The sequence below is a fragment of the uncultured Oscillibacter sp. genome (assembly GCF_900546705.1).
In the GTDB taxonomy this organism is placed as follows: Bacteria; Bacillota; Clostridia; order Oscillospirales; family Oscillospiraceae; genus Oscillibacter.
Window position 1 is genome coordinate 1 of sequence record NZ_URDP01000001.1, and the last position, 57,671, is coordinate 57,671.

Annotated in this window: 50 protein-coding genes and 2 tRNA genes (1 of these 52 running past the window's edge); 23 read left to right on the forward strand and 29 right to left on the reverse strand. The window is 56.9% G+C overall.

The features are described 5' to 3' along the window. Positions 1–95 precede the first annotated feature (95 nt). Both QZS13_RS00005 and QZS13_RS00010 read left to right on the forward strand, forming a co-directional pair. Positions 96–170: transfer RNA gene (locus QZS13_RS00005), tRNA-Glu, on the forward strand. Positions 171–231: 61 nt separating this feature from the next. Beyond that, a tRNA-Val gene (locus QZS13_RS00010) sits at positions 232–308 on the forward strand. Positions 309–481: 173 nt separating this feature from the next. On the opposite strand, the gene QZS13_RS00015 is transcribed toward QZS13_RS00010, so the two are convergent. The 6 genes from QZS13_RS00015 to QZS13_RS00040 form a co-directional block, all read right to left on the reverse strand. Next, the gene (locus QZS13_RS00015) at positions 482–1,162 is read right to left on the reverse strand and encodes a hypothetical protein (RefSeq protein ID WP_295583978.1); all 681 of its coding nucleotides are present in this window, start codon (positions 1,160–1,162) and stop codon (positions 482–484) included. Positions 1,163–1,164: 2 nt separating this feature from the next. Continuing rightward, positions 1,165–2,835 (reverse strand): hypothetical protein, encoded by a 1,671-nt coding sequence (locus QZS13_RS00020; protein ID WP_295583980.1) that lies wholly within the window; start codon positions 2,833–2,835, stop codon positions 1,165–1,167. Between the two features lie 151 nt (positions 2,836–2,986). Beyond that, positions 2,987–3,955, reverse strand: coding sequence for a site-specific integrase (locus tag QZS13_RS00025; protein ID WP_295583982.1), 969 nt, complete (start codon positions 3,953–3,955; stop codon positions 2,987–2,989). Positions 3,956–4,147: 192 nt separating this feature from the next. Further along, entirely contained in the window at positions 4,148–4,462 is a 315-nt protein-coding gene (locus QZS13_RS00030; protein ID WP_295583983.1) for a DUF6809 family protein, read from the reverse strand. A gap of 125 nt (positions 4,463–4,587) precedes the next feature. Then, positions 4,588–4,803 carry a helix-turn-helix domain-containing protein gene (locus tag QZS13_RS00035; protein WP_295583984.1) on the reverse strand — a complete coding sequence of 72 codons (216 nt, stop codon included), beginning with the start codon at positions 4,801–4,803 and terminating at the stop codon, positions 4,588–4,590. Between the two features lie 46 nt (positions 4,804–4,849). After that, positions 4,850–5,230 carry a helix-turn-helix domain-containing protein gene (locus QZS13_RS00040; RefSeq protein WP_295583985.1) on the reverse strand — a complete coding sequence of 127 codons (381 nt, stop codon included), beginning with the start codon at positions 5,228–5,230 and terminating at the stop codon, positions 4,850–4,852. A gap of 740 nt (positions 5,231–5,970) precedes the next feature. Between QZS13_RS00040 and QZS13_RS00045 the strand changes: the two genes are divergently transcribed. The 4 genes from QZS13_RS00045 to QZS13_RS00060 all read left to right on the forward strand — a co-directional run bounded on the left by QZS13_RS00045 (position 5,971) and on the right by QZS13_RS00060 (position 11,306). Beyond that, complete coding sequence (locus QZS13_RS00045; RefSeq protein ID WP_295583986.1) at positions 5,971–6,537, forward strand: RNA polymerase sigma factor; 567 nt, start codon at positions 5,971–5,973, stop codon at positions 6,535–6,537. Then, positions 6,527–7,573, forward strand: a complete 1,047-nt coding sequence (locus QZS13_RS00050; protein ID WP_295583987.1) for a DUF4179 domain-containing protein — start codon at positions 6,527–6,529, stop codon at positions 7,571–7,573. Before QZS13_RS00045 ends, QZS13_RS00050 begins: the two co-directional genes overlap by 11 nt. A gap of 275 nt (positions 7,574–7,848) precedes the next feature. Next, entirely contained in the window at positions 7,849–8,226 is a 378-nt protein-coding gene (locus QZS13_RS00055) for a BlaI/MecI/CopY family transcriptional regulator (protein ID WP_295583988.1), read from the forward strand. Then, positions 8,223–11,306, forward strand: coding sequence for a M56 family metallopeptidase (locus QZS13_RS00060; RefSeq protein ID WP_295583989.1), 3,084 nt, complete (start codon positions 8,223–8,225; stop codon positions 11,304–11,306). The genes QZS13_RS00055 and QZS13_RS00060 overlap by 4 nt, the downstream gene beginning before the upstream one ends. A 560-nt stretch (positions 11,307–11,866) precedes the next feature. On the opposite strand, the gene QZS13_RS00065 is transcribed toward QZS13_RS00060, so the two are convergent. From QZS13_RS00065 to QZS13_RS00085, 5 genes are all read right to left on the reverse strand, one after another. Beyond that, positions 11,867–12,763: a glycerophosphodiester phosphodiesterase family protein gene (locus QZS13_RS00065; RefSeq protein WP_295583990.1), complete on the reverse strand. Its 897-nt coding sequence runs from the start codon at positions 12,761–12,763 to the stop codon at positions 11,867–11,869. A gap of 10 nt (positions 12,764–12,773) precedes the next feature. Then, on the reverse strand, positions 12,774–13,643 hold the full coding sequence (locus tag QZS13_RS00070; RefSeq protein WP_295583991.1) for an ABC transporter permease: 870 nt from the start codon (positions 13,641–13,643) through the stop codon (positions 12,774–12,776). A gap of 13 nt (positions 13,644–13,656) precedes the next feature. After that, the gene (locus QZS13_RS00075) at positions 13,657–14,505 is read right to left on the reverse strand and encodes an ABC transporter permease (RefSeq protein ID WP_295583992.1); all 849 of its coding nucleotides are present in this window, start codon (positions 14,503–14,505) and stop codon (positions 13,657–13,659) included. Positions 14,506–14,508: 3 nt separating this feature from the next. Beyond that, complete coding sequence (locus QZS13_RS00080; protein WP_295583993.1) at positions 14,509–15,573, reverse strand: ABC transporter ATP-binding protein; 1,065 nt, start codon at positions 15,571–15,573, stop codon at positions 14,509–14,511. A 64-nt stretch (positions 15,574–15,637) separates the two neighbouring features. Further along, a complete protein-coding gene (locus tag QZS13_RS00085; RefSeq protein ID WP_295583994.1) occupies positions 15,638–16,834 on the reverse strand; it encodes an ABC transporter substrate-binding protein in 1,197 nt (398 codons plus the stop codon). A gap of 310 nt (positions 16,835–17,144) precedes the next feature. Here QZS13_RS00085 and QZS13_RS00090 point away from each other — a divergent pair, with 310 nt between their 5' ends. Both QZS13_RS00090 and QZS13_RS00095 read left to right on the forward strand, forming a co-directional pair. Beyond that, entirely contained in the window at positions 17,145–18,191 is a 1,047-nt protein-coding gene (locus QZS13_RS00090) for a LacI family DNA-binding transcriptional regulator (RefSeq protein ID WP_295584180.1), read from the forward strand. A 666-nt stretch (positions 18,192–18,857) separates the two neighbouring features. Beyond that, positions 18,858–20,684, forward strand: coding sequence for a M20/M25/M40 family metallo-hydrolase (locus QZS13_RS00095; RefSeq protein WP_295583995.1), 1,827 nt, complete (start codon positions 18,858–18,860; stop codon positions 20,682–20,684). A gap of 101 nt (positions 20,685–20,785) precedes the next feature. Here QZS13_RS00095 and QZS13_RS00100 read toward each other — a convergent pair whose 3' ends face one another. Beyond that, positions 20,786–21,691 carry a LysR family transcriptional regulator gene (locus tag QZS13_RS00100; RefSeq protein WP_295583996.1) on the reverse strand — a complete coding sequence of 302 codons (906 nt, stop codon included), beginning with the start codon at positions 21,689–21,691 and terminating at the stop codon, positions 20,786–20,788. Positions 21,692–21,863: 172 nt separating this feature from the next. On the opposite strand from QZS13_RS00100, the gene QZS13_RS00105 reads away from it, so the two are divergent. The 3 genes from QZS13_RS00105 to QZS13_RS00115 are packed head-to-tail and all read left to right on the forward strand — an operon-like array spanning position 21,864 to position 25,750. Beyond that, a complete protein-coding gene (locus QZS13_RS00105; protein ID WP_295583997.1) occupies positions 21,864–23,042 on the forward strand; it encodes a PLP-dependent aspartate aminotransferase family protein in 1,179 nt (392 codons plus the stop codon). A gap of 30 nt (positions 23,043–23,072) precedes the next feature. Then, positions 23,073–24,203, forward strand: a complete 1,131-nt coding sequence (alr, locus tag QZS13_RS00110; protein WP_295583998.1) for an alanine racemase — start codon at positions 23,073–23,075, stop codon at positions 24,201–24,203. Between the two features lie 35 nt (positions 24,204–24,238). Further along, on the forward strand, positions 24,239–25,750 hold the full coding sequence (locus QZS13_RS00115) for a sodium:alanine symporter family protein (RefSeq protein ID WP_295584000.1): 1,512 nt from the start codon (positions 24,239–24,241) through the stop codon (positions 25,748–25,750). Positions 25,751–25,924: 174 nt separating this feature from the next. Here the strand turns inward: QZS13_RS00115 and QZS13_RS00120 are convergent, their stop codons facing one another. Continuing rightward, the gene (locus QZS13_RS00120; protein ID WP_295584002.1) at positions 25,925–29,539 is read right to left on the reverse strand and encodes an S-layer homology domain-containing protein; all 3,615 of its coding nucleotides are present in this window, start codon (positions 29,537–29,539) and stop codon (positions 25,925–25,927) included. A gap of 300 nt (positions 29,540–29,839) precedes the next feature. Between QZS13_RS00120 and QZS13_RS00125 the strand changes: the two genes are divergently transcribed. From QZS13_RS00125 to QZS13_RS00135, 3 genes are all read left to right on the forward strand, one after another. Continuing rightward, positions 29,840–30,280 carry a MarR family winged helix-turn-helix transcriptional regulator gene (locus QZS13_RS00125; RefSeq protein WP_295584004.1) on the forward strand — a complete coding sequence of 147 codons (441 nt, stop codon included), beginning with the start codon at positions 29,840–29,842 and terminating at the stop codon, positions 30,278–30,280. A gap of 116 nt (positions 30,281–30,396) precedes the next feature. Beyond that, a complete protein-coding gene (locus QZS13_RS00130; RefSeq protein ID WP_295584006.1) occupies positions 30,397–31,779 on the forward strand; it encodes an MATE family efflux transporter in 1,383 nt (460 codons plus the stop codon). A 47-nt stretch (positions 31,780–31,826) separates the two neighbouring features. Then, complete coding sequence (locus tag QZS13_RS00135) at positions 31,827–32,405, forward strand: AAA family ATPase (protein ID WP_295584008.1); 579 nt, start codon at positions 31,827–31,829, stop codon at positions 32,403–32,405. Positions 32,406–32,513: 108 nt separating this feature from the next. Here the strand turns inward: QZS13_RS00135 and QZS13_RS00140 are convergent, their stop codons facing one another. Beyond that, entirely contained in the window at positions 32,514–33,692 is a 1,179-nt protein-coding gene (locus QZS13_RS00140) for an MFS transporter (protein ID WP_295584010.1), read from the reverse strand. Positions 33,693–33,842: 150 nt separating this feature from the next. On the opposite strand from QZS13_RS00140, the gene QZS13_RS00145 reads away from it, so the two are divergent. Continuing rightward, positions 33,843–34,277 carry a MarR family winged helix-turn-helix transcriptional regulator gene (locus QZS13_RS00145; protein WP_295584012.1) on the forward strand — a complete coding sequence of 145 codons (435 nt, stop codon included), beginning with the start codon at positions 33,843–33,845 and terminating at the stop codon, positions 34,275–34,277. A 135-nt stretch (positions 34,278–34,412) separates the two neighbouring features. Here QZS13_RS00145 and leuB read toward each other — a convergent pair whose 3' ends face one another. From leuB to QZS13_RS00175, 6 genes are all read right to left on the reverse strand, one after another. Continuing rightward, positions 34,413–35,483 carry a 3-isopropylmalate dehydrogenase gene (gene leuB, locus QZS13_RS00150; RefSeq protein ID WP_295584014.1) on the reverse strand — a complete coding sequence of 357 codons (1,071 nt, stop codon included), beginning with the start codon at positions 35,481–35,483 and terminating at the stop codon, positions 34,413–34,415. A 44-nt stretch (positions 35,484–35,527) separates the two neighbouring features. Further along, a complete protein-coding gene (locus QZS13_RS00155) occupies positions 35,528–36,496 on the reverse strand; it encodes an alpha/beta fold hydrolase (protein ID WP_295584016.1) in 969 nt (322 codons plus the stop codon). A gap of 38 nt (positions 36,497–36,534) precedes the next feature. Then, positions 36,535–38,112: a sodium:solute symporter family transporter gene (locus QZS13_RS00160; protein WP_295584019.1), complete on the reverse strand. Its 1,578-nt coding sequence runs from the start codon at positions 38,110–38,112 to the stop codon at positions 36,535–36,537. Further along, a complete protein-coding gene (locus QZS13_RS00165; protein WP_295584022.1) occupies positions 38,105–38,431 on the reverse strand; it encodes a DUF997 family protein in 327 nt (108 codons plus the stop codon). The genes QZS13_RS00160 and QZS13_RS00165 overlap by 8 nt, the downstream gene beginning before the upstream one ends. Before the next feature lie 81 nt (positions 38,432–38,512). Next, entirely contained in the window at positions 38,513–39,391 is an 879-nt protein-coding gene (locus tag QZS13_RS00170; RefSeq protein WP_295584024.1) for an oxaloacetate decarboxylase, read from the reverse strand. A gap of 210 nt (positions 39,392–39,601) precedes the next feature. After that, a complete protein-coding gene (locus QZS13_RS00175) occupies positions 39,602–41,482 on the reverse strand; it encodes a sigma 54-interacting transcriptional regulator (protein WP_295584026.1) in 1,881 nt (626 codons plus the stop codon). Positions 41,483–41,731: 249 nt separating this feature from the next. Between QZS13_RS00175 and QZS13_RS00180 the strand changes: the two genes are divergently transcribed. From QZS13_RS00180 to QZS13_RS00190, 3 genes are all read left to right on the forward strand, one after another. Further along, complete coding sequence (locus tag QZS13_RS00180) at positions 41,732–42,259, forward strand: RNA polymerase sigma factor (protein WP_295584028.1); 528 nt, start codon at positions 41,732–41,734, stop codon at positions 42,257–42,259. Beyond that, on the forward strand, positions 42,252–43,469 hold the full coding sequence (locus QZS13_RS00185) for a DUF4367 domain-containing protein (protein WP_295584030.1): 1,218 nt from the start codon (positions 42,252–42,254) through the stop codon (positions 43,467–43,469). The genes QZS13_RS00180 and QZS13_RS00185 overlap by 8 nt, the downstream gene beginning before the upstream one ends. Before the next feature lie 131 nt (positions 43,470–43,600). Next, positions 43,601–44,791: a DUF4367 domain-containing protein gene (locus QZS13_RS00190; RefSeq protein ID WP_295584032.1), complete on the forward strand. Its 1,191-nt coding sequence runs from the start codon at positions 43,601–43,603 to the stop codon at positions 44,789–44,791. A 62-nt stretch (positions 44,792–44,853) separates the two neighbouring features. Here QZS13_RS00190 and QZS13_RS00195 read toward each other — a convergent pair whose 3' ends face one another. The 6 genes from QZS13_RS00195 to QZS13_RS00225 form a co-directional block, all read right to left on the reverse strand. Then, positions 44,854–45,021, reverse strand: coding sequence for a hypothetical protein (locus QZS13_RS00195; RefSeq protein ID WP_295584034.1), 168 nt, complete (start codon positions 45,019–45,021; stop codon positions 44,854–44,856). 228 nt (positions 45,022–45,249) lie between these two features. Next, positions 45,250–46,467 carry a helix-turn-helix transcriptional regulator gene (locus tag QZS13_RS10180; RefSeq protein ID WP_307986746.1) on the reverse strand — a complete coding sequence of 406 codons (1,218 nt, stop codon included), beginning with the start codon at positions 46,465–46,467 and terminating at the stop codon, positions 45,250–45,252. 128 nt (positions 46,468–46,595) lie between these two features. Then, positions 46,596–47,948 (reverse strand): MATE family efflux transporter, encoded by a 1,353-nt coding sequence (locus QZS13_RS00210; protein WP_295584036.1) that lies wholly within the window; start codon positions 47,946–47,948, stop codon positions 46,596–46,598. Continuing rightward, positions 47,929–48,534, reverse strand: a complete 606-nt coding sequence (locus QZS13_RS00215; protein ID WP_295584038.1) for a TetR/AcrR family transcriptional regulator — start codon at positions 48,532–48,534, stop codon at positions 47,929–47,931. Before QZS13_RS00215 ends, QZS13_RS00210 begins: the two co-directional genes overlap by 20 nt. A gap of 151 nt (positions 48,535–48,685) precedes the next feature. Then, positions 48,686–49,291: a hypothetical protein gene (locus QZS13_RS00220; RefSeq protein ID WP_295584041.1), complete on the reverse strand. Its 606-nt coding sequence runs from the start codon at positions 49,289–49,291 to the stop codon at positions 48,686–48,688. Next, complete coding sequence (locus QZS13_RS00225; RefSeq protein ID WP_295584043.1) at positions 49,276–49,791, reverse strand: NAD(P)H-dependent oxidoreductase; 516 nt, start codon at positions 49,789–49,791, stop codon at positions 49,276–49,278. The genes QZS13_RS00220 and QZS13_RS00225 overlap by 16 nt, the downstream gene beginning before the upstream one ends. Positions 49,792–50,167: 376 nt before the next feature. Between QZS13_RS00225 and QZS13_RS00230 the strand changes: the two genes are divergently transcribed. The 5 genes from QZS13_RS00230 (at position 50,168) to QZS13_RS00250 (ending at position 55,268) form a co-directional block, all read left to right on the forward strand. Continuing rightward, the gene (locus QZS13_RS00230; RefSeq protein ID WP_295584045.1) at positions 50,168–51,163 is read left to right on the forward strand and encodes a LacI family DNA-binding transcriptional regulator; all 996 of its coding nucleotides are present in this window, start codon (positions 50,168–50,170) and stop codon (positions 51,161–51,163) included. Positions 51,164–51,221: 58 nt separating this feature from the next. Beyond that, a complete protein-coding gene (locus QZS13_RS00235; protein ID WP_295584047.1) occupies positions 51,222–52,205 on the forward strand; it encodes a ComEC/Rec2 family competence protein in 984 nt (327 codons plus the stop codon). Between the two features lie 16 nt (positions 52,206–52,221). Beyond that, entirely contained in the window at positions 52,222–53,229 is a 1,008-nt protein-coding gene (locus tag QZS13_RS00240; protein WP_295584049.1) for a tripartite tricarboxylate transporter substrate binding protein, read from the forward strand. 65 nt (positions 53,230–53,294) lie between these two features. Further along, positions 53,295–53,759: a tripartite tricarboxylate transporter TctB family protein gene (locus QZS13_RS00245; protein ID WP_295584051.1), complete on the forward strand. Its 465-nt coding sequence runs from the start codon at positions 53,295–53,297 to the stop codon at positions 53,757–53,759. Positions 53,760–53,777: 18 nt separating this feature from the next. Further along, entirely contained in the window at positions 53,778–55,268 is a 1,491-nt protein-coding gene (locus tag QZS13_RS00250) for a tripartite tricarboxylate transporter permease (RefSeq protein WP_295584053.1), read from the forward strand. A 169-nt stretch (positions 55,269–55,437) separates the two neighbouring features. On the opposite strand, the gene QZS13_RS00255 is transcribed toward QZS13_RS00250, so the two are convergent. The 3 genes from QZS13_RS00255 to QZS13_RS00265 form a co-directional block, all read right to left on the reverse strand. Further along, positions 55,438–56,160: a sulfite exporter TauE/SafE family protein gene (locus QZS13_RS00255; protein WP_295584056.1), complete on the reverse strand. Its 723-nt coding sequence runs from the start codon at positions 56,158–56,160 to the stop codon at positions 55,438–55,440. Beyond that, entirely contained in the window at positions 56,157–57,044 is an 888-nt protein-coding gene (locus QZS13_RS00260) for a helix-turn-helix domain-containing protein (protein ID WP_295584058.1), read from the reverse strand. Before QZS13_RS00260 ends, QZS13_RS00255 begins: the two co-directional genes overlap by 4 nt. Before the next feature lie 124 nt (positions 57,045–57,168). Then, positions 57,169–57,671: the final stretch of a sodium:alanine symporter family protein gene (locus tag QZS13_RS00265; protein ID WP_295584060.1), read on the reverse strand. 937 nt of this gene lie beyond the right edge of the window; 503 of the gene's 1,440 nt are visible here — the last part of the coding sequence; the start codon falls outside the window, past its right edge; it ends in the stop codon at positions 57,169–57,171.

Sequence of the window (57,671 nt, forward strand, 5' to 3'; positions counted from 1 at the left end):
GAGCATGCGGTTCATACCCGCAGTGTCCCCGGTTCAAATCCAGGTGCCGCTACCAATCCATGAAGCGCCGTCAGGCGCTTCATGGAAACAAACCTGGCCCGTTGGTCAAGTGGTTAAGACACGGCCCTTTCACGGCTGTAACATGGGTTCGAATCCCGTACGGGTCACCATCCCATAAGACGCTGTGGCATCGCGGCGTCTTGTGGGTTTCCCAAAAAAGAATATCCGTATGGAGGCTTAGCTCAGCTGGTTAGAGCGCCTGCTTCACACGCAGGAGGTCACTGGTTCGAGTCCAGTAGTCTCCACCAAAAAGTTCCTGATTTTGCAAGAAATCAGGAACTTTTCTTTTTATTCGCCAAGAAAAAATTTGCTTTAATTTTCCGCTTTTTCTCCGACCAATACACTGACCAATACGGCCAAAGTAGCCGATAGAATACGGCAGTACCGGGGGGAATTTACCCGCCCGGTACTGCCGTAATGGTTACAATCTTTTTGTATGGTCAGAAAAAATCCAGCCTTCCATCTCACACGCGTCTGCAAGCGCTTTGGTGAGCTTTTTAATTGGAAAGTCTGGTGCGGTTTGTATAATGAGTACCAAATGTCCCCAATCCACATGCAGGTTTAGAAGAGCGCTCTTCTCCAGTGTCGAACCTTCATCAAAATGAAGAGGAAACTCTTTTTTCAGAATAGAACAATTCAGATAGACGTCCGCCCAGGGAATCTCCGTATGGATACACTGATAGAGCGATGTATACAATCCTTTGGGCAGCCTGTCAAAGAGAAATATATGCCTTTCCCCTTTGCCCACCTCCTCTTCTTTGAACCAACGGCACTGTTCCAACGCCATTTGGCGCATTTCTGGAAAGCGCGCCTCCCACAGGGCACAGGTATGTCCGGTATAGTCCGACACGGTCAGCGCCACAGGTAGCCCGGCACTGACCTCTTCCACAGTGCGCTGTGCAATCGTATGGAAGGGGCGCAGCGCTTCCTCCTGTTCGGCCGAGGCCGCCAGCGCCCCATATCCGCCGGGAAGTCCGTATGATCCCGTCATGCCGGCAGTTGTTTCCTCCGCCCGGAACTCTCCGGGCATCAGCCAAAACTCCCCTAGGCGCAGTTCGTTAAGCAACCTGTCAGTTCTTTCTTTTCGTTTCCGGAAAACCATAGTCACTCTCCCACATCTGTGATATCAATTACCCATTTTCCCAAAGAGGAACCTGCATAGGAACCTGCAACACCAAGGATCAATCCGCCGGCAATCCCGCCTACAGCAGTGCCAAGTCCTGGCAAAATTGCCGTACCGATTGCAGCACCTGCCAGAGCGCCGCCTTTGGCGCCGAGTGCACCTCCTGCCCAACTGCCGCCAATACTTGCAGCTGTACTATAAGTCTTTTTCCCGATTTTCTGATCGGCGTCATGTAGATCCCCGTCAATGACATTACATAGTTCCAAAGCATCCAGTGCTGCTCCCGCGACCAACAGCACTCTCCCTGCGATCCTGACTACTTTGGCTGAGTGCTGAAAATCTTTCAGGATATCATAGGCTTCTTTGGAAATCTCGGTATGATCCAATTTGGATGCAAGCCTTTTCTGCCACGCCGAAGCATCTGGGAGAGCATCCACATTGATATGGTAATAGCTTGTATTCCCTTTGTAGGGGTGTAAATCGGCCCTGAAAAGTGGCATATTACTTTCAGAGGATACAAGGCGTGAAAAATTCCGCCCATCTCTTGTGATTTTGGTTGCAGCCCGAATTCCCGTCCAACTGCTTTGGAGCGGGTCAAGCCATGCCAGAGTTGGAAAGGTACCTCGCGCTAATTCATCCAGAAAGCTCTCACGAGCACCGTCAGTCTTTTTTCCGTAAACTCCGTCCTCCAGCAGCCGCCCACCTAAATTCAATTCGTTAAATCTTTGCTGTAACTGGCGGATTTTTGCTGCATCGCCACCCACAAACCATGCCAGCCGCTCGATCATGCTGTCAGAAATACCTGTGCTGATCCCGCAGTGTTCCAGTTCGCTAACAGCGGCACGCAGGTTACGGGCTGTGTCGTCTGTGATATAGTTGTTCTCTCGTTCGTTTTGCGATAAATCCCGCTGTAATTGGCGCGCGATATCTTCCAAGGAGTCCTTTATGCCTCCATCGTAGTCATCGCTGTATATAGCAGGAAGATCCTGCAAAAGGACCTTCCGTTCCACATAGTTCAGATATTCTCTGCTGCCAATGGAATACCCACAACGCCCCCGCAGATCTGCCGATTCATTGTTGCTACGGTATGTGTTCAGTACATCCCGTAAGAATTCTTTATCCTTTCCCTGTGAAATATCCTGGAGAAATGCAGTCTTTCTTGCATCGCTCCCTGCCGCAAAGGAAATACTCCAATCCACAGCCTTTTGAAGCAAATCAAGGCACTCACTGGCAAAGAAGTCTGAACAGTTCTTAATTTTTTGAATTGCGGTTTGGACAGCCCGATCGTCACGCAAAGAACTGCCTGGGAGATAAAAAGAGGATAGATTCAGGATTCCTATGCAGTCACTGCTATGGCTGCAAAAACTGCCGGACATCCTGCATACATCATATAGCGATTGTACCTGCTTGGCAAGTGCGCTCCTTCGATCAGAGAATATATTGCGAATGACGTTTATGTGTTCCTGCAAGTCGTCGTAGATCTCTTCCACTGCGGCGCCAGCACGGTTCCCCACCTCCCGTAATGTTTCGTGGTAATTCGTTTCTGACGGCCTTTGCATCAGCGTGCCAAAAAAAGTGGTGCGGTTTACGCGGTTCCAATAGTCACTGCTCCCCAAAACAGCACCGTTTTCACCAGCTGCTTCCTTGCTCATAGGTTTCCCTCCTGAAAGTTTTCTCAAATACAGGCCTCCGTATGAAGAAAATTGCATGTTTCTGTGGAACAAACTGACAGAATGTTTACCAGAAAGGCAGCACCGGGCAGGAATTTCCCAGCCCGGTGCTGCCTTATGTTTATTTTGGTGGTTACATCGCCTTTCCAATCACATCCCCCATCGTATCCGCTGCCTCCCGCATCATATCCGGTGTGGCGTGGGTATAAGTACTGAGGGTGAACCCTGCCGAGTAGTGTCCCAGGGTGCTGGACAGGGTCTTCACGTCCACCCCATTCTTCAGGGACAGCGTTGCGAAGGTATGCCGGAGATCGTGGAACCGGATATGCTCGGCACCGATGGCTTTCAGGATCTTCTCGTGGGTGTGTCGGAAGGAGTCCGGATCGAACATCCCGCCCGTCTTGGGCGACGGGAACATGTAGGGATTTCCCGGGTGCTTCTTGTGCTCCTCCACCAGCAACTCCACCGCCTGCTGTGAGACCGGCAGGACGCGGATGGAATTGTGGGTCTTGGGCTGGCTCACCACCAGTTCTCCCTTGGTGCGGGTTACCTGTTTCGTGATGGAGATGGTTCGGTTCTCCACGTCCAGGTCCGTCCAGAGGAGGGCCAGCAGCTCTCCCCTTCTCAGTCCCGTGGTCAGTTCCAGGTAGAAGGGCGCCAGCAGCCCCCGCTTGTCCGCCTCCATCAGATAGGGGCGGATCTTCTCTTCCGGCAGAACCTTCATCTCCCGCTTTTCCATCTTCGGCAGCTTACAGCCTCTGGCGGGATTCACCAGGATCAGCCGCTCCGACACAGCATGCTCCAGGCAGTTATTCAGCAAGGTATGGATGCCGTGGACCACCCGGACGCTCAGGCCCTTGTTCTTCAGTTGGATGTGCTGGTACCGCTGCACCCGCCCGTTCTTCTGGAGATCGTTGTAGAACTTCTGGATCTGGATCGTGGTGAGCTTGTCCAGCTTGATGCCTCCCAGTTGGGGGATGATGTGGTTATTGATGTAGTTCAAATAGTAGTCCTTGGTGTTCTCCCGGAGCCGGGGTTCAGCGTAGACCTCGTACCACATCTTCACCCAGCTTTTTACCGTATGGGTGCCGCTGCGGTTCATGTCCAGCCGCTGGCTGTCCGCAATGGCCTTTTTCAGCTTCTCCTTAACCTCCGCCTAAGTCTTCCCCAGGACATTCTTAATTTTCTGCTTCCCGGTCGCCGGGTCATAGGAGGCCGTGTAGAACCCCTCCCACCAGCCATCCTTCCGTTTGCGGATGCTGCCTTCTCCGTTAGCTCGTTTCTTCCCCATCCATCATCTCTCCTTTCCTGCCAGTTCACAGGCCCGCTGTTCGTCCTCATTTTCAAAGTTGTACGGCGGATGATCCGCCAGCAGCTCCTGCTGGATACCCTGGGCCAGACGGTAGCCAGATATGAAGCTGTTGAGACACGCTTCCTCCCGCAGAGCATCTTCCAAATCCGCCATCTTCAGAAGAAGTTTCCGCTTTGGCTCATCCAGCAGACGGGAGAGCTGCCTGTAGGTCCGTTCAATTTTCCTGTCCAGATACTCCGCCCTCCGGGATGTTGTCTCGAACCTGTAGCAGAGGGCTTTCATATAATCACGCATCATGAATCGCCTCCTATCAGCGACACACAATACCATGACCTGACCTCAATAGCCACTCCAACCGGGCAGAGTTATCAATTCGTTAGCAAATTCAAAGCGACACCCGGAAAACCGGGTGCCGCCGTTTTTTACCGGGTCTCCTGCTTCCCCATATTCCGCTTGATCCATTCCCGGAGTTCATCCTTGGGGATCACGATGCGGGTACCGATCCTCAGTGCGGGAAAGCCCTCGGACCGGGCCAATTCATAAGCCCCAGCGCGGGAGATTCCCAGCGCCGCTGCCATCTCCGGAACCGAGAGCAACAGCGGCAGATCTTCATAAGATTTGAATGTTTCTTTTTTCACTGAATATCCTTTCTCCTCTCCTGCCGTGGGAGAGGTTCTTTATTTGTTATCCTTTGTCTTGTTGATACATTTCCTCACCATCTCCTGTGGTGGCCCCTGTGCCCGCACGATGCCTCGCAGTAGGAAGCGCAAGCAGCGGCAGGATGTAGTAGTGGTTGTTGCTCTGCCGCCAGCTTCCGTCACGGCGCATCTGCTTGGTTGCCACCTTGCGGATGAATCCGCGTTCCACCAACTGCTTGACCGCATCCCGTGCAGCGTTTTCTGAACAGCTGCAGTGCAGTGCGATGGTCTTGATGCTGGGCCAGCACAGATCTTTCTGCCCGGCGCAGCAGACCAAGTAACTGTATACCGCCAGCGGGATTGGTTTCAGATCATAGTAAAAGATGGAATTGCTCATTTGATAGAATCGTTCACCGAGAATTGGCATGCGGAACCTCCTTTGTGAAATTCAGACATGGAATTTTTCTTGCGTTCCGAGTGCCTTCGCGTTAAACTGTTTGCAGATGGAGTCTGCGTTTTTCGGAACGCGGCGTGCCGCCGGACTGTTGCAGCAGTTTCGGCGGCTTTTCTTTTTGATTCGGAAACCCAATTGGTCTTTGCGTTGTGCGTGGGTGCATATCACCACCGTTCTTAAAAACTCTGTTGGCCAGCAACAGGTGTTCAACCACTCATCGACATTCCCCCTTCCATTCTCCCTGGAAAACAAAAAGCCACCCAGATCGTCCTTGCTTTTACGATCACGGATGGCGCCCTTCCCCTTAATATGCCATTATTCACTTGTAGTACTGTACTGGCCCGCGTGAAGGGCTACCGGGCTTTTGATTTCCAGTATTTGTATTATAAAATTGAAGAGAAACCGTGTCAACCGCTGCCCCTTGGGTCATCTGTAAACCTTTGACCTTCTTGCGCTTGAAAATAAATCATGAAAACCCGTGATGTGGTATCTGTATGCAGTCCAAGGCCACGTTGAGCCCTGTCTTCTGATTTCATACAAGGCAATTGGTAGATGCATATACAAAGCTACTGGATATCTTGGAAAATGCCTCCGCAATAGAATCAGCTTTTGAAGTAATTTGCGTTAAAAGTCTCAGATAGTTTGTGACCTGTACGAAAGATTTCCGAGTAGATAGATGAAGCGTGCTAGCACAATGCAAAGGAGGATCAAGAATGGAGGATGCCCGAATTGTTGAGCTGTTTTGGGCGAGATCAGAAAAAGCAATAGAAGAAACTTCATCCAAGTACGGAAAATACTGCTACGCCATTGCCCATAGTATCTTAGCGAATAGTGACGATGCAGAAGAAAGTGTAAACGACACTTACCTGAAGGCTTGGAACAGTATACCACCCCATCGTCCAACCATTCTCTCAGCGTTCTTAGGGAAAATTACACGGAGAGTTTCTATTGACAAGTGGCGCAGACGAACAGCGGAAAAACGGGGCGGCGGCGAAATGGTAGAAGTTCTTGACGAGCTATCCACTTGTGTTCCGTCCAGTCGAAATGTAGAACATGAAATCGAGACCGCAGAATTAGCAAAGGAAATTAACCGTTTTCTGAAGTCCATTTCGCCTATTGAACGGCAAGTCTTTACTTGCCGCTATTGGTATCTCGATTCAATCTCAGACATTTCCCGACAATTTGGATTTTCGGAAGGGAAAACAAAGATGATGTTATACAGAACGCGTAAGCGCCTCATGAAATATCTAGTAAAGAGAGGGGTCGTTTGTGAATACTGAAAAATTGCTGGATGCTATCGGAATGATAGATGACGAGTTCGTGTCTGAAGCAAAGAACCCTCGCCCGGCGCGAAACCGTATCAGGAGAACAGCATTGCTCCCTTTGGCAGCAATCATTATCATACTTTTATCCATTACGGCTGCTGCTGTTTCTGGCGTGCTGACAGGAATTCTGGATATGTTTAGAGACGAAACGGATGGCAGGTTGAGTGCTGAGCAGGAAAAGCGAATCCAAGAAAGCATTATTACCCCGGAACAGGCTCAAACAGTCAATGGTGTAACAATCACACTAAAGGAGATATATGGAGACGGAACAAACTTCTGGTTTTATTTCTCAATTGATGGAGCTCCAATAAAGGAGTTGGAAGAGATAACTTTTAGAAGGGAGTCTCTCATTCTGGAAGGCGAGGAAGAAAGATACTCTGAGAGCATACAGATGAAGGAGTTGGACGACGAAGCGCCCGAAGATGAACATAGGGATATCATACTGAAAGTAAGCAGATCTCTTAACAATGCGGTCATGACGCAAGAAACAATCAAGGGTACTCTGGAGCTAGTTGATCTCATTGACCTAACAAATGTTGACCCGGTAATCGTAGAGAAGCAAGGGGAATTTGAAGCAGCGGAAAAGGTTGCTGCCGGCAAATGGATCTTTGATTTCCAACTTGATAACAGCGAAAGCTATCAGGAAATGCAGGTATCCGGGGTAACCTTGGAAGGAAATGCGGCACTAAACACGGTTCTTATGGCAACAGCAGAAGTGAAGAGCATTACCCTTCGCCTGCTGGGTATGGAAATGATGTATCAGACTGATCCATCAAATGGAACCCTTGAATTTGAAAAACCCGTAATTGTTTTGGAAGACGGATCTGAGATCGTCCTCCATGAAAAATTCGGAGGATATATTCCAGATCCAGACGGGAGCAAAGTTGGGCAAAGATATGTGTCGTATATTTCCGAGGGCCCCATTATGCTTGAAAAAGTATCTGCCATCCGTTATGGAGAGCAGGTTATCCCTTGGCAACCAACGACTTAAGATAAATATGGTGAAAGGGGACAAGGAACAAAATTCTGAGTTCAAATGCAACAGGTGTTAATACCTTGGTCTGGACCGGTCTGGATACAAACCTTTACTTTCAAATTTTCAGGGCGATACTAAATTTGAATTACTTCTTTGCAGGTAAATAGTTGTAATAAGACCAAATGTAATCTTAGAAAATGAAACTTTCCCTGCATATAATTGGTTGACAAAAGTAGTCCTATCGGCTACAATAGGATTACAAGAGTAAACCGAAAGGGGGGATAGAGCGTATGGAAAGATCATCTCTCAGCGCCAGTGAGTGGCGGGTGATGGAAGTTCTTTGGACCGGGCCGAAGACCTTGATGGAGCTGGTGCGGGAACTGGGAGTCTCTGCCGGGTGGGCCAAGAGCACCGTCACCACCATGGTCCGCCGGATGGAAGAAAAGGGCCTCATCACCTATGAACAGTCCGGACGGGCCAAGGTATTCCACCCTGCCGTCAGCCGGGACGCCGTGGCGGCGGCGGAGACAGATTCCCTGCTGGAGCGGGCGTACCACGGCAGCGTGGGGCTGCTGGTCAACGCCATGGCGGAGCGGGAGAGCCTGAGCCGGGAGGACATCGATGAGCTGTACGCCGTGCTGCGCAAAGCGGAGGAGGGACGGTTATGAGAGCGGTGCTGATTACGTCCAGCGTGCTGATTCTGGTGCTGATCGCCCTGCGGTATTTGCTGCGGGGAAGGATCAGTCCCCGGGTGCAGTATGCCTTGTGGCTGCTGGTGGCCGTGCGTTTGCTGGTGCCCATCTCCTTGCCGGGGACGGGACTCAGCGTGCTGAATATTCTGACCCCGGAGACTGGTGACACCGCGGTATACGTCTCCTCCCACGGTGTCACAACCTCCGCCCCGGCACCGGAGACCGGTACTTTGGGCGATGGGCGGGCGATGGATATCTACTATGATGATTTCGGCATCCGCCACTTCTATCCAGTGGGGGAGGCCCCACCGGCGGGCACGGAGTATACCACCGTTCCGGCGGAGCAGATCTTCAATCTGGGCAACCTGCTGCGGACCGTCTGGCTCTGTGGCGCCATGGCGATGGCGGCCTGGTTCCTGGCGGTGAACCTGTCCGTTTCCGCCCGGGCCCGGAAGGGTGCCCGGCGGATGGAGACAACGGAGAGCCCGGTGCCGGTGTACGTATCGGAAACGGTACCCTCCCCCTGCCTGCTGGGCCTTGTGCGCCAGCGGATCTATGTGACGCCAGCCTGCACGGTAGATCCGGCGGGGCTGCGGCATGTCCTGGCCCATGAGCTGACCCACCGGCGCCAGGGAGACCCCTGGTGGTCATTGGTGCGGGCAGCGTGCTTGTGCTTTTACTGGTTTGACCCGCTGGTGTGGTGGGCGGCGGCGCTGTCCAGAAGAGACTGCGAACTCTCCTGCGACGCCGGTGCAATCCGCCGCCTGGGAGAACCGGAGCGTATCGCCTACGGCCAGACCCTGGTGGGCCTGGTGGCGGCCGGGGTGTCCCCCGGGAGCCTTTTGCAGACTGCCACCACCATGCGCAGCGGAAAGAGCGGCCTGAAGGAGCGCGTCGCCCTTATCGCGAAAAAGCCCCGGATGCTGGCGGTCACAGCGCTGTGCCTGGTGACCGTGGTGGCCATCGCGGCGGCCGCCACCTTCACCGGTGCCCGACCGGACCGGACCGACGCGGCATCCCTGACGGCGGAGGAGCGGACCGCGCAGATCCGTGCAGTCCTGTCCCAGGTGCCGGGCGAATACGCAGACAACGTGGTGATGGAGAAACCAACAGAGGATGGCGGGACGTTCCGCTTTGCCTACTATTACGCTCCGGACTACGACAGCGACTACGGAGGCTGGCTGTTCTGGGTGAACCGGTGGGATCAGGCGGACTTTGAGGCGCACCTGTGTGCCGGGGACACCAGCGGCGTCTTCTGCTTCGCCCGGGATACCGATGGGTACTATTACGCTGTCCACTGCCCCACGGACGTCAACTTCTCACCGGAAAACGGCGAGGATTACCATGCTGTTCAGGAGGGACTGCAAGACTGGGCTGAGACGGCGGTGCTGGCCGTGCCGGGGGTGGAGCCGTTTACTGAGGAAGATGTCCAGGCGCTGCGCAGCCAGCCCTTCCAGTTCCAGGGCGACCATATTACCGCCGTGTATTATCCCTATTACACTGTGAACGGCGACCGGGAGATCACCTGGACCTTCATCCTTTCCCAGCCGATGGCCCGCGGGGCGGAGGGCATCTGGTGTGTGGAGCAGGTGTGGTACCCGGGAGAGTTTCCCCAGCGGCAGGTGGTGCGGCCGGACACGGACCTGCCCATGGCGGACTACTACGCCGACCTCCAGTCCCAGGCGGATGACGGTCAGGCGGACTGGGCCCTGGATCCCACGGAGGTGTGCTTGCGCTTTGCCCACAGCTTTGAGGGCGGCCATTTGAACGCCGCGGCGGAGAGCTTTGAACTGAGTGAGCCGTACTCCTCCGCCCCGTACAGCGGTAATGAGGAGGCCGCGGAGGACCTGAGCGTTCTGCTGGATAACGACACCGGGCGGCTGGAAGCGACGCTGGATTACAACTCCGGCGGCACCTGGCAGGCGGATGCCCTGTCCGTATCCACCTCCGCCCTGTCGGTCCAGACGCTATTGGACACCCTGACCGGCGATGGGTACAGCTGGGTGGATACCCGCTGGACCTGGCCAATTGCCACGGATCCTTGGGCCTCGGAGGAGGACGGGGATTACTTCCTTTCCCTTTCCGTTCCGGACACCCGCTGCAGCCTCTGCGTGTATCGGGACAGTCCCTACGTGCAGTACATCAGAGGGAACGGAACTTCCGTGATTTACCAGGTGACGCCCGTGGATGACGCCCAGAGCGCGACGGCGGCCGTCCGGGCCTGGTATGATGAACAGCGGGACGCTCCGCTCACCGCCGACGTCCAGGCGGGGACGCTGATGGATGCCATCCGCAGCAACGATACGCTGGTGATGGAACTCACCCGCACCGACGGCGTGGGTGGCGGACGGTATGTCACCACCCGCAGCGGCACCGACAACGCCGATTATACCGCCCACAACTTCACATCTCCCAGCCTGTTTACTTGGTCCCGGGCGGAGGGCGGTATGCCGCCCTCCCCGGAGCCGGAGGCATCCCTGACTCTATCTTCTCCGGACGGCCGGTATGCCATCCGGGTCTGGACCGGCAGCAATCTGGTCTGCTGCACCGACAGCGGCGAAACCTACTGGCTCCAGGCGGAGAGCACCGGTCAGAATGTATTCTCCGGCAGCATCTTCCAGCACCTGCGGTTCTGGTACGATGAGGTGGAGCTGGCCGCCCTCCGGGGAGATGTGGTCATCCCGGACACTGGGCAGGGCCACCTGGCTATCGCTCAGGCCTGGGCGGACGCGATGCAGGCGGTCAATCTTCAGGTGACGCCGGGAAGCAAATACGCCCTGAGCTATGTGCGCAATGTGGTCTCCTTGGAAGAGAACGCCATGGACAGCTGGTATCAGCCCTTCATGCTGGAGACGGAGCACTTCTACTTCTCCTATGTCCGGATCTTCGTGCCGGAAAACAAGCAATCCCTCGGCTGGAGCATGGCCGGCAACACCGGTGGCTACGACGGGACCTACGGCGAGGCCCCGGAGGGGGCCTTCATGAACTGGCAGATGGGCCCCATGTATCGGACCGACGATGGCTGGCGCTGCGACGGTACTGGCACAGGGCCGTAAAGAATCAGATAGCGCCTTGTATTGGTTGAGATACTCTCTTTGCGATCATTTCGCCTTGTTGATATATTTCCCCACTACACAGTGCGGCATAGCCCGTGCACGGCAAGCTGCCTGAACCGAAAACAACACTTGACATTTTCTCGATTGCAAGCTATCATCACGGCAACAAGGTCACCTCTTGCAGAAAGAGTCCCCGGCTCCGCTCAATAAGCGGAGCCGGGGATTTGACCAATACGCTGACCAATATCCGGATATCAGCGGGCGGACACAGTGGACAATGACCTCTTGCCTGTTCAGAAAAAGTGGAGTAAAAAGTACCGTCAAGCGTCTGGTAACAGGCGTTTGACGTCCAGACGGATCTTCACACGCAGGAGGTCACTGGTTCGAGTCCAGTAGTCTCCACCAAAAAGAACCTGATTTCCAAGGAAATCAGGTTCTTTTTTTTGCAAGTTTTTGCATCTTTTCTCTGACTACTAAAAGCACCACAGCCCAAAAAGGCTCCCGCATCTGCGGGAGCCTTTTTTGATTTTGTGTTCTGCCGCTGCTTTTTCACGGCGTGTTCATTCAGCAAAACAGCTGCTGCTCCACCATGCAGTGAAAGCCTGCGCATAATTGGTTTTAAAGCCCAGTACACCCAATGTGCACATCTGCTCCCACCAACCGGGATCATCCCCCAAGTTGGAGAAAACTTGAACGCCGCGGTCTGCCAGCCAGTGAACATCGTCTTTTGAAAAACACCCGGCGTTAAGACCGATCTCGAAGAAGTCCGACGTTTCTACGACATGCCGGTTTTCCTCTGTCAAATAGTGGAGATTGGCGCCCAGCCGCAGGCCGCAGGGCTTTCCCATAGTGCGGCACATCTGCTGGATTTCCTCTGTGTAGGTGGGTACACCAGAAAAGAGAATATACCGGGTTGTATTGGAAGAGTGATCCAGAATCTCCAGCATGCGCTTCATGACGCCCGGGGATTTGACCTCCACCTCCACGGTGATGGGCTCCGGTCGGCTGGACAGCCAGGCATCAAAATCTGCAAAGCGCATCAGGTGGGCCATTCGCCCGTCCCGGGACAGAGCCGAAGCGTAGTCGCTGCCCGGTTCCTGTCCCATCAAACGCTCAGGCATAATGGCCATGCTCTCGATGTCTGCGTGGGGAGGGAGTTCCAGGGAGAGGGTGTGGTTGGCATAGGGCAGTTCTACGGACTGAATTTCTTCCCAGGTCATCTCACAGATGCGCCGGTTCGTAGGGGCGGTGGGATGGCCCAGGGTCATCCGGGTAAAATTGAAGTCGTGTGCCACGATGATTTCTCCATCCCGGGATAGCTGGACATCGATCTCCATGCCTTCCAGCCCCAATTCCACAGCGCCCTGAAAGGCACCCAGTGTATTCTCCGGAGCTGCTTGAGCAAGACCCCGGTGGGCCAATCGCATGGGACCGGTGTAATTTGTCTGTTTTTTCATGTAGTTCTCCTTACATTTTTCCAAGTGCCGCGCCCATGTACTCCGTTTTAATATTCCGTTCCACGATCATCAGCAATACCAGATTGGGAATCAGCAGGATCAGTGATACAACAGATGCCCGGGTCTGCGAAAATCCCTCTCCCAAATAGGAGAAGAGGACGGTGGGAATGGTCCGGATCTCCGGCGCGCCGATGATGAAGGACATGGTGAATTCCTCCATGCTGTTGATAAATGTAAAGATGGCACCGGAAATAATACTGGGGGCCAGCATGGGAAGGTAGACCTCCTTCAGCCGTGTCCGGGGGCCGGCGCCCAGGTTGGACGCCGCGTCCAGGATGTCCTGGGGCATGGATTCAAAGCCCACGACCAGGATGCGGAGCATGTAGGGGATTCCGATCAGGGTATGGGACAGGATGACACCCAGATAGGTTCCGGACAACCCCAGAAAGTAGATCACACGTCCGATGTAGATGGCCAGGGCCATTCCCGGCAGGATCATCGGCAGCAAAATCGCGGTCTTGATAGCCTCTTTTCCCCGGATGGGCCGGCGGCCCAGAGCGTAGCTGGTGGGCATGGCCAGCAGGAAAGACAACAGCGTGGAGCAGGCGGCAATGAGGAAGCTATTGAAAATGGCACCGCCGATGTTGGCATTTTCAATGATGTAAATCCAATTGTCCACGGAGAGACTGCTGGGCAGTACGTCGGGGTAAGACCAGCCCACGCTGGGGTCTACCAGGGACCACAAAATGGAGTATGCCAGCGGGATCACGATCCAGATGACAAACAGTACGCCGAAGCCGAAAGGGAGCAGCAGCTTGATTAATTTTTTCGTCAGGCGGTTGGGGACAGCCCCGGCAATCGCCGTTTCGTTCTGATTCATGGCGTTTCCTCCCTCAAAGATGCTTTGCCAGCCGGTTTCCAATGCAGGTGTAAACGGATACGAAAACGATGGCCGTGACGGTCATCAGGCAGCCGATGCAGGCGGCTGTGCTCCAATCGTTGAGTAGGTATGCCTGCTTGTGCATCAGGTTGGAGAGAGTGGTGGGATAGATGGGGCCCATGACCCGGGAGATGGTGAAGTCGTTGAATACCTTGATAAATGTCATGATAACTGCTACCAGGGCCGAAGGGAACGTCAGGGGCAGGGTCACTTCCCAGAACAGGCGCAGCCGCCCGGCACCCAGATTGCGGCCTGCGTCCAGCACATCCTTGCGCACGGACTCTACCGATGAATAGACGATCAGCAGCATGAAGGGAATGTTTTTCCACACCTGCGTAATCAGGGCACTGACGCCCCAATTGTCGTTTTTCAGCGCCAGGGGTTCCCGGATGAGTCCGAGGCCTACCAGAATTACGTTCACAATGCCGTTGTAGCTGATCACGTTGGTAATCAGCAGACAGGCGACCAGGGACGGGATGAACATGGGGATCTTCAGAAGAGACAGCCAGGTCTTTTTGCCGGGCAGGTTTTTCACCACCAGGGACAGCGGATAGACGATGATGATGCAGATGACGCAGGTCCAGACGGCGATTTTCAAAGAGTAGAACAGACTGCCTCCCAGGTCTCCCGAAAACAGTTCCTTCCAGTATTGCAGGGAAAAGGCGGACGTTCCTGTAAAATTCAGCAGTCCGAAGCTCTGGATGATCATCATTCCCAGAGCGGCGGCCAGAAAGAGCACCACAAAGCCAAGACCCGGCAGAAGAAGCAGATAGCCCCACTCAAACGGTTTCTTCTTTCTCATGTCTCACGCCTCCAGAAGCCGGATCTTTTCCGGCTGTACGGAAAAGGAGATCTCGCTGCCGGCCTCCACGTCCCAGTCCTTGGAGATCCCGGCGCGGAGCTGCGCCTCGCCTACCCGGACGAACATATCCATCAGGCTGCCCATGTACACGGCAGTCTGCACCGTTCCGCGGATCAGGTTCGGGGCGTCGGAGTCCCCCGGCTCGGGATGGAGGTCCTCAGGGCGGATGCACAGATGCGCCCTGGTGCCCGGTGCCAGCTGACAGTCGGGGTCCAGCGCCTCCAGACGGCCGTAGGCACTCTCCACGGCAAAGTGCTGCCCATTCCGGCGCAGAATCGTGCAGGGGACAATGTTTGCAGTGCCGATGAAATCCGCTACAAACTGGTTTGCAGGCCGGTCGTAGATATCCCGGGGCGCGGCATTTTGCATCATATGACCGGCGTTCATGGTGATGATCCGGTCGCTGATGGCCAGGGCTTCTGCCTGGTCGTGGGTCACATAGATGGCCGTGATGCCCAGCTTCTGCTGGACCTCCCGGATTTCCACCCGTACTTTCTCCCGCAGCTTGGCGTCCAGATTGGAAAGGGGCTCGTCAAAGAGCAGCAGTTTGGGCCGCACCACCACGCACCGGGCCAGAGCTACCCGCTGCTGCTGGCCGCCGGAGAGCTCGTAGGGCTTCCGGTCCCCCAAGCCGGTCAGGTTGACCATCGCCATGGCCTCCTCGACCCGGGGACGCTGTTCCTCCTTGGGCACCTTGTGCATCCGCAGACCGAAGCGGATGTTTTCATACACCGTCTTGTTGGGGAACAGGGCGTAGGACTGGAAGCACATGGCGGTGTCCCGCTTGTTGGGCGGTACATCGTTCATCCGCGTGTCACCAAAGTACACCTCGCCGCTGTCGCACTCCAAAAATCCGGCAATAATGCGCAGCAGTGTGGTTTTTCCGCAGCCGGAGGGGCCCAGCAGCGTCACAAACTGCCCCTCGGGAATCTCAAAATTGATGTTGTCCAGGGCAGTGAAGTCCCCATAGTGTTTGCTCAGGTTCCGAACCGTCAATCCTGCCGGCAAGGTAATCATCTCCTTTGTTGATGCCGGAGGACTCCGTGGAGTCCCCCGGCACAGGTTTGTGGATTCAGCTCAGGACGTTGGTGGTGAAGTCCTTGATGTACTGGGTTTTGTAGCAGGCGGCCATCCAGTCCGTGTTCTTGGCGCGGTCCTCCGGTGTCAGGAGAGAGATGTCCTGCTCCAGATCCGTCCGGGCGCCCAGATAGCCGGTTGCCTCCGCCTGGGCATTCTGCCCCTCGTCAGAGGTCATCCAGTTGATGAACAGCAGCGCGGCGGCGGGGTGGCTGGCGTTGGCCACCACGGACATGACCTCGCCGGAGTAGCAAAGACCGAAGTCCGGTACATAGTAACCATGATTGATGGACAGGTCGCCGTTTCCAGCGCTCTCAGAGACGTTGAAGTCCCAGGCGGTGGTCAGCCAGACCTCGCCGCTGTTGAGGCGGCTGATGCTGTCAGCGTTGCTGGTGGTGAAGGTGATGTCATCCCGGTGCTCGTTGAACCAATCCCAGACCACGTCCCACTTTTCCAGCAGGGCCGGGTCGCAGCCGTCCTCCGCAGTCAGGTACTGATCCAGCCCTCCCGTCAGGTTGGCGATGATGCTCTCCATCATGGCCTGACCGGTTCCGCCGTTTTCGGGAATGCACATGGCGAACTTTCCAGGGTTGTTTTCGATGAACTGCTCCAGTTCCTCAAAGGTCTGGGGAACCGTGTCCTCTGAGAGCTCATTGGCGTTGTAGAGCAGCCCTGCCGGAGAGGTGGAGACGGGCACCCAGTAGCCCTTCTCATTGCTGACGCCCTCTTTGCGGGCGCTCAGACCCGGAACCAGCTTGTCCTTATACTGCATGATGTCCAGGATGCCGGGAGTCAGCGCATTGGCATCCATCAGGCCCTCCACGGTCTCACCGGCCAGGAACATGACATCAATGGAGCCGGTGCCGGAGAGCTCGGTGAGGACCTTGTCCATGGTAGTGGTTTTTTCTCCCACCATGACGTTTACATGGATTCCGTACCGCTCTTCAAAGAGCCGGGCCACTTCGTTCCACTCGGACTCCTGGAGCCAAACGGCGAAGGTCAGTTCGCCCTCCTGCTTGGCTGCGGCCTCGATGTCATCCCAGGACCAGGACAGCAGATCCGCCGCGGTTTCATAGGCCGGAACGCTGGACTCGACGTTTTCGGATGCGGCGGAGTCCTGGGCTTTATCGCCGCATGCGGTCAGCGATAGGGCCATGGACAGTGCCAGCAGGGAACAGATTAGTTTTTTCATGGTATCCTCCTGTTTTTCACTAAAACGCACGCTTGCTGTGCTCGTGCACGATCTGGAAATAGCATATCAATCGCAATATTAAATTTCAACGCAGCTCTCTGTAAAATTTGCATGGACTTTTAATGTAAAAAATGCTGTAAATCCATAAAAACATCAAAGCATTTGTGTATATTTTGACGAGACACGCTTAAAAGACGCAAAATCACCAAATTCCATGCACGAAAATGCACGGTTTTTCTTGACAAGCCAGACGCGGATTAATATACTGCACTTGAAACAGCTGAAACGGGGGAGCGTGGGGGATTTGAAAGTGACGTTGAAACAGATTGCCGACATTGCCGGTGTCTCCAGAGGCACGGTAGACCGGGCAATCCACAACCGCGAAGGAGTCAATCCGCAGGTGCGGGAGCGTGTTTTGACCGTGGCTGAGAGCCTGGGCTATACGCCCAACATCGCCGGCAAGCAGCTGTCGGCCCGCAAGCTCCACCTGAAGCTGGGCGTGGTTCTCCCGCCTCGCCGGCGCGGGTTCTGGGAGGATGTCTACCAGGGCCTGGATGCGGTGCAGGAGGAGCTGTCCGACTATGGCGTGACGATCCTGTGCAGACCGTATGAAAAGTATTCCGCAGCAAGTCAGCTGGCACTGATTGATCAGCTTTTGGAAGAGGGAATGTCCGGGCTGGCCATTGCCGCAGTCAATGACCCCTCCATTCAAAGGCGTCTCAACGGCCTCATGGAAGCCGGACTTCCGGTGGTTGTCGTCAATTCAGAGATTGAGCACATCGCTCCTCTTTGCTATGTGGGGGCGGACTACTTGTTCAGCGGACGTACGGCGGCGGGAATTTTGGGCCTGATTGCCCGGAGGCAGCATGTGGAGCTGATGGTGTTTACCGGGACCAATATGATGCTCAGCCATACCAACCGGATTACCGGCTTTTTGCAGGAGCTTACGCGCCTGGAGACCGACTGTCATCTGATCGACATCTGCAAGCTGTTCGACAGCGCCGAGATGTCGGATGAGCAGCAGGCCTATCAGACGGCCGCCGCCAGACTCAGACAGCACCCGGAGACAACCGCTGTCTTTACGGCGGCGGGGCCTGTTCAGATTGTTGCCCGGGCCATCCGGGACACAGGGATGCTGGGAAAGGTCACACACATTTCCTTTGACCTCAATACGGAGACACTTCCCGGACTTCAGGACGGGAGCTTGACGGCGGTGATCGGGCAGGAGGCGTTCAAGCAGGGGTACCAGCCCATCAAGCTGCTGTTTGACTATCTGGTCAACGGCATGGAGCCCCAGGATCGGCGCATGATCCTGCAAAATGAGATCTTTATTCAGCAAAATGCGTTCTTGCGGTGAAACGCCGGAGGAAAAATAAAAAACGCCGGACGGATTTTTCCGTCCGGCGTTTTTTGCGGGCTTTTATCCGGCACCGGCGGGAGTATGGCTGCGGCGCCTGCTTGCGGAGTGTGTCGCGCGTGGAGAGGCACTTGTGTGCTGCACGCACGATACGATGTAAAACTATATAAAAATTTCATGCAGAAGCAAAGTATATTTATTAAGTTTTCCGAATTATTGTAAGAAGTATTACTTTTTTTGGCGGCTCTCTTGACACGGATACAAAATCTGGTATGATAAGCTAAAAATTTCCACGATACTTTTGCAGAAGGAGGCACAGACATGAAACAGGTTGTTTCTTTCCGGAGTCATTCCGCTTGTGCGGCGGCTTGCTTCGCCGCGGCTGCCTCCTGCGCGCACTGCGCCCACATTCTGCTTTCTTTGCCGGATACCATGCGTTTGGTATCCGGCTTTTTGCTGCGTATTCTCAAACCAATTCATCCACGCCAGAGGAGTTGTCCTATCTGTTGAGCGAATGATTTCGCACAATGGAGCGGTTCCGCCGGGCGTGGAACCGCTCCATATTTTTTTGAATTCAATTTCTCCCTCTTACCGGCCGAAAGTGCGGAGAAAGTGAAGATAAATATTATTGATTATGAGAAAAACAGAAAGCGAGGGATATGTGGAATGAAAAAGAAGTTCACTGCGTCCATGCTGGCTGTGGTCATGGGAGTACTCTCCTGTACCAATGCCTTTGCCGCCCAGACGCACACCGTCGTCAGCGGAGACACACTCTCCAAGATTGCAGCGGAGTACGACACCACCCTGGAAGAAGTAATCCGGGCCAACCCCCAGATCAAGGACCCTGACGTCATCTATCCCGGAAACAAGGTCACGATCCCCGATGACGGCAGCCAGAGCGCACCCGCTGCCACCGAAACTGCCTCGCAGAGTCAAGGTCAGACGTCCGTCAAGACCTCCATCAGCGGCATCACCGGTATCCGGGCAAAGCAGATTCCGGGGTACACCATGGTGGACATTCCCGAAGGTGTCATCTCCTATGACTCCGATGTGGTGATGAACTATATCCAGGAATTTGCCAACCTCACCCAGGTTCCCCACTCCAGCTACAACACTGCGAAGATCACCAAGTACCTCCAGGACTGGGCGGCTGCCAACGGAATCCAGTGTGAGACCGAGGAAATCGGCAACGTCATCATGTATCTGCCTGCCACGGAGGGGTACGAGGATGCGCCCACGGTCATTTTCGGCGGCCATATCGACATGGTGGAGGCTGTGGACCCGGGCGTGAGTCACGACTGGCAGAACGATCCTCTGGATCTGATCTGGACGTCCAATTCCGTCAAGGCGGACGGAACCTCCCTGGGCGCTGATAACGGCAGCGGCCTTGCGTTTATGCTGACTTATATGGACTATGCCGATGAATTTGTCCACGGTCCCACCCGCTTCATCTTCACGGTGGACGAGGAAGTGGGTCTGCTGGGCGCCCATGCCCTGGACCCCAAGTACCTGGAGGGCGCCGATTATATGATCAACGTGGACGGCGGCTACGGCGGCGCGACCATCGCCTGCGCCGGCGGCAAGTACTTCGATTTCACCCATGCGGCGGAGTGGACCACCGCACCTGCGGACGCCGTGGCCTATGAGCTGGAATTCAGCGGACTCAAGGGCGGTCATTCCGCCGGCGTCGGCGGCGGCAAGGCTAATGCTCTGGTAGCCATGGCCAACGCCATTCTGGCCATTTCCCAGGCCGGGGTGGACGTGAGCATCGTCAGCTTCGAGGGCGGCAGCGCCAGCAACGCCATCCCCTCCTCCAGTAAGGCGGTCATTGCCATCAGCAGCGCCGATGTGGCCACGGCGGATCAGGTCATGCAGGACTTCGCCAAGAAGTTCGACGACTCCTACTCCGCCATTGAAACCAGCTATTCCTTCCGCTACGGTCGCAGCGACGCATCCGTCAGCAAGGTTCTTGATCCGGAGCTGTCTGTGACCCTGGTGGAGCTGATGAGCGCTGTCCCCAACAACATCCACACCCTGCTGGCTACCACCAGCGGCACGGAGGCCTCCTCCAACCTGGGTACCTTCTCCCTGACGGAGGACACGGTGACGTTCCGCTGCATGATGCGCAGCTCCTCCACCTATCAGTCTGAGCAGATCACCATCATCAACCAGGCCCTGGCCGATCTGTCCGGGTTTACCATGGACATTCCCGGCACGTTTGCAACCTGGCCCCTGAAGGGCGGCAACAAGCTGGGCGACATCGCGGCAGAGGTGTTCAAGGAGCAGACCGGTGAGGACTTCCCGCTGCAGGCAATCCACGCGGGCGTGGAGTGCGGCGAGTTTGCGGAGAAAAATGATTCCCTCTACATCATCTCTACCGGCGTCAGCGGCGGCAGCAACGGCCATACCACTGCGGAGACCATGAACTTCGACATGGTCGAGGTGAGCATTGATTTCCTGGTGGCTCTGGCTGAGCGGCTGGCAAACGAGTAACCACGGCAGATTTCTGAAAGGGCAGCGGCCGGACGAAAGGAACTTCGTTCGGCCGCTGCTGTTCAGGAATAGATACGAAGAAAACAAAAATGAAACGATTTTCAGAGCTTCTCTGACAGCGCGGAGCCTAAAATTGCCCGCAATTCCACCAGAAATGCCTCCATCTGAGCAGTGATTACTTTACTTTGGTGAAATACCATTTGAACAGCCTGCTTTTGCTCCCAGCCGGAAATCTGGAGAATCCGAAGCCGTCCGGCCTGCGCGGATGTATAGACCGTATACAGTGGAAGAACAGACAAAAACGGGCCTTTTTCCACTAGCCTCCGGGCGGTGTCCGCGCTTTGAAGTTTCATAAACGGGTGAGCTTCTATTTTTTTCGCCGCCAAAAAACTCCAAAAATGAATACTATATGAAGCGGAATCTTCCATCACAATCAGATCGTGCTGCGGAATTTCCTCCGCAGTGACATGCGTCTGATGCGCAAGGGGATGCAAGGGATTTACAACTGCCACAATGGGAACCTCCACAGCATCCCAAACATTCCAGCCAGCAGGAGGAAGCGGGTCGTCAATGAGACAGGCCACATCGATCTGGCCCTTTCGCAGAGCGTGTTTAAGCGAGGCCGCCGCATCGACAACAACTTCCAGCTGGACAAGCGGATACTGGCGGTGATAACTGATAAAGGCGTCTTCAAGCAGCAGCTCATACAGAGAGTCCACCATGCCAATTCGAACGATTCCGCCCATGGAACCCTCTAATCTCAGAGAATATTTCATTTTTGCAGTAGTGGACACGATTTGCTGGGCATACGGCAGTAAGGATTCTCCGTATGGTGTCAGAAAAACGCTTTTCCCAATACGGTCAAACAAGGGGACACCGACTTCCGCCTCAAGCTGCTTGATCTGAATGCTGACGTTTGATTGTGAGTAGCCCAGCTCTTGGCTTGCCTTTGTAAAGTTTTGCAAAGCGGCTACCCGTAAAAACGTATTTAGATTTCGAATTTCCACCAGACACACCTCGTTTCCAAGGACATTCTATAAAACTTGAAAAGGAGAATCAATCAATTTTCTTAATCAATAACATAAAATTTATTCGTTTCACAAAATTGATCTTTGTATGTATGATAAGAATCAGAAAGCCTTTTGAAGGTTTATCCTTTGCATGACAGGGAGGATGGCTATGAATCGGATATTACATACAAAGACACTGGCAGTTCATGCAGGAAGCAGGAAGGACGATGCTTTTGGCGCTATCAATGAACCAATTTACATGACCTCCAATTACAGAATCCCCACGGACGGCACACCGGTGGACTGGAGCGGCATCCACAGCAATATCTACTGCCGGAATCGGAATGTAAATCAAATGGTGCTTCAGGATAAGCTCTGTGCGCTTACCGGAGCGGAGGACGGAGCGGTATTTGCCAGTGGCGTGGCGGCACTGGCGGCGGTCTTTACAACCATGCTGAACTCCGGCGATCACGCAATTGTCTCTGAAGTTTGCTACAGTGCCACAAACCTTTTATTTCGAGAGTATTTGCCCAAAAAATATGGCGTGGAGGTTACGCTCCTGGATACGACGGACACCGAAGCGGTTCGATCTGCCGTTCGTCCCAATACAAGACTGATTCATGTGGAGACACCTGGAAATCCCACAACGGGAATCAGCGACCTGGATAAAATCGCCGGCATTGCCCATGCTGCCGGAGCAATTTTGAGCGTGGACGCCACCTTCGCCGGACCGATCTGTATCTATCCTTTGAAGCATGGGGCCGACCTTGAGATCCACAGCATGACAAAATACATCAACGGTCATGGCGACTGCCTGGGCGGGTGTGTACTGGGAAAAACAGAGCTGATTGATCAGATTAAGGAGCTGGCCATGGTAAACTACGGAGGGATTCTCAGCCCGTTTAATGCTTGGCTGGTGGCCCGCGGTTTGACCACGGTTCCCCTGCGGATGAGACAGCACAGCGCTGGGGCACTGGCGGTGGCCCGGTACCTGGAAGAGTGCCCCGGGGTGCGGTTTGTCTGGTATCCGGGACTTGAAAGCCATCCTCAGCATGATCGGGCTGTCCGCTTGATGAATGGGCAGTACTCGGGGATGATTTCTTTTGATATCAAAGGGGATGAGAAGGTACATCAGAAGTTTCTGGACTCTCTGCGGCTGGTGACCCATGCGGTCTCTTTGGGAGATGTGGAGAGCTTAATTGTTTACTATGATAAAAACAGCGACAAGCTGCCTCACTATCCGAAGATATACCAAGAGGGATTCTTCCGCTTCAGCATCGGACTGGAAGACTCGGAAGACATCATCGAGGATTTAAGGCAAGCTATGAGTGCCTGCGGTATTTTGTGATGCCGGCAGGCAATGCAAGGGGTGATATGAATGATATCCGATACTCAGCGCACATGGGTGGAAATTGATACCGGAGCACTGGTGCACAACCTGAATGTTGCCAGAAAACTGACCGGGCACAATGTAAAAATCATGTGTGTCATCAAAGGAAATGCCCATGGCCATGGCGCTGTAAAATGCGGCCGTGTATTGGAAGAAAATGGGGCGGACGCGTTTGCGGTGGCTTGCCTGACAGAGGGAATGGAGCTCAGACAAAGCGGGATTCAGGCACCGATCCTGATCCTTGGCTGGACGCCGGCGGAGTACGCGGAACAACTAGCGGAGTATCATTTGGAGCAAAGCGTAATTGACGAAGCGTATGCGCAGGAGCTGAGCGCGGCTGCCGGCAGGGCCGGGAAAGCCGTGGGGGTTCATGTGAAGCTGGATACCGGAATGTCCCGCACGGGAATTTATGCGCAGAGTGCCCCGGCTGCTGCGGCGCAGAGCATCGCTCGAATTGCACAGTTGCCGAATCTGCGGATCAAGGGAATCTTTACGCACTTTGCCGCGGCGGACATGCCGGAAAAAGATGCGTACACTGCCTGGCAGCTGTCAAACTACAACGCGGTTTTGCAGGAACTGGAGAGAATCGGATTCCATGAGCCGGTACTTCACCATGCCGGGAACAGCGCGTGTATCCTGTACCATCGGGAAGCATACTTTGACATGGTGCGGATGGGAGTCATGATGTATGGCCTCTATCCCGACGGGTCAATCCAGCCGAATGGCCAGCTGCAGCCTGCACTGACGCTGAAGGCCCGTGTGGCGCAGATAAAGGAACTGCCGGCAGGCGCGTATATCAGCTATGGCTGTACGGCGCAGACGAAGCGCCCCACCAGAATTGCGGTTGTTACGGCTGGCTATGCGGATTCCTATTGCAGAAGCATGAGCAACAAGGGGGCCTACGGGGTCATCCGCGGGCAAAAATGTCCCCAGATCGGGCGGGTTTGTATGGACATGTGCATGTTCGACGTTACGGACGCAGAGGTCAACCGGGGGGATGAGGTGATCTTGTATGGAAGGGGAGGCATGCCGATGGAAGAGGTAGCGGCTCTGACTGGCTCAATCAACTGTGAGCCGCTGTGCCTGCTGACAGATCGGGTAAAGAAAATTTATATTTGACAAGGCCGGAACGGACAAAAGGAGGAGAGCGCACCATGGATACATTCAGCAGGATCATCAATGCAGTCAACAATATTATCTGGAGCAATGCTCTGGTCATTGTTCTGGTTAGCGTTGGCATCTTCTTCACAATCCTCACCAAAGGAGCGCAGTTTAGACTTTTCAAGCAGATGTTTGTGCATATGTTTGAAAAGGACGCAAGCTCCGCGAAGATCAAGCTCACGCCTTACCAGGCGTTTGCTACAACAGTAGGCTGCCGTGTCGGCACCGGAAATATTGCGGGCGTTGCCACGGCAATCTACTTTGGCGGGCCCGGCGCAGTTGTCTGGATGTGGATTACAGCCCTTTTTGGGGCGGCTTCCAGCCTGATCGAGTCTCTCCTGGGGTCCGCTTACAAGGATCGATATGATAATGAGATCTGCGGCGGCCCCTCTTACTACATGGAAAAGGGCCTGCGGTGCAAGCCGCTGGGAGTCTTGTATGCCATTGCAGTGCTGGTCGGCCCGGTGTTTATGATGTCCGCCTTGCAGACCAAGACGGCTGTGACATCTCTTTCCGAGGCATTTGGCGCGTCCCAGGGCGTTTTCACGGTTATCATGGCGGCCCTGGTTGCGGCTGTGGTTGTGGGAGGCCTCACAAGAATCGGCAAAGTGGCTGAGCTGATGGCACCGATCATGTGTGCGGTGTTCATGCTGATCGGCATCATCATCACCGTGCTGAATATTGAAAGACTTCCCGGAGTGATTTCCATTATGTTTCGGTCCGCGTTTTCCACGGACTCGGTGTATGGAGCGATTTTCGGTACAATGGTTCAGTGGGGCGTTAAAAGAGGACTCTATTCCAACGATGCAGGCAACGGCATGGGGCCGCTGGTGTCCTCCTCGGCCGACTGCGCGCATCCGGTCAAGCAGGGCCTGGTGCAGGCGCTCTCGGTTTATGTGGATACGCTCCTGATCTGTTCCGTCACGGGCTTTTCCATTCTTCTGGCAGGCACCTATAATGTTTCCAATGCGGCTGGAACCGGGTATATCACGGAGGGACTTCCGGGGGTCGAGTACGGTATCCTCTATATGCAAAGTGCAATGACACAGGCCATGGGCAGCTGGGGAAGCGTGGCAATGGCCCTGATTATCAGCATCTTTGTCTTTTCCACATTAACGGCATATGGCTACCAGGCAGATGTCAGCCTCAGATATCTTTGCGGAAAGAAAAAGTGGACGGCATGGATTGGACGGCCGCTGCTGCTCCTGGGGATTCTGCTTGGAGGTATTGTGGATGGGGAGGTTGTCTGGGCGATGGGCGATACCGGCGCAGGGATCATGGCCTGGATCAATTTGCTTGCCATCGTTTTGCTGTCGCCTGTGGCGGTCAAGATTTTGAGAGACTATGACAACCAGAGGAAGGCCGGACTGAATCCGATCTTTGACCCGGAGACGGTTGGCATCAAAGACCCCAATGGCGTTTGGACAGAATGGGTTGAGAAAAAGCGGGCCCGGGGCGATTATGAAAACGAAAAGCTGGGGTATCGGAGCAAAGCCAAAGGATAACGGCCTTTTGTCAGGCAACGGACCTGCAGAACAAAAAACGAAACAATAACCGTAAAAATCCCGGGAGGAATCGTCTGCAGAATTTGCGGAGAAACTGATAAAAGGCGGCAGCCAGTTTATCTGGCTGCCGCCTTTTTAAATGATCTGCGATCACCGCTGAAATTGTACGGGACATTAGCTCCCCAGGTACCGGAAAAGGAAGGTGATCACCTGGGCCCGGGTACAGGGAGCGTCAGGGGAGAAGATCCCCGGGGCAGTGCCCAGGGAAATGCCCTGTTCTGCCGCCCACGCGGCTGCACTCCAATAGTAGGCGTCCGGCGGTACGTCGGAAAAGCGCCCGGAACCGGCGGCATCCCCGCTGTACCGGAAAAGGAAGGTAATAATCTGAGCCCGGGTACAGGGTGCGTACGGGGAAAAGACATCCGGGGCGGTGCCCAGAATAATGCCCTGTTCGGCTGCCCACACCACTGCGTCATGGAATCTGTCGGTGGAGGACACGTCCCGGAAGGGGGCGGCCTCCTGCCGGGGCTTGGGGCAGCCTGCGGCCCGCCAGAGCAGCACGGCTGCCTGGGCCCGGGTGCACACCTGGCCGGGAGAAAAGGTGTCCGGGGCGGTGCCCAGAGTAATGCCCTGCTCTGCCGCCCACAAAACGGCCGGATAAAAGTAATCCGTCTCCCTTACGTCGGAAAAGGGATTGGAGGCGGGCGCCCGGTATCCAATCAGGTATCTGGAAAAATGCGGGGTGGTAAAGGAAACCTGCTCTGCCCGGGCATCGTAGGAGGTTTTCCGGGGAGAGAGGGTCCCCAGGTCGTCCAGATGATACACAGTGATGCCGTTGGCTTCCTGCCCGTGGGGCAGGACATAGGGAATGGTGACCGTGGCGCTGCCGCCGCCGAAGTGGGGAATTGCCGTGTCGCCGCTTCTCAGATACAGGTCAAAAACCGGTGCGCCGTCTGCTGCGGACTGCTGGGGTCCGCTGAGGTCCTCCGGAGCCACCGGTGTGACCTGGAGGACTACGTGGGTGTCCCGGGCCTGACTGGCCACCGCGGTGAGGGCAGTGGAATCCAGTGTGACGGTGGCCACGCCGGAGGTTACGGTGAGGGCGGCGCTTTCATGGCTCCCCAACGCGTCCAGAGAGGAGACCGGCAGATGCACCTCCACCTGGCTGGCGCTGCCGCTTTCCACCACAATCTGGACCACCGGCGCCGTATGGCTCCCGGACACGGCTTCCAGCACCTGCTCCACGGCCTGGTCCATGGTCCCGGTGTCAATCTCGGCTTTCGCGGTGTCGCCGGAGATGGTTGGCGTCACCTGCGTGGAGACGGTGGTACTGCCGTCGGAGGTCTCCGGAGGCTGTACGGCGGGCGGGGTGCTGTCGCCGGAACCGCCGCCGGGGACGTCGGTTCCCACGGAATACATACCGCCGACGGTGCTGACGCGATAGCCGGGTGCAATGTATTCCGTGGGGTCAGCGGAAAAGCGACCGCCGGTAATGGTGAGGGCGCCGCTCTGCGCCGGAGAGTCCACACGGAGGTGTCCGCTGAAGCTGCCGCTGTGGATGTGGGCGGAAATTCGGCTGCCGGTGAGCCACACGGCGTTTTCCAAGGCAGCCACCTCCGTGCCGCTGAGAACGGCGGTAATGCCGTCGGAGACGGCGGAGGCGGTGTCTGCGGCGAGAATGCCCGTGCGGACGCTGCGGATGACGCAGTCCCGGACCGATACGTCTGCGGCGTCCCGCAGCTCCAGAGCAATGCGCTCCGGAGCGGAGCCGTCGGGGGCACCGGAGATGGTGACACCGGAGACGGTGCCGCTGACCGGACCGGCGGAGCCGCCGGCCTGAATAAGGGCGGACTGCCCGCCCGGCGCTCCGTTCACAGAGCCGCCGGAAATGGAAAAGGAACCGGCGTCAAAGCTGTATGCGCTGTGAATGACATTTTGCACATGGACATTTTCGGCAATTACCTGGGTGTCCGGGGCGGCGTCGGCCGGAACATGGAGCACGCTGGCCGTCTCAAAGTCCTCCAGCGTCACGTCGGAAAGGCGGAACGTGCCGCCGATTACCTCTATGTACGCGTCGGACTGCCCGCGAATGGCGAAGCCGTTCCCGTCCAGAGTGAGATCACTCGGAATGGTCAGCTTTTCACGCAGCGTCACGTCGCAGGGAAGGCGGACCACGCCGCCGGAAGCGGCGGCGATTTCCGCTGCCAGGTCAAATTCAAAGTCCACGTTCTGCCCGCAGTTGGTGAAGGTATTGGACTTGGCCGCGTCGGGGTCCAGATAAGTGCGGTCGCCGTCGGCGTCGTAGTAGGTCTCCTTGACAATGCCGATGCCGCAGTTTGCAATGCGGTTATCCCGGATACGGGTGATTTTTCCGTTCCGCAGCACCAGAACGCCGCAGGCGGACCAGCTGTCGGACTGGGAGACATAGCCGTCAATGGTGTTTCCGGTGATGACTGCTTCGGCTCCCAGATCGATCTGAATTCCGTTTCCGGCAGCGCCCGGATAGGGGCGGCAGTCAATGGTATTTCCGGTAATGACGGCGCTGCCGCCCTTTACGGTGATGCTGTTTTTGGTAAAGCCGGAGAACCGGCACGCCTCAATGAAGATGCGGCCGGTGCCGGGGTCAGAATTGCTGCCGGCCTGGATGCCGGACGTATTGTTGTGGCTGTTGGCTTCGACACCCCGCAGGTGAATGCCGGACATGGAAAAATCCACGTCTCCGCCGGAGATCTGGAGCAATGCGGTGGGCTCCGCCGCGGCCTGAAAAATGGTCTGCTCCATGCCGGCACCGGTGAGGGAGAGATCTTTCCCAATGGTCAGGGGGCCGCTGAGAATGTAGGTGCCGGCGGCAAATTCGATGGCGGTGCCGGGCTTGGTATCGGCGGCGTAGGGAGAGGAGGAATCCAGAAGATCCTCCAAAACGGCGGACGAATCCACCAGATAGGTCACGTCCTCCACCTGTCCGTAGACATCGCCCACCAGGCCGGGGCCGTAGCCGCTGCCCCAGACGTGCCAGATACTGTTGACGGCGTCCATGGTGACATGGCGGACATCCAGCGTGCCGGTCCGGGCGGCGGAGGCGCTGACATAGGCGTGAAGATACACGTTTTCCAGCAGGGCGCTGCCCACGTCGCCGTCAGCATTCTGGGGATTGAAAAAAATGGAGCCGCTGAACACCTCGCCGTTCTCTCCGTCGGGATGGACCACCGGCAGCAGGGTGCAGTTTTGCAGGGAGAAGTCCCTGCCCATGACCTCGATGGCCTTGTTGGGAACGGACTTGCTTTGGAAGTCCACTCCGTCAATGGTGATGCCGTCACCCCACACGGAGACGAAATCCTGGGTGGCCCAGGCGCCGTTGGCGCTGTCCACATCCGTGGTAATTACCACGTTGCCGCCTCCCACAATGGTCAGGCCGTCGGCGTACAGAGGGAGGTACCAGCCTCCCTGGCCGGGCTCGTCCCAGTGGGCGTATTGGGTCAGGTGTTCCCGGGTGAGGGTGTAGACGCCCTCGGCCAGGTGCCAGGTCTGTCCGGCCTCCTGCCCGGCAATGGCGGCGGCCAGATCGTCGGCGGTGCGGAGTTCCAGCACGTCGCCGTCAGAGGGGCGCTCTTCCTCTGTCGGGGCGGGGGACAAAGATTCCGAGGCCGGAAGAGAAAAATCCACCGTCTCTGCCGGAGGGGAAGAAGATGCGGATGTAGGTTCTTCGGCCTGGGCAGAAAACGGCGGCGCGGTCAGAAGCAGTGCACAGGCCAGCGCGGCGCTGAATAGACGCAGGGGGGTGTTTTTCATGAACAATTTCCTCATTTTCGGGTTGATATGACGGGGAATTTGTGTGCCGGTGTTCGGCAGGCCGTCCCACGGTAAAACGGGGCAGCTGAAATGGGGCCATTGTACCGTTAAATCAATAAAAGCGCAAGAAAAAAGTGCTGGAAACTGGGGAAAATACTGTAAAATATGGAACTTGAAAAACTTTCTGCGGGCATGCAGCTGCGGCGGCTGCCTGCCCGCGCAGGCGGTCGGCAGGCGGCCTTGACAAACTGGTAAAACTGCCTATAATATGTAATTGGTTACTTATTTGGAGGGATAGCTATGCCAGCTGCCATGCCGTTCGGCCTGAAAATTGCGATCATCAACCGTGCATTCTGCAAGAGGATGGACGAAAAAGCCAGCACCCTGGGGCTGACATCCGTGCAGCTGCGGGTGCTGGGGTCCATCAGCCGCCTGGAGGCGTCCGGTGAGACGGAGATCCACCAAAACGACCTGGAGCGGATCGAACATGTGACGCATCCGGCTATGACCAAGCTGTTGCAGCGCCTGGAGAGCAAGGGGTTCATTCGGTGTGTACCCAGCGCCAGAGACCGGCGGTACAAGAAGATCACCTGCACAGAGCGGTCTGCCGGAATCTACAAGGTGATTCTGGCTCAGGATGCGCAGGTGCTGGAGGAGCTCTGCGGAAACTTTTCCCATGAGCAGAAGCAGGCTCTGCAGCAGATTGCGGATATGCTTTTGAAAAATATTGATGCAAAGTAAGTTTCGGATGGGAAAACTGAATTCCCCAGGCAGTGTGCCGAGGATATTGCTCGGCGCACTGTCTGCTTTTTTATCCAAATACGTAACTAGTTACTTAAAAAGGAGAATCAGAACCTATGGAAGAATCAACCGCACAGACCAAAAGTCCGTTTTCCACAGAGCCCATCGGACGGCTGATCGCAAAATTTGCCGTCCCCTGTGTAATTTCTCTGCTGGTGAACTCACTGTATAACATTGTGGACCAGATCTTTATCGGCTGGGGTGTGGGGTACCTGGGCAACGGCGCCACCAACGTGGTGTTTCCCATTACGATCATTGCCCTGGCGCTCTCGCTGATGATCGGCGACGGCGGCGCCGCCTACCTGAGCTTGAAGCTGGGCGAGGGTGACACGGCCAGCGCGAAAAAGGGCGTGGGCAACGCTATTGCCATGGTGACGGTGGTGAGCATCGTGCTGCTGGCAGTGTTCCTGGTGTTCATCAATCCGATCCTGACGCTGTTCGGCGCCACGGACGCCCTGCGTTCCTATGCGCTGGAGTATGGCTGTGTCATCGGCATCGGACTGCCCTTCATGATGATCCCGGCGGCAATCAACTCCATGATCCGGGCAGACGGCAGCCCCAAGTACGCAATGTTTTCCATGGTGCTGGGTGCCGTCATCAACACGGTGTTTGACCCCATCTTCATTTTTGTGTTTCACATGGGGGTACGGGGTGCCGCCATTGCCACGGTTATGGGGCAGGTGGCATCTTTTGTGGTGTCTGTTGTATACATCGCCCGATTCAGGACTTTTCGCCTGGAGCTGCCCGACCTGCGCCTGAACGGCAGAACCTGCAGGAAGGTGCTCAGCCTGGGCATCAGCAGCTTTATCACCCAAATTGCCATTACCATCGTCATGGCGCTGTCCAACAATCTGTTGGTGGCCTATGGCGCCGACTCCGTCTACGGTTCGGAGATCCCTCTGACGGCTATGGGCATCGTCATGAAAGTCAACCAGATCCTCATCTCCATTCTGGTGGGCATCTCCACCGGCGCCCAGCCTATTATCGGTTATAACTACGGCTCCAAGAATTTTGAGCGGGTGAAGAAGGCCTTCGATATCGCACTGGTGGCATCGGAAATTGTGGCAATCCTTGCGTTTTTGGTTTTCCAGTTTGCACCTATGAGCGTCGTCTCCCTGTTCGGCTCTGAGGAGGGACTGTACAACGAGTTTGCAGTCATGTCATTCCGAATTTTCCTGCTGTGCTGCCCGCTGACCGGCTTTCAGACGGTGGCGGCCATCTATCTGCAGGCAATCGGCAAGCCCGCCAAATCCGCGCTGCTCTCGCTGTCGCGGCAGATCATCTTCTTTGTGCCCACGGTAGTCATCCTGCCCATGTTCCTGGGCGTGACGGGCGTCCTGTGGACGGGGCCTGTGGCGGACGGCTTGGCCTTCATTCTGGCAGTGATCCTCATCATTTATGAGCGCAGGCAGCTCAAAGACGCGGAGTCTTCCGTGTGACCCGAAGGAGGGAATCCGGGGCGTTTTAAGAAAGGAGAGCACAGCATATGAAAAACAGAGTCATTACCATCAGCCGGGAATTCGGCAGCGGCGGGCGCACCATCGGCAAAAGGGTGGCGGAGGAGCTGAAAATCCCCTGCTACGACAGTGAGCTCATTGAAAAGGTGGCAGCGGAGAGCGGTTTCAACGAAACCTACATTCAGGACGCCGGGGAATACGCCCCCGGGGGATTCTTGGCATCGGCGTTCTCGCACCGCAGTTCCGGCCCCAACAACGCAGACTACCTCTGGAAGATCCAGTACAAAATCATCACGGAGCTGGCGGAAAAGGGACCGTGCGTCATTGTGGGCCGGTGCGCCGACTATATTCTGCGGGACAAGGCGGACTGCCTGAAGGTCTTTATCCATGCGGACATGGCGTTCCGGGCGGAGCGGATTGTGAAGGAATACGGCCAGCGGGAGGAGTCCCCGGAGCAGCGGCTTCGGGACAAGGACAAGCGCCGGGCGGCCTATCACCGGTTTTACACCAACATGAAGTGGGGCCATGCCCAGAACTACGACATCACGCTCAACAGCGGGTCGCTGGGAATTGACCGGTGTGTGGAGATCATCAAGGGCCTTTATTGAAGCAGGCTCCGGTACGCGTGCCGGAAGGGCGAATACGCCTGAAAGAAAAGCAGCCGGGGAACGAACAATCCGTTCGTTTCCCGGCTGCTTTCTGCGCAGAATGCCCGATCAGGCGTTGGCGGGGGAAGCTTTGAGCTTGCGGTAGTAGCGATCCACATACGCCGCATAGACAATACCGCCGATGACGTAGGCGATGGCGGTCAGGGCGAAGCCCACCGGCAGGCCCACCGGCTCCTGCAGGCAGCCCATCAGCAAAGAGCCGATGCCGATGCCCACGTCGTAGGAGAGCATGTAGGTGGCGTTTGCCACGCCGCGCTTGGGCGCCGGGGTTGTGCCGGTGACAAAGGACTGGAAGAGCGGCTGCAAGATTCCGTACCCGATGCCGAAGAAGACGCCGGCCGCAAGCAAGTGCACACCGGTGGACAAAAACAGATAGCTGACCATGGTGAGAACCAGGATCGCCAGGCTGGCATAGACCAGAAGACGGTGACTGCCTGCGTCAATCTGCTTCTGCGTGGACAGCTTGGAGGCCAGCATTCCCACCACCAGGCAGATGTAGAAGTAGGGGAGGAAAGAGGTCAGCTCCTTTTCCTGGGCCAGAATGGAGGAATAGGCGATCACCGCGCCGTAGGGGATCATCAAAAACATCATGTTGAACATGAAGGGGAGTGCGGGGCCGTAAATGGTGTCCCGGATGGAAAATTTCTTCCGCTCCACTTTGGGATAGCGGATGCGGCAGCAGGAGACGCAGACCAGTGCCGCCACCGTGATGGCAAAAATCGTCAGGAACGAGGCTCTGCTGCTGAGGTTTTCCTGTACCTGAAGGCCCACGTAGGGACCCAGCGCCATGCCGATGGACACAGTGAAGGCGAACCGGCTGATGCCCTCGGTAATTTTGGAGCGGGGCAGAACGTCGCCGGCCAGGGTCATGGTGGCCGAACCGCACACGGAGTAGACGGCGCCCATGTACAGCCGGATGACGATCAGCGCGCCGAACAGGGGAAAGGCGATAAAGGCGGGAAACGAGAGGCAGAACAGCGCCAGAAACAGCAGGTATACCCGGTAGCGGTTGAAGTTGTCCAGCAGATATCCTGCCACGGGGCGGAATAAAATGGTGGCCACGGACATGGCGGTCAGCACGATGCCGATTTTTGAGCCGGTGATGCCGATTTCCTCACAGTAGATGGGAATAATGGGAATCGAGGCGTAAAAGGCTGCCAAAACCAGCAAATTTGTGATAAAGAGCAGGACAAACCTTCGGTTCCAAATTTTTTCGGTGGTTTCCATAGGGACAAAACTCCTTTGTACAATCAAACAATATGGTGGCACTTGCCACTATATGAGCATAACACAAGACGCTCCACACGTCAATATCTGGTTGCACATGCCACTAAAATGCGGTATAATAACTCTATTGCGCAAAGGGGGGTGCATTTCATGTCGGGGATCGCGGATCATCCGTTCAAGTCCGTTTCCATTTTGTATCGGAAGTCACATATTTGGCTCAACAATGCCTGCGCACAGTATCATCTGACCGCTGCCCAGGCGGTCGTCATTTTGATCGTGTGCGATTTTCAGTCGCTGACGCAGGACGAGATTACAAAGCGGCTTTCTCTGGACAAAAGCGTCATTGCAAAGACAGTGACAAAGCTGGAGGAGACCGGGTTTCTTGTCCGCGCCACCAACGCCAGGGACAAACGAACCTATGATATCTGTCCCACGGAAAAGGCGTGGGAGGTCTATCCGTTTATCAAAGCGCAGATCGACGAGAGTTTTTCCCGCATGACCCGGGAGATGACCGACGGGGAACGGAAAGAGTTTCAGCGTCTGTTGGAGTTGGCTGCGGATGGGTGTATTGCCCAGGAGGATTGACTCCGGCCGAAACGGAACAGTATATAAAAAGCCAGCGCCTTACAGGCGCTGGCTTTTTTTGAATTTCCGGATGGTGTCGAAGAGACTGTCCGCTGAGGACAACGGCATTGCATAGCTGGAAAAACACCGCGCAAATCAGATCCTCCGGCAGATTTCGCTGCCCATCTGACTGCACCCGACTTTTTGCGTACCGGCCTCACAGATATCTCCCGTACGGAATCCTGCGTCCAAAACGGCACGGACAGCGGCATCCACAGCGTCGGCTTCGCGGGGCATGGAGAAGGAATAGCGCAGCATCATTGACGCAGACAAAATGGTCCCCACTGGATTTGCCGCGTCCTGACCGGCCAGATCCGGAGCACTGCCGTGTATGGGCTCATACAGTCCCCGGCTGCCATTCCCCAGACTGGCGGACGGCATCATGCCGATAGAGCCGGCGGTCATACTGGCTTCATCGGAGAGAATATCTCCGAACATGTTTTCTGTCAGCAAAACGTCGAACTGAGAGGGGTCCCGCAGAAGCTGCATGGCGCAGTTGTCCACCAGCATATGCCGTACGGACACGTCTGGGTATTGGGCGGCAATTTCGTTTACGATCTTCCGCCACAGCCTGGAACAATCCAGGACGTTGCTTTTGTCTACGGATACGATCTGCCGGCGCCGGCCCTGAGCGATCTCGAACCCCTTGCGGACAATCCGCTCGATTTCCGGGCGGCTGTAGCACATGGTGTCACGGGCGCATTCCGTTTCTTCGGTGCCCTGCGTGCGGTGCTCACCGAAGTAGAGCCCGCCCAGCAGCTCCCGCACGACAATGAGGTCAATCCCCCGCCCGGCAATGTCCGGCCGCAACGGAGATGCCCCGGCCAGCTGGGGAAACAGCCGGACGGGACGGAGGTTGGCATATACGCCCATGGCGCTGCGCAGCCGCAGCAGCGCGGTCTCAGGACGGTTTTCCTTGGGTACACCGTCCCATTTCGGCCCGCCTACCGCGCCGAGCAGCACGCTGTCCGCTTCCAGACAGGTCTGCAAGCTTTGCTCCGGCAGGCTGGTTCCGTACAGGTCGATGGCACAGCCGCCTACGACTGCTTCGGAAAAGAAAAAGCGGTGTCCAAATTTCACGGCAACCTGATTCAAAACCGCTGCGGCCTGGCGCACGATTTCAGGTCCAATCCCGTCTCCCGGAATGAGGGCAATGTGTTTTTCCAATCTCAAGGACTCCTTCCTGCCCAAATTTCCGCGTTGGACGCGGGTCAGTGCACATGCTCTTTCAACCAGCTGCACACAATGTCTGCAATCTGGCGGCTGTTGTCCTCCACCATCATGGCATGGGTGTTTCCGCAGATTCCGATTTCGGGCAGATGGAGCCATTGGCTGGTTCCGCCCAGCTCCAGAATTTTTTGGTGGAGATTCCGCATGGTCCCCGTATAGGCAAAATTTCCGATCCAGGTATACCGGTCGCTGCAATAGGCTTCGCCCAGAAAGTCCCCCCATACGAACAGGAAGGGAATGTCCTTCAGGCAGGAGACATCCGTTTGACTGACGTCCAGCGTGGAGGAGCTCTCGATCAGAACGATGGCCTTCACATTTTCCGGATGTGCCAGCGCAGCATTGAGCGCAAAGAGTCCGCCCTGACTGTGGGCCAGCAGGATGCATCCGTCCGTCATGCTGCCGATGTACGTGTTGTAGGCCTCCTGCGCCATATCGATGGACGTGGTCCAGCGGGGGACCTGCTGCTTGATGAGATCATCAAACTTGTCCGCGTCAAAGCGCGAACCGGGATAGGGTTCTCCCAGCTTTTCGCCCAGACGGTATGTGGTCCACCGCTCCGCATAGCTGTTGAACAGCGGCGGAACCGGGTTGATCTGGGGGAACTGTGCCCAGGAGGCCCGTCCCCGCTCCACACCGTCCGATACGTTTACATGAAAGCCGTTTTCCAAAAACATGAACTCCCATCCGGGGCCCCCCTGCTGGGTGGACTCCCAGAGAGCGCCGGTCCCGCCTCCGCCGTGAATCATACATACAGGGTAAGGCACGACGGGTTCGGCCAGGCGGGTATACTGCACATACATCTGCCCCGCCTGAAAATCTCCGTTAGGGTCATACTCCAGTTCGGGACCGCCGGGCCAATACTGCATTCTGACCGGGGCGTTTCCGGCCAGCGTGACACGTTTGCCGCCGAAAAACCGGCTCCCCTTGCTGATAATTTTAACGCAATTCATAGCTGCCCCCTTTTCTGACATATACAAACCTGCCTGGTTCAGTTCAGCCGGAAGTTCTTGGCGTACTTGTCGTCATAGTCCTTGCAGAAGAATACCTGGAAATATCCAAGAGGAACGCGGTCTTTCTGCGTGCCGAGACTGACGAAGTACAGCACCAGCAGGCTGAGAATCCATGCGGGGAGGAAGGCGTGCACATTGCCCAGATTGGCGACCCACCATTCCTTGGTGGACGGAATGACGCTGGAGAGGAAATAGAATACCATATAGGCGGTAAATCCGCTGATGCAGGACCAGAACACGCCCTTTCCGGTGGCGCGTTTCCAATAGAATCCCATGAGAATGGGCCAATACCAGGCTGAAGCCAGAGAGCCCAGGGCGAAGTTGATCATATATTGGGTCAGATCGGTGGGCTTGAGGGCAATGGCCGTGGCGATGGCAGCGAAGATCAGAATTGTGGCGGTGCTCAGGGTCTTCTGCTTGCGCTCGCTCATGTCGGGCTTGATGCAGTCCACGTAGAAATCCTTGGCGAAGAAAGCGGCGGCGCTCATGCAGTATCCTGCCAGAGAGGACTGGATGGCGGCGAACACGCCGCAGAAGATGATGCCGCCGACCCAGGAGGGAAGCAGGTTGGTGGCCACATAGAAGGTGGTATAGTCCCGGGTCACCAGGTTGGGGTTGAGGTTGTGTGCCCATGGTCCGGTGGCGCACATGAGTCCCTGGCAGATGGTGAAGATCAGGCAGGAGATCATAATGCCCCGCTTGAGGGTCTTATGGTTATCATAGGTCAGGGACACGCTGACGGCAAAGGGCATGGCGCCCAGGCCCACGCCGCAGAAGAGCACGGTACCGAAGGCGTTGAGGAAGGTAAAGGAGGTGTCGGCCCGAAGCATCTCCGGGTAGGTGGTGCCCATGTAGGCGACCGCCGCAGAGAGGCTGCCGTAGGTCTGCGCATTCTTGTAGAGAAGCATTCCCATGATGGAGAAAGTGGCGGTCAGCATCACCACGCCCTGGATGGCGGCAACCTTTGCCATGGACTTTACGCCGCCGGTGGTGGTGTAGATCACGGTGATGACAATGACCAGGAACAGGCCCAGATAGTACTGGTTGCTGCCGGTAATGGCTGCGAACATTTTGGCCCCGGCGGTGATCTGGCCGCAGGCGGTGAACAGCAGGCCCACCACGCAGGTCAGAGACAGCGCGGCAATGACGGCCTTGGAGCGGAAGCGCAGCCGGAACAGATCCAGGAAGGACACTGCCCCGATCCGGTTTTTCAAAATGGCGGCCTTGATGCCGATGGCTCCCAGGCCGAACGCGGCCGTCAGAAAGCCGGCATAGTAGATCACGCCGCCGGAAAAACCAATGGCGTAAGTCAGTCCGGGAGCAGTCACCATGGTTCCGCCGGCCATGGAGTTGGTGGCAGCGATCATGGCGATGGAAAAGGCGCCCAAGCCGCCGCCTCCGGTCAGAAAGGAGGAAAGGCTGTCGCTGGAGTGCCGCCGGGAGGAAATCTTTACATAGGCGCCCAGGCCTACAATCAGCACGGTGTAGAGAACGAAGATCACCAGCATGGTGATCCGCGTGCTGTTGCTCATAAAAAATCCGCCGAGATCAATCATGGTTCGTGCCCTCCTTTTCCGATTCTCTTGCAGCCAGGGAGAAGGTCTCGCTTCTCTTCAGGTGAAGGATGCCAATGATGAACATTGCCAGGTAGATCAGTGCGCTGCCGGAAAACCACAGAGGCATCCCGAGAAAATAGGGCATGTCTGCCGGGTCCGCACAGCCGAATACAAACATGCAGATGGTGGCCAGCGTAGTAGCCAGCAAACCGATCCCATGAAAGAACACTGCATCTTTTTTACCCTGTTCCATGCGCCGGTCATAGTTTGTGATCTGTGTCACATCATAGTCCCGAGAGTCCAGATTCTGCTTGTCCATATCGATTCTCCTTTCTTCAAAGCCGGTTTCAGCAGACAATGCGGGCGGTGGATTCCCCCTTTCCGTACTGCGGATGTCAAATCAGCACAGCTGCTGGCCGCAGGCAAAGGACTGTTCGTACTCCCGGAGCTCCTCCAGGCCCATGAGCTGATTGAATTCGGGGAAATCAACCATATGGGGAAGGCAGGAGACCAGGGTCTGATCCTGCTTTAGCTGCCGCAGGAAATCCAGAACGGCCTTTGTGGCGGCAAACAGAGTGCCTGTGGGATAGATGGCCAGTTTGTAGCCAATCTGCTGGAGGGCGGGCGCGGTCAGCATGGGCGTTTTTCCGTGCTCGACCATGTTTGCCAGCATAGGCCGGCGAATATACGAGCAGGCTTGCTGCATTTGCTCTTGTGAGGTCAGGGCCTCGAGAAAAATAATATCGGCACCGGCCTCTTCGTAGGCTTTTGCGCGTTTGAGTGCGGCTTCAAATCCGTCAACGGCCGTGGCGTCGGTCCGGGCGATGATGCAAAGAGACGGATCTTTCCGGGTGGCACGGGCAATTTTCACTTTGGCAACCATCTCTTCTGCGGGAATCAGCTGCTTGCCTTCCATGTGCCCGCAGCGTTTCGGCATGACCTGGTCTTCCAGCTGAATTGCAGCCACGCCGGCGGCTTCGTAGGCTTCCACAGTTCTCATGACGTTCAGGCGTCCGCCAAAACCGGTATCCGCATCACACAGCGTGATGGTTTGGGAACTTCGGGTAATATTCTGCGCGGCATCCAGCATTTCCTTGAAGCTGATCAGGCCAATGTCAGGGACTCCCAGAAGGCTGGCGGAGACACCGTAGCCCGTCATGTAGACAGCCGGAAAGCCGACCTTTGCAACCAATTTGGCGGACCAGGCGTCATATGCGCCGGGTACCATCAGGATTTCGTCTCCTGCGAGAAGCTCCCGCAGCCGTTCACCGTTTGTCATAAGAACTCCTTTCAGCAACATGCATCGTTTTGGGGCAGTGGTTCTTTGCTGATGACTTAAAGCAATTTTTGTGCCAAGACGATGGGGGGATTCAGGAGTATTTACACAAAAATTCCCCATTGCGTTTCGGCTGATCTGCCAAAAGCAAAGGGGAATTTTTAGAAAGCAGAAATCTTTTCAAGCAAAGATGTTTTCGTGTTTGAACATGTTTTAAAACGTTTTGAAACGGTCAAATTCAATGCCGTACTTTTTTATCAGGCGCCACAGGGTTGAACGGCTGATGCCCAGCATGCTGGCAGCGGCCTCCCGGTTTCCCCCGCATGCCTCCAGTGCGGCGCGGATGGCCTGCGTATCGGCGCTTTGCACAGCCGGGGCACCCTGGGGCCGGATACACGCCGCGATCAGGCTGTCAGGGGAGGATTCGGGGGAATACAGTGCGCAGAATCGTTCGATCACATTGCTCAGCTCCCGGATATTTCCCGGCCAGTCGTATTGGACGAACAGCGGGTTGGACGAGATCTCCTGCCGGCGCTGTTCGTCCAGATGCAGGTTGCAGCGGTCCAAAAAGAATCGGATCAGCAGGGGAATATCACTCTTCCTCGCCCGAAGGGGAGGGACGTTTACCTCCAGGATATTGAGCCGGTAGAAGAGATCTTCCCGGAAGAGGTTTTCCCGGACCATTTGAGCCAGATTCTTGTTGGTGGCCGCAATGACACGAATATCTATGTGGGAAATGGAATCGCTGCCCAGGCGCATGATCTCGCGCTGTTCCAGGACACGAAGAAGGCGGGACTGGAATTTCGGCGTGATCTCACCAATCTCATCGAGAAAGATGGTTCCTCCGTCTGCCAGTTCAAAAAGGCCCGGCTTTCCGCCCTTTCGCGCGCCTGTGAACGCGCCCTCTTCGTAACCGAACAGTTCACTTTCCAATAGATCGGCCGGCATGGCAGCACAATTGACTGCCACAAATCGGGCGTTTTTTCTGGTGCTGGCATTGTGGATGCTCTGGGCCAGCAGATCTTTGCCGGTACCGGTTTCCCCATAGAGCAAAATGGTGGATTCCTTGGCTGCGTAGCGTCTGCACACGTCTGTGGTGCGGATAAAGGCGGGACTTTGCCCGATCATATCGGAAAAGTGGGTTTTTGCTGAGAACCCCTTGTCCCGTGTGTTGCGAATTTTCTCGTTGGCTTTGGAGAGCTCCTGCGTGCTCTGGAAGGTGATGACGTAGCCGTGAAACAGGCGCTTGCTGGAAAGGGGACTTGCATTTGCAAGAATTTTTCGCTTGTCTCCTATGGTGACCACCTGACTGAACGGCTCAGCCGAAGCGGCGGGGGGAAGGGACAGATTGGGCAGCACGGTGCCGATGTCTTTTCCGACAGCGGAGCAAAGACTGGTTCCCAATATTTTCTGGGCGCTTTCGTTGTACTGCATGAGGGCACCGGTTCCGCTGGTCACCAGAACGCCTTCATGGATATTTTGCAGAATCAGGCTCACCTGTTGGGCGTACAGGCGCTCCCTCCGTTGGTTTGTAATGACTTTGATGGCCACATCCAGGGCATCCAGATAGCTTTTCGTGGACCAGATATAGTGGCCGGTCATCCCCAGAAGCTCTGCCTGTTCAATGGCCTGGGTGTTTCCGATAATGTGCTCGTAGCCGTCGTTGTACAGCTTGTTCAAAATTTGTGTGAGCGCGTGGAGATCCTGATACACATAGTCCGCAATTTTCAGGCGGACCGTACTTTTTATAGCCGCGATCTGCGGAATCCGCTCCTGGCTCATCAAAATCGCGGCTTTTCGGCACTTGGCAGGAATTTCGCTGATGGCAGAGAGCAGGTCGAACCCGGAGGGACGAACCTGGACTACGGGCGTTCGCTCCACGTATTGTTCAAAGCAGGCGTAGGCGCTTCCGGATGCCACAAAAATATCCACGTCTCCCGACTGCTCCATCGCACGGATCAGATCGCCTCCGTGGCCGGTAAATGCATCAGGAGAAACCACGGCAAATTCAATTTCAGAGGAATAGTTGGCGCGAATCGTGTGAATGAGTGCCAGAATCCGCTCGTAGCCGGGAATCGCAATCCGAATTTTCATATGCCGCTCCTTCTTTCCATCTGCAAGAGTTTGCCGCCAAGGGCCTGAGCAAACTGTATCATGGGTGCCTGGCTGTGTCAAACCGGACTATGCCGTTCGGAGAGAGGTGAAGGTCCGGTTTCCTTTCCGGCGGGGGTGTGATATGGTGAAAGAGAGTACGGAAATTTTGCGCAGAATGAGACAGCGCACGGACTTGAGACGTTATCATAACAGAGCCATACGTTTATATAAAAGCAGGAGGCGATCATGTTGCTGACAATATTTCTTGCCATGCTGGGCAGCGAGGAGGACCGGGAGCGGTTCGCGATGCTCTACGAAGCCCATGAGAAGCGGCTCTATGCGGTGGCGCTGAAAATTTTGGAAAATCCCACCCGGGCGGAGGACGCCGCCCAGCAGGCTTGGCTTCAGGTGCTGCGGAACTGGGAGCGGGTCAGCGCCCTGGACTGGGATACGGCGGGGCGGTATCTGGTGGTGGCGGCAAAAAATGCGGCGCTGGACCTTTTGAAAAAGGAGCGGTGGAATACCTCTTTGCCGGAGGACTGGGACGCGCCGTCGCCCCAGGCGGATCAGGGGGAATATGCGCACTTGGTGGCGCTGATTCTGGCGCTGCCGGAGGCCTACCGGCGGGTACTGGAGCTGAAATTTGTGGAGGAGGAGAGCAACCGGGAAATCGCCCGGCGGCTGGGGCTCAAGGAATCCACCGTCTCCACCCAGATCCAGCGGGGAAGAAAGCTGCTGCTGGATGCCATGGAACGGGAGGGGTACTGCTATGGCTGAGAAGTCCTTTGACGCACTGGTGCGGCAGGCCTTGCTGGATGCCGCCTGGCAGGAGTACGGGGCAGCCTGGGAGGCGGCGGAGGAGCCGGACTTTTCTCCGGAATATCTTCGCTGGCGGGCGAGGCTGCTGGCGGACCCCTTCGCCTGGATGAAAAAGCGGATGCGGCCTCTGTGGCTGAAGATTCTGCGGACGGCCGCCTGTTTGGTACTGGCTTGCGCTGTGGTGCTGGGATCGCTGATGGCGGTGAGCCCCTCGGTCCGGGCGGCGGTGCTGTACTGGCTGCGGGAAATCAGCGGGAACTTGATGACTTATTCGGCGGACGCCCGGGCGCAGGCCGACGCCCTGCCATCCAACTGGCACATCACCTGGCTGCCGGAGGGCTGGGAGCTGCGGGATATGACCAGAAATACATGGAAATACGCGGGACCGGCGGGGCAGGGCAGCCTGACCTACGCCTGCTATGTGCCGGAGGATGCGGAGCTTATCACCAATGTGGATGACACGGAAGATGCTGGATCGGCCCGGGAGACGGTCCAGGTGCAGGGATACCGTGGGGATTACTATGAGTCGGGAAAGTACCGGGTGCTGCTGTGGGAAAACGAAGCGGGATATCTATTTATGCTGCGAACCAGCACCGCAATGGAAAAGGATGTCTTTTTGAAGATCGCGGAGAGCGTCGAATTTTACGCCGGGCCCGGCATCGCCTATGAAATGGGCTGGGTGCCGCCGGAGTACGAGCCGCTCTACCGGGATGAACTGATCGGCGCGGCCCAGGAGGTGTGGACCTTCAGCGAGACCAGCCTGACGTGGCGGTATATCACGGACCCGCTTTGTCCCTTCGCCCTGCCGGACGGAGTGCCGGAGGAGGTCACCGTGGGAGACCTGACCGGACAGTACTGGGCGGCGGAGGAGGCGTTTGAACCGTCCGAACCGGCTAAAACGACGGTCAACGGAGAGCCTGTGGAGAACAGCGGTTCCACCATCGAGGTGGGCGGGGTGACCATCTCCATCAGCGGCAGCCCGGAAGATGATCAGACGGGAACGCTGGTGTGGACGGATCCGGATACCGACACCGTGTTTTTCCTGGAGGGGGCGCTGGACCGCTCTGACCTGATGCGGATGGCGGAAAGCGTGGTACAGACGGCACCCGATCCCTCGTCCCCGTCCCATGGGGCCATGGTGCTGGAAGGGACTGCCGGTGCAGATTAAGAAAAACCCCGCAGCAGGAAACTGAAAAAAGCTCCGGAGGGTGAGACACAATGTCTGCCTGACTCGTTTTTCTTATAGAAGCGGACGGGCAGGTGTTCCCGTTCCACAAAACAGAAAGGGTGATATGCATGATGAAAAAGCGGTTTTCGGGGTTCCTGGCCGGCTGCGTGACCTCTGCGGCGATTCTGGTACTGGGGACCACGGTACTGGCAGCCGGCGGACGGGTGAGTTTCAACTTTGCCAATGTGGCGTTGGACGGCGAGACGAAGATCACTGCCGGAGCCGACATCACCGCGCCCAACGGGCAGCAGGTCCCGTCCTCCATCCTCTATACCGATGAGACCGGGGGAAAGACCAATTATCTGCCGGTCCGGACCATCAGCGAGCTGCTGGGTGTGGAGATCGGCTATGACTCCGCCACGAAGACCGTCCTGCTGGGAGAGCAGGATGCTGCGAGTCAAGGAACGTACTGGCAGCGGACGGTGGACGGCGCCAGTTTTACTTACGCCAGCCAGCGGCCCGCCGATCCCTACACCGCGCCGCCCGTGTGGCGTCCTGCCTGGCTGCCGGAGGGCTGGGCGCTGTCGGAGGTGTCCGGCGGCACCGCCCGCGCCTCCTGCCGCTATCGCAGTGAGGCGGGAACGGTCACTGCCTCGTGTGCATACCCGGACGGCGGGTCCTTCGGGGCGTCCCTGCGGCAGGAGGAGAGTGTCCAAAACGTTCGTCAGGTGACTGTTCAGGGCTGTTCCGCCGACCTTTACACGGAGGAGAACAAGGCGTATCTTGTGTGGGAGGGCGAGGACGGTATTTTGTTCTGGCTTTCCGCCAGCGGGATCTCGGCAGAGGACCTGGTCAAAATGGCGCAGAGCATGCAGCCGGACACCACAGAGCTTCCGGCATACCGCCTTTCCTGGGTGCCGGCCGGGTACTCCTGGTACGAGCACGCTGTGCTGGGGGACGCGGCCCAGGAGACCTGGCTGGGTCCGGACACCAGTCTGACGCTGCTGTATGCGTCTGAGCCGGTGGAAGTGCCGGAGGGAACGCCGGATGACGCGGAGGTCAACGGCATCGAGGCCCGCTACTGGGGCGCGGAGGAACCCTATGAGAGCGACGGTTCCATGACCGTCAATGGGGAGACTGTGGAGGGCAACCGGACGGAGGTGAACGGAGTCACCATCACCACCGGAACCATCGTGGGACTCAACTCCGACGGCGTCAATGTCCTGGCGTGGGAGGACCCGGACACCGGCCTCTTCTTCCGGCTGCACGGAACTGTGGGAAAGAGCACGCTGCTTCGCATTGCGGAAGACATACAAGACTGACCGCAGCTGCCAAAGAAAAAACCGCACCGGATGTTCCGGTGCGGTTTTTTGCATGTACACGCTCAGTCGGAGGGTTCCCCGGACGGGCCCCCTTGCTCCACAGCGCGGATCAGTTCTACCAGGCTTTGAAAGGTTCGGCGTTCACCGGAGGCGGGAAAGTATACGGTACCCTGCCACTCCCGGTTTTCCATGCCGGTGATAGAAATTTCACAGATGGCTCGCTGGCTCATGGCGCATGCGCCTCCCCCAATTGTTTTCCGGTGCGCCGCGAGGCCGGCAGAATGGACCCGGGCGCGGTCTTTGCTGTCATATGCGCGCTCTGATTCCGGATTCCGGGCAGAAGGAGCGGCCGGAGCCGCTGTGCGCCACCTCTAATGTAACACGAAACGGTCCTTCTGCAATCCTCCGTTTTCTGGGGAAAAAGGGCTATGCCTGCGGGATTCCGCAGGCATAGCCCTTCAGCGCAGCATGTACCGCTTCAGGTCTTTCCGCTGGCGGATCTGCAGTTTTTGCAGCGCGGTGGAGATGTACTGTTTGACGGTGTTGCGGGAAATTCCCAGGTGGTCGGCGATCTCCTGGTTGGTCCAGCCGCGGGCTGCCAGCATGGCTGCGGCAAATTCCGTGGTGGTGAGGTTGTCGGCCACGTCGTCTCCGGTGACCGGGTTGTGCACCCTCCGCCAGCCGGCGGAAAACCGGTAGGTGATGGCGATGATCCGCTTGAAGTCCTCCGGAAAATCCTTCTTCAGGACGGCCTCCAGCATACCGCCCAGCAGCCCGTGGTGCTCGCCGAAGCCTTCGATCAGGTCGTCCGGGCGGGCCAGATCCCAGGCGCGGAGCAGATGGGCCTGGGCCTGTTCGGGCTGTTTGAGACTCATGTAGTCCATCACTGCCACCAAGTGCATGTAGATGGAGGGAATGGGATATACCTTGGCCTGCATGGCAAAGGCTGTCTCCGCGATGCCGATGCTCCGGCCGTAATCTCCCTGCAGATAGGCCTGGTGGGCCTGTACGTAAAGGGCGAACATCCGCAGCCCCGGCGGCAGAAGCCGGATGTGGTCCTGGAGGGACCGGGCCTCCTCCGGCGGCGGAAGATGGAGCAGTACGGCGGCGGTAGTCACCACGAACACCGCCAGAGCCCGCAGGGTCGGCGGCGTAGTTTCGTCGGCAGCATCCAGCGTGCGGCGGACCTCTGCCAGGGCACATTGTACATGCTGGACCTGTCCCCCGGAGAGATTGGCGTAGGCATAGAGCAGACAGGCCGAAAGCCGCAGCGCCGGCTCCGGATGGGTGAGGTACGGCTGAGCGCTTCGGGCCGCCGCCTCGGGATGGCCGCTGAAATAGTGGTACTCTGCCCGGGCAATGTCCCGCATCCGGCTGTCACGGATTTCCTCCACGCAGATTCGGCATGTCCCCGGCGTAAATGCTGTGTTCATCAGCGGCATGGGGACAAGACTGGAAGCGGCTGCCGTGGGAGCGGGCGGCGGCACAAACTGCGCCCGCGGCATCTGCCTGGCCGTGTGATGCGGATCGGCAGGCTTGGGTGCGGCGGCAGGAATGGCCCACGCGCCGCCGAATTTTCGAACGCCGTCAATGCGGCCGTCCGTGCAGAACTGCTGGACAAGCCGCTCAGAGACTTTCCACTTCTGTGCCGCTTCCCGGACGGTGATATACTCCATAACATGCCTCCGCAAGCTGATGTTTTTCTGCATTATAGGTGGTATTTCCTGCGGTTTCAAGAGCGCGGCGGGACTTTTCACGGAATCTTCATGGAATGGGACCGGACTCCCGCAGGCAATGGAAACGGTTACCGGTCGGCCCGCAGCTTTCGAATATACGGCACGAACAAGACCAAAGCAATGGCCAGGGCGCTCCAGTCAGCCAGGGGAATGGCCCACACAAGGCCGCTGATCTGGAAAAAGTGATTGAGAATCAGCATCAGCGGAATGTCCAGCAGTCCCTTCCGGAGGGTGGAGATGATGATGGGCTGCACCTTTTTGGCCGTGGCCTGAAAGACGGAGATGGTCAGCAGGGTCAGCGTGGTGGTGGGGCAGGTCAGGGCGATGACCCGGAGGAAGTACTTGCTGTAGGATGCGGTGGCTGCGTCGTCGATGAAAAGCCGGGACAGCGGCGCCGCGCTTAATAGCAGCAGTGCCATGCCGGCAAAGGCGATGACAAGTCCGTAGAGCAGGGTGGTCCGGATAATTTTCATCATCCGCTGGCGGTTGCCGGAGGCATAGTTGTAGCTGATCAGCGGCAGCGTGCCCTGGGTCATGCCTTGGGCGATGGCAAAGGCCAAGAGGTCAATCTTCTTGGCAATGCCGATGCCGGCCAGCGCCTCGTTGGAGTAGGCTGCGACCAATGGATTGAGCACCGCATTGGAGAGCGTAGCCATAAAGGAGATCACAAAGTTGGGCAGACCGATGAGGATGGTCTGCAGGGAGATGGTTTCCCGGACGGTGTAGTACCTGGGGTTCATGGTGATGACGGTGACGGTTCGCTTGCTGTACAGAAATACCAGGAAGTAGACGGTTGCCGCCCAGGCTGAGAGCATGGTGGCAATGGCGGCGCCGGCGATCTCCAGATGAAGCGCAAAGATGAAAATGGGGTCCAGTACAATGTTCAGGATGCCGCCGAAGGCCACGCCGAAGCTGGCCTGGGCGGAATAGCCCTCCGCCCGGATCAGATTTGCGATCATGGGATTGAATACGGTGGGCACCGCTCCCACCGTAATGGTCCAGAAGATATACTGGTAGGCGTAGGGGTAGGTGTCCGCGTCCGAGCCAATCAGCGGCAGGAGCACGGGCCGCAGGGCGAAGATCAAAAGCCCGTACAAAAACGAAACTGCGATGCACGTCCAGATGCAAAACGCCGCACAGCGTTTTGCCTGGGTGCGGTCGTTGAGCCCCAGGTAGTGGGAGACCATGCTGGCACCGCCTACGCCGAACAGGTTGGTCAGCGCCGTGAGGAAGTAGAACAGGGGCAGGGCCAGCGTGATGGCGGCCACCTGGTCGGGCTGGTTCATCTGGCCTACAAAAAATGTGTCGGCCACGTTGTAGATGATGGTGATTGCCTGACTGATAATCATGGGCAGGGACATGGACAAAACCGCCCTGCCGATGGGCATCGTTTCAAAAAGTTCATTGTTTTCCGTTTTCATGGTTTGCCTGCGCCTCTTTTTTCACGGCGGCATGTAATCCGTCGACATAGCATTGAATCGCCAGATGAAAGCTGCGGTTTTGATCGATGGGGAAATGACAGAAGTACCCGGCTTCCTCCTGCGACAAAAATCCATGCAGAATGCTGCGCAGCACCCGCTGCCAGTGCATGGCCGCCTCCCGGCTCAGGGGGTACCCGCCCAGCACCTGCATGAACGGTGCGGTGATGGGATGGGCGGTGTTTTCGATGATGGCCTTGTTGGTCCGGTGAAGGCTCATAATGATCTCGTAGAGTGCGGGGTGTTCCTTGGCAAACTGGCGGTAGGCGTCTGCCAGTGCAAATACCGCTGCATCCTGATCCAGCCCCGCAATGGCAGAAAACTGGCAGTTATTCAGCGATGCAATGGCATAGGTGCCCACTTCCGCCAGAATTTCGTCCATGCTCTCCACATGGTTGTATAAAGACGCGGCCCGGACGTTCAGCCGCTTTGCCAGCTCCCGCATGGTGAGGGCGGAGGAGCCCTCCTCCTCAATGAGCCGGATTGCCTCCCGGACGACGGCCTGCTTGCTCAAGCCTGCACGGGGCATAGTGTCACCTCCTAAAACTAACAGCGTTAGTATTTTATACAACTGCCCGCTGCTTGTCAAGGCGTGCGACAAAAAAACAGGCCCCGGTTCATTGGAACCGGGGCCTGTTTTCACAGCAAAGAACGATAGTACAAAGTTGCGCAGACTTCCATTATTCCTCGATCCCCATGTGGGCCATCTGCGCCGGAGAGATGCCGTTTTTCCGGCCGTAGGCAGTCCAATAGCTGGTGGAGGCGCGGAGGAACAGGCGCTTGGGCAGAGGCATGGTGACTGACAGGGAACAGGGGGTCTGTCGGACGATGGCCCGGGCCAGAAGACGGATTTTCCGCCGGACCAGAAAGCGGAAGGGGGTGGAGAGAATGGCCTCGCCGCCGCCGATCCGCAAAACGGAGCCGAAGGGATATCCGTGTTCCCGGCAGAAAAGGCGCACCATCTCCACGGCCACGTCGTTTTGTTCCGGCTCCAGAAAGCCGCAGTTGATGAGAACGGACACAGTGGGCCGGCGGACGGGGGGCATCTGCTCCAGGGACTTAAGAAAGTTCAGCAATGTTACGGGGAGGCTGTCGGCATAGAGGGGAAACACCAGCAGCACATGGGAATATTCGCCCATGGCCCGGCAGAGCTCCGGGTGGTTGGACCGGGTGATGGAAAAATACGCCGTCTCATCCGGACAGACCGCGCCAAAGAGCTCTGCGTAGTGCCGGGAGTTGGACCGGGGCGCCCGGGGGCTTCCGTTCAGAATCATAATTTTTCCCATGCCGCCGCCTCCTCTCGCACGGTGTCTTCCAGGTCATGTTCCGACGTGAAGACAACCCGATGGTGCGCAAAGCTCATGTTATGGGCATTGCGGGCCACCAGACGCCGGAAAATCTCTTCTTCCGCCGCAGAGCCTGCACCGTAACCGACGATGACGGCCTCCTTGGGCACCACACGCCGCTGGACATGGTGGGTCTCACCGTGCAGCAGGCGGATAAACGCCTGCTGGACCGGAATGGCCCGCTCCAGCATGGTCTTCATGGGCGTGTCGTACCCGCCGTAGCGGATGCGGCTGACATACAGCACGTGGTCGCTGGATGCAATCAAGGGGTAGATGTTCACCGCGTCGTCCCGGATGACGCATTTTCCGGGGGTTTTGGTCCAGCAGCCAAAGCAGCCGACACAGTTTGCAATGGTGCATTCCGACAGGTCGATCAGAGTGGTGTCCGGTCGATTTGCCTGGGGGATCTCCAGATGCCGGTCGCTCAGTATGAGTTTCATGAATCTCCTCCATTTTCAAAATAACGATGTTATTATAACATTTTACCGCCGCTTTTGAAACTGTTTCCTTTTTCCAACCCGGTTTTCGAGGGCTGTTTGCAGTGGCGGCCGGAGGACCGGGTTGGTCCATGCAGGGAAAAAACAGAAATCTGTGCTGCCGGATTCCGTCGGATTTGGCTAAAAATCACAGGGAGGCTTTGGAAATTCCCACAAAAAATATCAGAGTCAACAAATATTGGTTGACTTTTTTACCAGAGCTGTTCTATGCTAAATGCAACGATCATCCTCGCCGACCGATCAGAAATTTGTGCAATTTGTCGGCGAAGTTTTTTTGAACCAGAAATGAGAACGTTCTCATCAACAGACAGGAGCTTCTATGGCAGCAACCATTATTGACGTCGCCCGGCTGTGCGGGTATTCCAAGGCGACGGTGTCCCGGGCATATGCTTCGCCGGAGACCGTCAGCGAAAAGACCCGGGAAAAGGTGTACGCGGCGGCCAAAAAACTCAACTATACCCCTAACGCCATCGCAAGGGCCATGGTGCGCCAGCGGACGGAGAACATCGCCTTCATCATCCACGAACGGCAGTACCCGGCCATTTTGAACCCGTTCTATTCTCCGCTTCTGGAGGCGGCCATGCAGGAGGGGACCCGGCGCAACTACAGTTTGTTCGTCACCACCAGCCAGGATGTCCGGCTGCCCAATGGGGACGTCTACATCAAAAAGCACATGGACGGCGTGATTTTTGCCGGCGAGGCCGACGCCCGCACCATCGGGGAGCTGCGCAAGCAGAATATTCCGGTGGTGCTGGTGAACAACCGCCTGGATCTGGAGGGCCTTTTGTGCGTGTCCGCGGACCACTACGGCGGTGCCGTGCAGGCCACGGAGCACCTTTGCCGGCGGGGGCACCGGAAGATCGGCCTTCTGGCGGGACGGTTTTCCCCACAGGTCAGCGAGGCCCGAGCCAGGGGCTTTTTTCAGACCCTGCGTGACTGGGGCGTGGCCGCAGATCCCCGCTTTGTGGTGGACGTGGAGCCCACGCTGGAGGACAGCGAGGCGGCTGTGGGGCGGCTTTTGCAGGAGCCGGACCGGCCCTCGGCGCTTTTTTGTACCAACGACACCATTGCCGCCGGCGCCATGAAGGCCATTTTCCATAAAGGCCTGAAAATCCCGGAGGACATTGCCGTTGTGGGCTTTGACGACAGCTTCATCAGCCGGGTGGTTGCCCCGGAGCTGACCACCGTGCGCATCGATGTGGACCGGATGGGGCGGCTGGCCGCCCGGCGGCTGTTCGATCTGATCGACGGCAAAGAGGTGTCCGATACGTATATCGAGATTCCCACGGAGCTGGTGGTCCGGGGAACGACATAAAGCCCCGCGCCCGGAGAAAAACCGGTGTGGGGCAAACAGAAAGGAAAGGAGTGGAACGATGGAAATCACGGTCATCAACGTAGGATACGGCGACGCGCTGCTGCTGGAGACCGGCGAGGGCTGCCGGCTGCTGCTGGATGGCGGGAGCGCCCTGGCGGAGGAATTTGACGGCGACCCTTACCGGATCCGGGCCGCGGAATACCTGGAGCGCCGGGGCATCCGCCGGCTGGACGCTGTGGTGATCTCCCACATCCACGAAGACCACGTCTGCGGGCTGGAGGCAGTGCTGGACCGCACGGCGGTGGGGCATCTGTATGTGCCCTATCCGGCAGAGCCATTCCTGGCAGGCAGTCCGCTGCAGGCCGGGGCGGGGGCGGCACGGAGCGTCCCCCTCTACACCGCCGCGCTGAACGCATACCGGCGCATTTTGCTCCGGGCACAGGCGGAGGGAATTCCGGTGACCCGACTGGTATCCGGCGACAAGCTGGAATGGGGGGCCAATGCCTCTATGCAGGTTCTGGCACCGGAGCGCAGCGTGGTGGACGGCTACATGGCGCTTGTGGAGAAGGCGTATCGCTCCGCCCACGACCCGGAGACCGTTACCGACTGCCTGACGCGGCTGGACGCCATGTCCAACCGGACCAGCCTGCTGCTGCGCTTCACACTGGGAAAGACAGTGTTTCTCAGCGCGGCAGACAGCTGTCCCGGAGAGTGGACGGCGGCCCCAAAAAATTTGCTCGAAAATGTAAACGTTCTCAAATTGCCGCATCACGGGCAAATTGACTCAATTTCAGAACATTTAATGGGGGAAATGCCGCTGGAGTATGTCATCACCACCTCGGCGTCCGACCGAAGGTACAACAGTGCCAACGAGGCGGTCTACCGGCGGCTGAGCAGTTTGTTCCCGCCGGAGAAGGCCCCGCAGTTCCTGTTTTCCGATGAGCGGGAATACCCCCCCTACTTTGCCCGGCCCGATGGGTTCCAGGCGATCAAACTCGTAATGGATTCCGACCGCATCACACCGGAATTTATTAAAATTTAAAAAAGGAGAAAACACGATGAAAAAGCTGATGTCTCTGGCCCTCGCACTCGTCCTGGCCCTGAGCTTGGCCGCCTGCGGCGCACCGTCTGCGGACGACTCCAAGTCCGGCGGAGAGCAGACTCCCGCGGCAGCGGATTCTGCCTGGCCCGAAAAGGAAATCACCATCATCCAACCCTGGAGTCTGGGCGGCGGTCCGGACGTGATTACCCGTCAGATCGCCTCGTACAGCGACAAGTACCTGGGCGTGCCCATGATCGTGGAAAACCACACCGGCGGCTCCGGCACCATCGGCATGAGCGACTTCCTGGAAGCGCCCGATGACGGCTACACGCTGTTTTGCTGCAACGGCCCCCTGTTCTCCCTGACACCCAGCTTCATTGCCACCGACTACTCCATTGACGACATCAATCCCCTCATCGGAATCCGCATCACGGAGTTCGTGGTCCTGACCAACGCCTCCAGCGGCATCACCAACATCCAGGAGCTGGTGGACTACGCCAACGCCGGCCACACCATCAAGTACGCCACCACCGGCGGCCCCGGCAACGACAGCTACACCATGATCTCCGCTCTGTTTGCCATTTTGGACATCCCCTCCGAGGCGGTACCCTATGACGGCGGCCAGGAGGCCATCAACGCGCTGGTGGGCGGCCATGTGGATGTGGCCATCGGTTCTCCTCCCACCTACCGGGACTATGTGATCAGCGGCCAGCTCAACTGCCTGGGTACGTTCATTCCCGAGGGCATTGACGTGGAGGGCATCGGCCATATCGACTCGTTCAAGGATCAGGGCATCGACGTGGAATTTACCGGTATGGACTACTTCGCAGTCCGCTCCACCGTGGATGAGAGCAAGCAGGAGATCCTGCGGGACTTCGTCAAGAAGGTCTACGCCGACCCCGACTTCCAGGAGTTCATGGCCGGTATGGGCATGGAGGCCTGGGACGCCGACTCCGCTGAGATTCTCAGCATGGTTCAGTCTCAGACGGAGGCCATGGCCCAGTACATTCCTCTGGTTCAGTGATGCTCCGGCGCCCCGTGTCCGCGCTTGACATGGGGCGCCCGGTTCCAATATGGAGGTGAACCAACTTGAAGATCAAATACAACTCGGAGATGATCTCCGGCGCGATTTTTGCCGTGGTGGGCGCGGTGCTGTGGCTGCTGATTCCCTCCCAGATCCCCACCATGGAAAAGACGGCCATCAACGCCCAGACACTGCCCCGCATTGCCATCGGCGGCATCTTTATCTTTTCCGTGTGCCTGCTGCTGGAGGGCCTCTTTACCCGGGAGAAAAAGGAAGTGACCATTACCAAGGAGAGCTTTCGGTCTGTGCGGCTGCGCAAAGAGCTGCGCTCAGTGGTCTATGCGCTGTTCCTGGTGGCGTACTGCCTGATGATCGAGCCCCTGGGCTTCCTGATTTCCACGGTGATCCTGGTGCTGGCCATCCTGATTTTCTACGGGGCCCGGAAGTGGTATTACTACGCCATTCCTCTGGCGATGATCGGCATTGTTTACTATGTGTTCGGCGTGCTGCTCCATGTCTCGCTGCCCTGACCGGAAAGGAGAGTGCTTATGGAACAATTTTTAGGCGGCCTGCAGATTCTGGCCCAGTGGCAGAACTTCCTGGTCATCCCTCTGGGCCTGGCCATCGGCATTGTGGTCGGCGCCATTCCGGGCCTGACCTCCGATCTGGGCATTATTCTGTGCATCCCCCTCACCTACGGCATGGATCCCACCATGGCTATTTTGATGCTGCTGGCCATTTACTGCGGCGGCACCTACGGCGGCTCCATCACCGCCATCCTCATCAACACCCCGGGTACATCCGCCAACGCGGCCACCTTGTTTGACGGCTATCCCATGACCGTCAAGGGAAAGGCGTTCAAGGCGCTGCAGATGGCGCTCTACGCCTCCACCATCGGCGGATTGGTCAGCGCGTTTGCGCTGCTGTTTCTGGCTCCGCTCATCGCAAAGATCACGCTGCTGTTCGGGCCGGCGGAGTATTTCGCACTGGCGGTGTTCGGGCTGTCGGTCATTGCCGGCGTGTCCAACAACAGCATTTTCAAGGGCCTGATCGGCGCGTGCATCGGACTGTTCATGGCCTCCATCGGCGTGGATGCCATCAGCGGCACCGCCCGGTTTATCTTCGGACAGCGCAAGCTTATGGCGGGCATCGATCTGATCATTGCGCTGATCGGACTGTTTGCCATTTCCGAAATTCTCATGAAGTCCCAGTACAACCCCAAGACGGATCACAAGAGCATCAGTGCCTCGGCCATTACCAAGGACAAAATTACGAAGGACGAATACCGCCGCTGCCGCAAGCCCATCGCGCTGGGCTCGCTCATCGGCGTCATCATCGGTGCGACGCCCGGTACAGGCGGAGGCCTGGCGGCGTTCATCGCTTATAATCAGACCAAGCAATCGTCCAAGCACCCGGAGACCTTCGGCCACGGTGAGATCGAGGGCGTGGCGGCCTCTGAGTCCGCCAACAACGGCGCCTGCGGCGCCACCATGATCCCCATGCTGACTTTGGGCGTCCCCGGCGACGGCGCCACCGCCATTTTGATGGGAGCATTCATGCTCCACGGCATGGTTCCCGGCCCCACGCTGTTTACGGAGCAGGGCAATGTGCTCTATGCCATCATGCTGGGACTGATCGTGGTGAACATCTTTATGTACATCATCGGCAATGTGTTTACCCGCTTCTATGCCCACATTACCCGAATCCCCTACGAGATGCTGGCACCCATCGTATTGACGTTCTGCATCGCGGGAGCCTATTCCACCAACAACCGCATTTACGATATTTACATCATTCTGCTGTTTGGCATCGTGGCCTATTTCCTGCGGCGCATGGACTTCCAGCTGGTGCCTATCCTGCTGGGCATCGTCCTGGGGCCGCTGGCGGAGAAGAACTTCCGCCGGGCCATGGTTATCTCGGAGGGAAGCCTCGACATCTTCTTCACCCGGCCCATCAGCTGTGCCTTCATCCTGATCGCCGTGGGATCAATCCTGCTCTTCGCGTGGAAAAACTACAAGTCCAGACGCACGGCCCGGTAAACGGGAGACAGACGAAATAAAAAACAGCGGCACCGGACGGAATTCCGTCCGGTGCCGCTTATGCCGCGTCATGGGGAAAAGAGAGGCAGATTCCCGGACGACCACGGCTGGAAACGCTCCCGGGCAGCCGGCGTGGCTGCGGGAGGCAATCATATCCCCGAAAGAGCGCTTACGCGGTGAAGAAAATAAAAGCGCCCATGATAGCCATAAAGAGATATACGAAGCGATACAGGGAGGTCAGGTCCAGCTTTTTGAAAATCTTCAGGCCGATGAGCGTGCCTGCGCCAACGCCGGCCGTCCCCACAAGGGCAGCATAGAGCATTTCCGTGGTGGCGGCACCGTTGAAGATCCGCATAACCGTGATGTGGATGTTCAGTACCAGGAAAAATGTCTGCGCGGTGGCCAGATAGCGCCGGTTGTCTCCATCCGCTGCCGCCATAAAGTACACAACGGCAGGCGGGCCGTTGACACCGAAAAAACCGCCGCACAGCCCGCTGAGCAGACCGCAGACGCTTCCGGTGAGCAAAGTGTCCCGGACTTTGATGCGGTCTTTGAACAGCAGGAAATACAAGGCCAGAAGAACCAGAAAAATTCCCAGCAGCTGCTTGAGGGTACCCTCTGCCTGACTGGCGATCAAACAGGACATCACGGCGCTGGCGGTCAGGGCCAGTACCAGCGGCAGCCACAGCTTTCGCCACTGGATGAAACGCCGATAACGGATGGCAACAATCACGTTGCTCAGAGGGGCCGAGACCGTACACAGTGTCACGGCGGTCATATAGGGCAGCACAAACGGGAAGAGCGCCATTCCCACGACTCCATATCCAAAGCCCAGGGAGGACTGCAGGGCAGCTGCCAGTGTGCTGATTAAAAAAACCGATAGATAGCTCAATGAGATGCTTCCCGCCTTTCGGAATCCGCCGCGCGGTCCGGCGCGGATGTTTGACTGCCTTGGCTGCGGGGGGTGCTGGTGTCCATGAGAATCTGAAACTCGTATTTGCACGAGGCAAACTGGTGCAGATTGTCCTCGTATTCGTTGGCCAGAACCAACGTGGGGTCCGGCTGCCCGCGGAGCATCTCCAGGTAGCTGGTGTGGTCCCACTGCATTCTGGGAAACTCGTTTTGAATCCGGAGCACAAAGCACAGGTAAGTCCCGTCGGGAAATTCGATCAGATTCGGAAGCTCTTCCGCCGGCCGGTTTTTCAAAAAGATGAAATACCCCTTTGGAAACAGCCTGTCCTGTTTCATTTGCTGATAGTCCATCAGGTAGCCATACTGGCGCAGATAGGTCAGACTGTTATAGGGCTCCTGACCCCGCAGTGATGCCAGGCGGATTTCCGCCTCCCGGCTGAGCTCATCGGGGGAGTGAGGGACCACAATCCCGAATCGCTGGGGAAGATGCATCAGGTAGATGTCCGTACAGGCATCCCGGTTTTCCATATAGTGAAAATAATTGAGATACCAGTCCACGTCTTCAATTTTCCGCGTCAGTTCCTCCCGCTGCTGCTTGAGCATGGTTTTCTTCTGCCCCAGCAAAGCAACCAGATCATCCACGTTTTCAATGGAAGCGCGGATTTCATCCAGGGAAAAGCCGAGGCTTTGCAGGTATTTGATCCGGTCGATCCGCTGAAACTGCCGGGAAGCGTAGTAGCGGTAGCCTGTCTCCGAATTGATGTAGGCAGGCAGGACCAGTCCGATGGCCTCATAGTAGCGCAGGGTTTTTACCGTCACGCCCAGAAGCCTTGCGGTTTGTCCCACTGAATAGAGCTCTTTCATCTGGGTTTCCTCCAATCAGATCCGGAAACAGAGTAAGGGGAGGAAGGGAGCGGTTTCCTGTGAAACTGCTCCCTTCCGTTTTATAAGAAGGCTATATCTGCAGACCGGTCGGGTGCTGCGGATGTTATGAAAATGGGGAAACGGATACGTTTTTGTTCTCAAATACGACAGGCTCTGGATTTTCCCCGCGGTCAATGGCAGGCTGGAACCGCTCGTTGAAGTCCTTGCAAAGGCGGATGATCTCCTTGTAGTTGCCAAAGATCAGGGAGGAGGTGGTAAGAATATTCACCACGCCGAGAACGTCGGAGAAGCCCCACAGCAGGTCGGCGTCAAACCGGCTGCCGATGATATTGGGCAGAATATAGTAGATGGCGAAGATAATCAGGGCGGTTCTCAGCCAGGGCTTGTCGCCGATGATGCCCTTGAAGGTGTTTTCCGTGGCGTAATAGTGACCGATCAGCGTGGTCCAGGAAAAGGCCGTGATGACAATGGCGGCGAAAACGGCTCCGGCGCCGCCCAGCGTCTGCTGGAACGCAGCGGTCACATAGTTGGAGGTGGAGACATCCGTGGCGGTCTGATATACGTTGGTGGTCAGAATCGCCAGGGCGGACATGGTGCACACGACGC

Bases quoted from the DNA above. Each gene is read 5' to 3' on its own strand.
- QZS13_RS00165 (WP_295584022.1), bottom strand. From the start codon at position 38,431: ATGGACAAGCAGAATCTGGACTCTCGGGACTATGATGTGACACAGATC.
- QZS13_RS00125 (WP_295584004.1), top strand. From the start codon at position 29,840: ATGCCAGCTGCCATGCCGTTCGGCCTGAAAATTGCGATCATCAACCGT.
- QZS13_RS00045 (WP_295583986.1), top strand. From the start codon at position 5,971: ATGGAGGATGCCCGAATTGTTGAGCTGTTTTGGGCGAGATCAGAAAAA.
- QZS13_RS00120 (WP_295584002.1), bottom strand. From the start codon at position 29,539: ATGAAAAACACCCCCCTGCGTCTATTCAGCGCCGCGCTGGCCTGTGCA.
- QZS13_RS00060 (WP_295583989.1), top strand. From the start codon at position 8,223: ATGAGAGCGGTGCTGATTACGTCCAGCGTGCTGATTCTGGTGCTGATC.
- QZS13_RS00085 (WP_295583994.1), bottom strand. From the start codon at position 16,834: ATGAAAAAACTAATCTGTTCCCTGCTGGCACTGTCCATGGCCCTATCG.
- QZS13_RS00135 (WP_295584008.1), top strand. From the start codon at position 31,827: ATGAAAAACAGAGTCATTACCATCAGCCGGGAATTCGGCAGCGGCGGG.
- alr (WP_295583998.1), top strand. From the start codon at position 23,073: ATGATATCCGATACTCAGCGCACATGGGTGGAAATTGATACCGGAGCA.
- QZS13_RS00075 (WP_295583992.1), bottom strand. From the start codon at position 14,505: ATGAGAAAGAAGAAACCGTTTGAGTGGGGCTATCTGCTTCTTCTGCCG.
- QZS13_RS00020 (WP_295583980.1), bottom strand. From the start codon at position 2,835: ATGAGCAAGGAAGCAGCTGGTGAAAACGGTGCTGTTTTGGGGAGCAGT.
- QZS13_RS00025 (WP_295583982.1), bottom strand. From the start codon at position 3,955: ATGAACCGCAGCGGCACCCATACGGTAAAAAGCTGGGTGAAGATGTGG.
- QZS13_RS00030 (WP_295583983.1), bottom strand. From the start codon at position 4,462: ATGATGCGTGATTATATGAAAGCCCTCTGCTACAGGTTCGAGACAACA.
- QZS13_RS10180 (WP_307986746.1), bottom strand. From the start codon at position 46,467: ATGGAGTATATCACCGTCCGGGAAGCGGCACAGAAGTGGAAAGTCTCT.
- QZS13_RS00215 (WP_295584038.1), bottom strand. From the start codon at position 48,534: ATGCCCCGTGCAGGCTTGAGCAAGCAGGCCGTCGTCCGGGAGGCAATC.
- QZS13_RS00095 (WP_295583995.1), top strand. From the start codon at position 18,858: ATGAAAAAGAAGTTCACTGCGTCCATGCTGGCTGTGGTCATGGGAGTA.
- QZS13_RS00065 (WP_295583990.1), bottom strand. From the start codon at position 12,763: ATGAAAAAACAGACAAATTACACCGGTCCCATGCGATTGGCCCACCGG.
- QZS13_RS00210 (WP_295584036.1), bottom strand. From the start codon at position 47,948: ATGAAAACGGAAAACAATGAACTTTTTGAAACGATGCCCATCGGCAGG.
- QZS13_RS00130 (WP_295584006.1), top strand. From the start codon at position 30,397: ATGGAAGAATCAACCGCACAGACCAAAAGTCCGTTTTCCACAGAGCCC.
- QZS13_RS00170 (WP_295584024.1), bottom strand. From the start codon at position 39,391: ATGACAAACGGTGAACGGCTGCGGGAGCTTCTCGCAGGAGACGAAATC.
- QZS13_RS00235 (WP_295584047.1), top strand. From the start codon at position 51,222: ATGGAAATCACGGTCATCAACGTAGGATACGGCGACGCGCTGCTGCTG.
- QZS13_RS00055 (WP_295583988.1), top strand. From the start codon at position 7,849: ATGGAAAGATCATCTCTCAGCGCCAGTGAGTGGCGGGTGATGGAAGTT.
- QZS13_RS00175 (WP_295584026.1), bottom strand. From the start codon at position 41,482: ATGAAAATTCGGATTGCGATTCCCGGCTACGAGCGGATTCTGGCACTC.
- QZS13_RS00190 (WP_295584032.1), top strand. From the start codon at position 43,601: ATGAAAAAGCGGTTTTCGGGGTTCCTGGCCGGCTGCGTGACCTCTGCG.
- QZS13_RS00185 (WP_295584030.1), top strand. From the start codon at position 42,252: ATGGCTGAGAAGTCCTTTGACGCACTGGTGCGGCAGGCCTTGCTGGAT.
- QZS13_RS00230 (WP_295584045.1), top strand. From the start codon at position 50,168: ATGGCAGCAACCATTATTGACGTCGCCCGGCTGTGCGGGTATTCCAAG.
- QZS13_RS00015 (WP_295583978.1), bottom strand. From the start codon at position 1,162: ATGGTTTTCCGGAAACGAAAAGAAAGAACTGACAGGTTGCTTAACGAA.
- QZS13_RS00070 (WP_295583991.1), bottom strand. From the start codon at position 13,643: ATGAATCAGAACGAAACGGCGATTGCCGGGGCTGTCCCCAACCGCCTG.
- QZS13_RS00140 (WP_295584010.1), bottom strand. From the start codon at position 33,692: ATGGAAACCACCGAAAAAATTTGGAACCGAAGGTTTGTCCTGCTCTTT.
- QZS13_RS00250 (WP_295584053.1), top strand. From the start codon at position 53,778: ATGGAACAATTTTTAGGCGGCCTGCAGATTCTGGCCCAGTGGCAGAAC.
- QZS13_RS00260 (WP_295584058.1), bottom strand. From the start codon at position 57,044: ATGAAAGAGCTCTATTCAGTGGGACAAACCGCAAGGCTTCTGGGCGTG.
- QZS13_RS00105 (WP_295583997.1), top strand. From the start codon at position 21,864: ATGAATCGGATATTACATACAAAGACACTGGCAGTTCATGCAGGAAGC.
- QZS13_RS00145 (WP_295584012.1), top strand. From the start codon at position 33,843: ATGTCGGGGATCGCGGATCATCCGTTCAAGTCCGTTTCCATTTTGTAT.
- QZS13_RS00225 (WP_295584043.1), bottom strand. From the start codon at position 49,791: ATGAAACTCATACTGAGCGACCGGCATCTGGAGATCCCCCAGGCAAAT.
- QZS13_RS00155 (WP_295584016.1), bottom strand. From the start codon at position 36,496: ATGAATTGCGTTAAAATTATCAGCAAGGGGAGCCGGTTTTTCGGCGGC.
- QZS13_RS00240 (WP_295584049.1), top strand. From the start codon at position 52,222: ATGAAAAAGCTGATGTCTCTGGCCCTCGCACTCGTCCTGGCCCTGAGC.
- QZS13_RS00115 (WP_295584000.1), top strand. From the start codon at position 24,239: ATGGATACATTCAGCAGGATCATCAATGCAGTCAACAATATTATCTGG.
- QZS13_RS00160 (WP_295584019.1), bottom strand. From the start codon at position 38,112: ATGATTGATCTCGGCGGATTTTTTATGAGCAACAGCACGCGGATCACC.
- QZS13_RS00220 (WP_295584041.1), bottom strand. From the start codon at position 49,291: ATGGGAAAAATTATGATTCTGAACGGAAGCCCCCGGGCGCCCCGGTCC.
- QZS13_RS00040 (WP_295583985.1), bottom strand. From the start codon at position 5,230: ATGCCAATTCTCGGTGAACGATTCTATCAAATGAGCAATTCCATCTTT.
- QZS13_RS00195 (WP_295584034.1), bottom strand. From the start codon at position 45,021: ATGAGCCAGCGAGCCATCTGTGAAATTTCTATCACCGGCATGGAAAAC.